General features: G+C 67.5%; 54 protein-coding genes and 3 pseudogenes (2 of these 57 cut by a window edge). 27 read left to right on the plus strand and 30 right to left on the minus strand.

Annotated elements, in window-relative coordinates:
- The 4 genes from CDO87_RS00300 to CDO87_RS00315 all read left to right on the plus strand — a co-directional run.
- A protein-coding gene (locus CDO87_RS00300; RefSeq protein ID WP_100926898.1) for a TRAP transporter substrate-binding protein crosses the window boundary here: on the plus strand, positions 1-708 show its 3' portion. 318 nt of this gene lie to the left of the window's left edge; 708 of the gene's 1,026 nt are visible here — the last part of the coding sequence; its start codon lies off the left edge, out of view; the stop codon is at positions 706-708.
- Positions 709-773: 65 nt separating this feature from the next.
- Positions 774-1,328, plus strand: coding sequence for a TRAP transporter small permease subunit (locus tag CDO87_RS00305; RefSeq protein ID WP_100926899.1), 555 nt, complete (start codon positions 774-776; stop codon positions 1,326-1,328).
- A gap of 3 nt (positions 1,329-1,331) precedes the next feature.
- Positions 1,332-2,633, plus strand: a complete 1,302-nt coding sequence (locus tag CDO87_RS00310; RefSeq protein ID WP_100926900.1) for a TRAP transporter large permease — start codon at positions 1,332-1,334, stop codon at positions 2,631-2,633.
- Complete coding sequence (locus CDO87_RS00315) at positions 2,630-3,955, plus strand: amidase (protein ID WP_100926901.1); 1,326 nt, start codon at positions 2,630-2,632, stop codon at positions 3,953-3,955. The genes CDO87_RS00310 and CDO87_RS00315 overlap by 4 nt, the downstream gene beginning before the upstream one ends.
- Before the next feature lie 25 nt (positions 3,956-3,980).
- On the opposite strand, the gene CDO87_RS00320 is transcribed toward CDO87_RS00315, so the two are convergent.
- The 8 genes from CDO87_RS00320 to CDO87_RS00355 form a co-directional block, all read right to left on the minus strand.
- Entirely contained in the window at positions 3,981-4,445 is a 465-nt protein-coding gene (locus CDO87_RS00320; protein ID WP_100926902.1) for a RidA family protein, read from the minus strand.
- A complete protein-coding gene (locus CDO87_RS00325; protein ID WP_100926903.1) occupies positions 4,442-5,614 on the minus strand; it encodes an amidase in 1,173 nt (390 codons plus the stop codon). The genes CDO87_RS00320 and CDO87_RS00325 overlap by 4 nt, the downstream gene beginning before the upstream one ends.
- Before the next feature lie 19 nt (positions 5,615-5,633).
- Positions 5,634-6,611, minus strand: coding sequence for an ABC transporter ATP-binding protein (locus CDO87_RS00330; RefSeq protein ID WP_100926904.1), 978 nt, complete (start codon positions 6,609-6,611; stop codon positions 5,634-5,636).
- Entirely contained in the window at positions 6,608-7,657 is a 1,050-nt protein-coding gene (locus CDO87_RS00335) for an ABC transporter ATP-binding protein (protein ID WP_100926905.1), read from the minus strand. Before CDO87_RS00335 ends, CDO87_RS00330 begins: the two co-directional genes overlap by 4 nt.
- Positions 7,644-8,543, minus strand: coding sequence for an ABC transporter permease (locus tag CDO87_RS00340; RefSeq protein WP_100930780.1), 900 nt, complete (start codon positions 8,541-8,543; stop codon positions 7,644-7,646). Before CDO87_RS00340 ends, CDO87_RS00335 begins: the two co-directional genes overlap by 14 nt.
- 24 nt (positions 8,544-8,567) lie before the next feature.
- Entirely contained in the window at positions 8,568-9,521 is a 954-nt protein-coding gene (locus tag CDO87_RS00345; RefSeq protein WP_100926906.1) for an ABC transporter permease, read from the minus strand.
- A gap of 57 nt (positions 9,522-9,578) precedes the next feature.
- Positions 9,579-11,180: an ABC transporter substrate-binding protein gene (locus tag CDO87_RS00350; RefSeq protein WP_100926907.1), complete on the minus strand. Its 1,602-nt coding sequence runs from the start codon at positions 11,178-11,180 to the stop codon at positions 9,579-9,581.
- A gap of 230 nt (positions 11,181-11,410) precedes the next feature.
- Positions 11,411-12,049 carry an aspartate/glutamate racemase family protein gene (locus CDO87_RS00355; protein WP_254698255.1) on the minus strand — a complete coding sequence of 213 codons (639 nt, stop codon included), beginning with the start codon at positions 12,047-12,049 and terminating at the stop codon, positions 11,411-11,413.
- Positions 12,050-12,182: 133 nt separating this feature from the next.
- On the opposite strand from CDO87_RS00355, the gene map reads away from it, so the two are divergent.
- On the plus strand, positions 12,183-12,929 hold the full coding sequence (gene map / locus CDO87_RS00360; RefSeq protein ID WP_100926908.1) for a type I methionyl aminopeptidase: 747 nt from the start codon (positions 12,183-12,185) through the stop codon (positions 12,927-12,929).
- A 151-nt stretch (positions 12,930-13,080) separates the two neighbouring features.
- Here the strand turns inward: map and CDO87_RS00365 are convergent, their stop codons facing one another.
- From CDO87_RS00365 to CDO87_RS00380, 4 genes are all read right to left on the minus strand, one after another.
- Entirely contained in the window at positions 13,081-13,665 is a 585-nt protein-coding gene (locus CDO87_RS00365) for an HNH endonuclease (protein ID WP_100926909.1), read from the minus strand.
- Between the two features lie 355 nt (positions 13,666-14,020).
- Positions 14,021-14,686 (minus strand): alpha/beta hydrolase, encoded by a 666-nt coding sequence (locus tag CDO87_RS00370; RefSeq protein ID WP_100926910.1) that lies wholly within the window; start codon positions 14,684-14,686, stop codon positions 14,021-14,023.
- Positions 14,687-14,709: 23 nt separating this feature from the next.
- Positions 14,710-15,108, minus strand: a complete 399-nt coding sequence (locus tag CDO87_RS00375; protein ID WP_100926911.1) for a hypothetical protein — start codon at positions 15,106-15,108, stop codon at positions 14,710-14,712.
- The gene (locus CDO87_RS00380; protein ID WP_100926912.1) at positions 15,105-15,743 is read right to left on the minus strand and encodes a DNA-3-methyladenine glycosylase; all 639 of its coding nucleotides are present in this window, start codon (positions 15,741-15,743) and stop codon (positions 15,105-15,107) included. The genes CDO87_RS00375 and CDO87_RS00380 overlap by 4 nt, the downstream gene beginning before the upstream one ends.
- 184 nt (positions 15,744-15,927) lie before the next feature.
- Here CDO87_RS00380 and CDO87_RS00385 point away from each other — a divergent pair, with 184 nt between their 5' ends.
- Positions 15,928-17,157 (plus strand): MFS transporter, encoded by a 1,230-nt coding sequence (locus CDO87_RS00385; protein WP_100926913.1) that lies wholly within the window; start codon positions 15,928-15,930, stop codon positions 17,155-17,157.
- A gap of 1 nt (position 17,158) precedes the next feature.
- Entirely contained in the window at positions 17,159-17,830 is a 672-nt protein-coding gene (locus tag CDO87_RS00390) for a hypothetical protein (RefSeq protein WP_100926914.1), read from the plus strand.
- Between the two features lie 73 nt (positions 17,831-17,903).
- On the opposite strand, the gene CDO87_RS00395 is transcribed toward CDO87_RS00390, so the two are convergent.
- The 6 genes from CDO87_RS00395 to CDO87_RS00420 form a co-directional block, all read right to left on the minus strand.
- Positions 17,904-18,683, minus strand: coding sequence for a squalene/phytoene synthase family protein (locus CDO87_RS00395; protein ID WP_100926915.1), 780 nt, complete (start codon positions 18,681-18,683; stop codon positions 17,904-17,906).
- On the minus strand, positions 18,680-19,390 hold the full coding sequence (locus CDO87_RS00400) for a trans-aconitate 2-methyltransferase (RefSeq protein ID WP_100926916.1): 711 nt from the start codon (positions 19,388-19,390) through the stop codon (positions 18,680-18,682). The genes CDO87_RS00395 and CDO87_RS00400 overlap by 4 nt, the downstream gene beginning before the upstream one ends.
- The gene (cimA, locus tag CDO87_RS00405; RefSeq protein ID WP_100926917.1) at positions 19,390-21,006 is read right to left on the minus strand and encodes a citramalate synthase; all 1,617 of its coding nucleotides are present in this window, start codon (positions 21,004-21,006) and stop codon (positions 19,390-19,392) included. The genes CDO87_RS00400 and cimA overlap by 1 nt, the downstream gene beginning before the upstream one ends.
- Positions 21,007-21,115: 109 nt before the next feature.
- The gene (gene cysS / locus CDO87_RS00410; RefSeq protein ID WP_100926918.1) at positions 21,116-22,525 is read right to left on the minus strand and encodes a cysteine--tRNA ligase; all 1,410 of its coding nucleotides are present in this window, start codon (positions 22,523-22,525) and stop codon (positions 21,116-21,118) included.
- A 183-nt stretch (positions 22,526-22,708) separates the two neighbouring features.
- A complete protein-coding gene (locus CDO87_RS00415) occupies positions 22,709-23,341 on the minus strand; it encodes a BPSL0067 family protein (protein WP_198521791.1) in 633 nt (210 codons plus the stop codon).
- A 126-nt stretch (positions 23,342-23,467) separates the two neighbouring features.
- Positions 23,468-23,845, minus strand: a complete 378-nt coding sequence (locus tag CDO87_RS00420; protein ID WP_100926919.1) for a VOC family protein — start codon at positions 23,843-23,845, stop codon at positions 23,468-23,470.
- Between the two features lie 93 nt (positions 23,846-23,938).
- On the opposite strand from CDO87_RS00420, the gene soxR reads away from it, so the two are divergent.
- From soxR to CDO87_RS00435, 3 genes are read left to right on the plus strand one after another with little or no spacing between them, the layout of a single operon-like run.
- Entirely contained in the window at positions 23,939-24,391 is a 453-nt protein-coding gene (soxR, locus tag CDO87_RS00425) for a redox-sensitive transcriptional activator SoxR (RefSeq protein WP_100926920.1), read from the plus strand.
- Between the two features lie 24 nt (positions 24,392-24,415).
- Complete coding sequence (locus tag CDO87_RS00430; protein ID WP_100926921.1) at positions 24,416-24,760, plus strand: MmcQ/YjbR family DNA-binding protein; 345 nt, start codon at positions 24,416-24,418, stop codon at positions 24,758-24,760.
- A gap of 58 nt (positions 24,761-24,818) precedes the next feature.
- Positions 24,819-25,160 (plus strand): cupin domain-containing protein, encoded by a 342-nt coding sequence (locus tag CDO87_RS00435; RefSeq protein ID WP_100926922.1) that lies wholly within the window; start codon positions 24,819-24,821, stop codon positions 25,158-25,160.
- An 88-nt stretch (positions 25,161-25,248) separates the two neighbouring features.
- On the opposite strand, the gene mltG is transcribed toward CDO87_RS00435, so the two are convergent.
- Together mltG and fabF are read right to left on the minus strand one after the other, a co-directional pair.
- Positions 25,249-26,406 (minus strand): endolytic transglycosylase MltG, encoded by a 1,158-nt coding sequence (mltG, locus tag CDO87_RS00440; protein ID WP_100926923.1) that lies wholly within the window; start codon positions 26,404-26,406, stop codon positions 25,249-25,251.
- A 111-nt stretch (positions 26,407-26,517) separates the two neighbouring features.
- Positions 26,518-27,780, minus strand: coding sequence for a beta-ketoacyl-ACP synthase II (fabF, locus tag CDO87_RS00445; protein WP_100926924.1), 1,263 nt, complete (start codon positions 27,778-27,780; stop codon positions 26,518-26,520).
- Positions 27,781-28,039: 259 nt separating this feature from the next.
- Between fabF and CDO87_RS00455 the strand changes: the two genes are divergently transcribed.
- Positions 28,040-28,276, plus strand: a complete 237-nt coding sequence (locus CDO87_RS00455) for a hypothetical protein (protein ID WP_100926926.1) — start codon at positions 28,040-28,042, stop codon at positions 28,274-28,276.
- A 248-nt stretch (positions 28,277-28,524) separates the two neighbouring features.
- Here the strand turns inward: CDO87_RS00455 and CDO87_RS00460 are convergent, their stop codons facing one another.
- From CDO87_RS00460 to CDO87_RS00485, 6 genes are all read right to left on the minus strand, one after another.
- The gene (locus CDO87_RS00460) at positions 28,525-29,325 is read right to left on the minus strand and encodes a glycosyl transferase (protein WP_100926927.1); all 801 of its coding nucleotides are present in this window, start codon (positions 29,323-29,325) and stop codon (positions 28,525-28,527) included.
- Between the two features lie 62 nt (positions 29,326-29,387).
- Entirely contained in the window at positions 29,388-30,086 is a 699-nt protein-coding gene (locus CDO87_RS00465; RefSeq protein ID WP_100926928.1) for an SDR family oxidoreductase, read from the minus strand.
- Entirely contained in the window at positions 30,086-31,255 is a 1,170-nt protein-coding gene (locus CDO87_RS00470; protein WP_100926929.1) for a M20 aminoacylase family protein, read from the minus strand. Before CDO87_RS00470 ends, CDO87_RS00465 begins: the two co-directional genes overlap by 1 nt.
- A 145-nt stretch (positions 31,256-31,400) precedes the next feature.
- A complete protein-coding gene (locus CDO87_RS00475) occupies positions 31,401-32,744 on the minus strand; it encodes an FAD-binding oxidoreductase (RefSeq protein ID WP_100926930.1) in 1,344 nt (447 codons plus the stop codon).
- Entirely contained in the window at positions 32,741-33,901 is a 1,161-nt protein-coding gene (gene argE, locus CDO87_RS00480; RefSeq protein WP_198521793.1) for an acetylornithine deacetylase, read from the minus strand. The genes CDO87_RS00475 and argE overlap by 4 nt, the downstream gene beginning before the upstream one ends.
- 98 nt (positions 33,902-33,999) lie before the next feature.
- Positions 34,000-35,862: an ABC transporter ATP-binding protein gene (locus tag CDO87_RS00485; RefSeq protein WP_254698256.1), complete on the minus strand. Its 1,863-nt coding sequence runs from the start codon at positions 35,860-35,862 to the stop codon at positions 34,000-34,002.
- Between the two features lie 671 nt (positions 35,863-36,533).
- Between CDO87_RS00485 and CDO87_RS00490 the strand changes: the two genes are divergently transcribed.
- From CDO87_RS00490 to CDO87_RS00555, 15 genes and pseudogenes are all read left to right on the plus strand, one after another.
- Positions 36,534-38,234, plus strand: coding sequence for a peptide ABC transporter substrate-binding protein (locus CDO87_RS00490; RefSeq protein WP_100926932.1), 1,701 nt, complete (start codon positions 36,534-36,536; stop codon positions 38,232-38,234).
- A gap of 424 nt (positions 38,235-38,658) precedes the next feature.
- A pseudogene (locus CDO87_RS27535) lies at positions 38,659-38,920 on the plus strand (ABC transporter permease); the annotation flags it as partial.
- A 119-nt stretch (positions 38,921-39,039) separates the two neighbouring features.
- Positions 39,040-39,768: pseudogene (locus CDO87_RS00500) on the plus strand (ABC transporter permease); the annotation flags it as partial.
- Positions 39,761-40,759, plus strand: a complete 999-nt coding sequence (locus tag CDO87_RS00505) for an ABC transporter permease (RefSeq protein ID WP_100926935.1) — start codon at positions 39,761-39,763, stop codon at positions 40,757-40,759. The pseudogene CDO87_RS00500 and the gene CDO87_RS00505, both read left to right, overlap by 8 nt.
- A gap of 60 nt (positions 40,760-40,819) precedes the next feature.
- Complete coding sequence (locus CDO87_RS00510) at positions 40,820-41,335, plus strand: DUF1697 domain-containing protein (RefSeq protein ID WP_100926936.1); 516 nt, start codon at positions 40,820-40,822, stop codon at positions 41,333-41,335.
- 25 nt (positions 41,336-41,360) lie between these two features.
- Positions 41,361-41,807 (plus strand): hypothetical protein, encoded by a 447-nt coding sequence (locus tag CDO87_RS00515; RefSeq protein WP_100926937.1) that lies wholly within the window; start codon positions 41,361-41,363, stop codon positions 41,805-41,807.
- A 97-nt stretch (positions 41,808-41,904) separates the two neighbouring features.
- Complete coding sequence (locus CDO87_RS00520) at positions 41,905-43,032, plus strand: carboxylate-amine ligase (RefSeq protein ID WP_100926938.1); 1,128 nt, start codon at positions 41,905-41,907, stop codon at positions 43,030-43,032.
- Between the two features lie 483 nt (positions 43,033-43,515).
- Entirely contained in the window at positions 43,516-44,652 is a 1,137-nt protein-coding gene (locus tag CDO87_RS00525) for a glycosyltransferase (protein WP_100930784.1), read from the plus strand.
- A 239-nt stretch (positions 44,653-44,891) separates the two neighbouring features.
- Positions 44,892-45,149, plus strand: a complete 258-nt coding sequence (locus tag CDO87_RS00530; protein ID WP_100926939.1) for a GlsB/YeaQ/YmgE family stress response membrane protein — start codon at positions 44,892-44,894, stop codon at positions 45,147-45,149.
- An 88-nt stretch (positions 45,150-45,237) separates the two neighbouring features.
- Complete coding sequence (locus tag CDO87_RS00535) at positions 45,238-46,275, plus strand: sodium:calcium antiporter (RefSeq protein ID WP_100926940.1); 1,038 nt, start codon at positions 45,238-45,240, stop codon at positions 46,273-46,275.
- 148 nt (positions 46,276-46,423) lie between these two features.
- On the plus strand, positions 46,424-47,563 hold the full coding sequence (locus CDO87_RS00540) for an acyl-CoA dehydrogenase family protein (protein ID WP_100926941.1): 1,140 nt from the start codon (positions 46,424-46,426) through the stop codon (positions 47,561-47,563).
- 94 nt (positions 47,564-47,657) lie between these two features.
- A pseudogene (locus CDO87_RS27465) lies at positions 47,658-48,620 on the plus strand (enoyl-CoA hydratase/isomerase family protein); the annotation flags it as partial.
- A gap of 78 nt (positions 48,621-48,698) precedes the next feature.
- Complete coding sequence (gene mmsB, locus CDO87_RS27470) at positions 48,699-49,571, plus strand: 3-hydroxyisobutyrate dehydrogenase (protein WP_308213931.1); 873 nt, start codon at positions 48,699-48,701, stop codon at positions 49,569-49,571.
- Between the two features lie 84 nt (positions 49,572-49,655).
- On the plus strand, positions 49,656-50,012 hold the full coding sequence (locus CDO87_RS00550; RefSeq protein ID WP_100926943.1) for an excinuclease ABC subunit A: 357 nt from the start codon (positions 49,656-49,658) through the stop codon (positions 50,010-50,012).
- A gap of 138 nt (positions 50,013-50,150) precedes the next feature.
- Positions 50,151-50,354: a DUF2892 domain-containing protein gene (locus CDO87_RS00555; RefSeq protein WP_100926944.1), complete on the plus strand. Its 204-nt coding sequence runs from the start codon at positions 50,151-50,153 to the stop codon at positions 50,352-50,354.
- A 41-nt stretch (positions 50,355-50,395) separates the two neighbouring features.
- Here CDO87_RS00555 and CDO87_RS00560 read toward each other — a convergent pair whose 3' ends face one another.
- Positions 50,396-51,430 carry a patatin-like phospholipase family protein gene (locus tag CDO87_RS00560; protein ID WP_100926945.1) on the minus strand — a complete coding sequence of 345 codons (1,035 nt, stop codon included), beginning with the start codon at positions 51,428-51,430 and terminating at the stop codon, positions 50,396-50,398.
- A gap of 92 nt (positions 51,431-51,522) precedes the next feature.
- Entirely contained in the window at positions 51,523-54,402 is a 2,880-nt protein-coding gene (gene uvrA, locus CDO87_RS00565; RefSeq protein WP_100926946.1) for an excinuclease ABC subunit UvrA, read from the minus strand.
- 155 nt (positions 54,403-54,557) lie between these two features.
- On the opposite strand from uvrA, the gene CDO87_RS00570 reads away from it, so the two are divergent.
- A complete protein-coding gene (locus CDO87_RS00570) occupies positions 54,558-54,917 on the plus strand; it encodes a rhodanese-like domain-containing protein (RefSeq protein ID WP_254698258.1) in 360 nt (119 codons plus the stop codon).
- A gap of 54 nt (positions 54,918-54,971) precedes the next feature.
- Here CDO87_RS00570 and CDO87_RS00575 read toward each other — a convergent pair whose 3' ends face one another.
- A complete protein-coding gene (locus tag CDO87_RS00575) occupies positions 54,972-56,060 on the minus strand; it encodes an ABC transporter ATP-binding protein (protein WP_100926947.1) in 1,089 nt (362 codons plus the stop codon).
- Positions 56,061-56,081: 21 nt separating this feature from the next.
- Positions 56,082-56,621, minus strand: the 3' end of a protein-coding gene (locus tag CDO87_RS00580; RefSeq protein WP_100926948.1) for an alpha-amylase family glycosyl hydrolase. The gene runs 1,095 nt beyond the window's last position; only the last 540 of its 1,635 coding nucleotides appear in the window; its start codon lies off the right edge, out of view; the stop codon is at positions 56,082-56,084.

Raw genomic sequence — 56,621 nt, forward strand, 5'->3', positions numbered from 1 at the left:
GGCCTGAACCCCGACTACGAAACCGGCAAGAAGACGGTCGAAGCCTTCGCCCCCGTTGTCGACGCCCGCCTGCAGGAGAAGTTCAACACCAAGCTGCTGGGCGTCTGGCCGTTCGGTCCGCAGGTCCTGTTCTGCGAACCGGAGATCGGCTCTCTGGCCGACCTCAAGGGCCTGAAGGTCCGCGTCTACGACCAGAACCTGGCCGAATTCATCAGCCTCGTCGGCGGCACGCCCGTCCCGCTCAGCTTCCCCGAGGTGCAGCAGTCGCTGGCCCGCGGCGTGGTCGACTGCGCCATCACCGGCCCGTCGTCCGCCAATTCCGCCGGCTGGCCGGAAGTGACCTCCTACACCCTGCCGATTGCCTTCCAGCTTGCGATGAACGGCTACGGCATCAACCTCGACACATGGAACAAGATGACGCCGGAGCAGCAGGACAAGCTGCAGGCGGGCTTCGACAAGCTGTCCGACAAGATCTGGGCCTACTCCGAGGAGCTGTTCGACGACGCGGTGAACTGCAACACCGGCGCCGAGCCCTGCGAGACCGGCACCTCCTACGACCTGAAGCTGGTGGAGCCGACCGCCGCCGACAAGGAACTGGTGGGCACCGCCGTGCCGAACGTCTCCTTCCCGGCGTGGAAAGAAGTCTGCGACGCCACCAACCCGGGCTGCTCGGACGCGTGGACCGCCGCCACCGGCCAGAGCATGTAATTCCCCCGATGCCCCCGGGCCGGCGACGGCCCGGGGGCGCCCTTACCCTCGCCCGGAGACACCGAATGGACCGCCTTGCCACATGGATCAGCCGCCTGTTCGGATGGGCGCTCCTGTTCCTGTCTGCCTTCGTCGCGCTGGAAACGGTGCTGCGCAAGGTCTTCAACACCTCCCTTCAGGGCGCCGACGAGCTGGGCGGATACGTCCTCGCCCTCGGGGCCGCACTGTCCTTCATCGTTGCCATGGCCGACCGCGCACACATCCGCATCGACGTGCTGCACGCGCGCTTCCCGTTGAAGGTGCAGGCCGCGCTCGACTGGCTGTCGGTGCTGTCGCTCGGCATCCTTGGGCTGTTCTTCCTCTATGTCGGCTGGTTCGTCATCGCCGACACGCTCGACTACGGCTCCACCGCCGCGACGCCCTGGCGCACGCCGCTCATCTGGCCGCAGTCCGCATGGTACGCGGGCCTCGCGGTCTTTGCGCTCTGCTCCTTCGTCCTCGCAGGCCGCGCGACCCGGCTGTTCCTCACAGGCCGCCATGCCCAGCTTGCCGCCGAATTCAACCCGACCTCCGCCGAAGAGGAGCTTTCCGAAGAGCTCCGGCAGCTTCAGGACCGCTGACACATGGGTATTCTCGACATCCTCGTGGGCTTCATCGTGATGATGGGCCTGCTTCTGGCCGGGCTGCCGGTCGCCACCGTGATGGTTGCAATAGGCGTCGCAGGCGGCATGATCCTTTACGGACCCGTCCTGCTGAAAAGCATGGGGCCGGTGCTCTGGGGCACCTCGAACGAGCCGGTTCTGACCGCCATTCCGCTGTTCATCCTGCTGGGGGAACTGCTGCTGCGCTCGGGCCTTGCCGACCGCATGTATGGCACGCTGGCGCTCTGGCTCGGGCGGCTGCCCGGCGGCCTTTTGCACACCAACATCGGCTGCTGCTCGCTGTTCGCGGCGACATCCGGCTCTTCCGTCGCCACCGCCGCAACCGTCGGCACCGTCGCCCTGCCCGCGCTCACCGAACGCCGCTACCGCCCCTCCCGCGCGCTGGGGTCGCTGGCGGCGGGCGGCACGCTGGGCATCCTCATCCCGCCGTCGGTCAACCTCCTGGTCTACGGCTCGCTGGCCAGCGTCTCCGTCGGGCAGCTCTTCATCGCGGGCATCGTGCCCGGCATCCTGCTGACGCTCCTGTTCATGGTCTTCATCGCCGCGCAGGACATCCTGTCGCCCGGCGGCGCCTTCGAGGACGCGCATGTGCCCTGGGCGGTGAAGATCCGCGCGCTGAAGAACCTCGTGCCCGCTGCCACCGTCTTTGCCATCGTCATGGGCTCCATCTACCTCGGCATCGCCACGCCGACCGAAAGCGCAGCGCTGGCCGTGCTGACCGCACTCGGTTTCGTCGCGGCGGAGGGCAAGCTGACCCGCGACTTCCTCGACGTCTGTTTCCGCAAGACAGCACGCACGACCGGCATGATCCTCATGATCATCGTCGCCGCCTTCACCCTGAACGTGACGCTCGCGCTTGGCGGCGTGACCCGGGTGATGACGGTCTGGGTCGACAGCCTCGGCCTCACGCCGGTAGAGTTGCTTTTCGCGCTGATGCTGTTCTACGTGATCCTCGGCATGTTCATGGACGTGCTGTCCATGCAGGTTCTGACGATCCCGATCGTCGTTCCGATCGTCACCGCCGCGGGCATCGACCCGGTCTGGTTCGGCATCTTCGTGGTCCTTATGTGCGAACTGGGCATGATCACCCCGCCGGTGGGCATGAACCTCTACGTCGTGCAGGGCGTCCGGAACGACAAGGGTCCCTTCACCGACGTCGTCACCGGCGCCGTGCCCTATGCCGCGCTCATGCTGCTCTTCACCTCGGCCCTGATCCTTTGGCCCTCCATCGCAACCTGGCTTCCGGAGGCGGTCGGACGATGAGCCTCGACACCATGAAGACCCTGCCCGACGCCACCGCCCTCATCGACGCCTTCGGCACTGGGACCAGCGACCCCGTCGAAGTGATGGAACGCCACCTCGGCACCATCGACCAACGCGAACCCGGGCTGAACGCCTTCTCGGCCCGCGCCGCCGATGTGCGCGACCTCGCCCGCGCCGCCCGCGACCGCTGGCAGGCGGGCACACCCCTTGGTCCGCTCGACGGCGTGCCGGTGATCGTGAAGGACAACCTCGTGTCCGCCGGTCTTCCGGCGGCATGGGGCAATCCGGAGCTCGGGCGCCGCGTGCCGGATCATGACGAGAAGCCGGTCGCCGCCCTGCGCGCCGCCGGGGCCATCGTCCTCGGCAAGGGCAACACGCCGGAGTTCGCAGTCGAAGGCTACACCGCCAATGCAGCCTTCGGCGTGACCCGCAATCCGTTCGACCCGGCGCTGACGCCCGGGGGATCTTCCGGCGGGGTGGTCGCGGCCGTGGCGTCCGGCATGGCGGTGGCCGGGATCGGCACGGACGGCGGCGGCTCCATCCGGCGACCTGCGGGCTACACCGGGCTTTGGGGGCTGAAACCCGGGATCGGCAGCGTGCCGCGCGGCAATGGGCTGCCGCAGGTCCTGCTCGATTTCGAGACGGTCGGCCCGATCACGCGTTCCGCCCGCGACCTCGCGCTGTTCCACGGTGTCCTTGCCGGGCGCCCGGTCCGGCCCGTGACCCGCCCCGCCCGCATCCTCGCGGTCGGGCGCATCGCCGACGCCCCCTGCGACGCATCCATCCGCGCAGCCTTTGCCGAGACGATGGACCGGTTGCGCGCACTGGGCCACGACGTCACCGAAAGCCCGCTGCCCCTCGACCTCGATCCGCTGAACGAGGTCTGGTCGGGACTGGCGGAGATCGGTCTCGCCCATCTGGGCTGGCGCGACCCGGCGGTGATGGAAGCCGCCGCAGACAAGTACAAGGCGATGGCGGCGCGCGGCGCGCAGGTCTCTGCCGTCCAGCTTTACGAGGCGCTGACCCGGGTCTTCGCCCTGCGCGAGGAGGTCCGCGACCTCTGGGGGCATGACGCGGTGCTGATGCCGACCGCCGCCGCGCCACCATGGCCCGCGACGGAGGTCTACCCGGACACCATTGACGGCCAGCCCGCCGGACCGCGCGGCCACGCCGTCTATACCGGCTGGGTCAATGCGTCCGGCCTGCCCGCCATGGCCTTCCCGGCGGGGCGTGCGAACGGCCTGCCCATCGGGATGCAACTTGTGGGCCGACACGGCGGCGAGGACCTGCTGCTCAGCATTGCCGCCACGCTCGACGCCTGAGCGCGCCGGGCGCGCCAGCCGAAAATCAGGTCAGCTCGATCACCGCATCGACCTCCACCAGCGCCTTTGCCGGGAGAGAGGACACGTTGACCGCGGTGCGCGCATGGCGGCCCGCATCGCCGTAGAGGTCGATGAAAAGCTGCGAGGCGCCGTTCACGATCATCGGCCCCTCGCCGAAATCCGGCGGCGCCGCGACGAAGCCGCCCAGCCGGACGACCTCCTTCACCCGGCTGAGCGACCCGGCGACCTTCTTGATGCAGAACAGCAGGTTCAGCGCGCACATCCGTGCCGCCGCCTGCCCTTCGGCCATGTCAAACCCCTCGCCCACCGGCCCGAAGTACTTCGGCTGTCCTTCCCACTCGCAGATCTGGCCGGACAGGAACAACAGGTTGGCGGTGATCTTGCCCGGCAGGAACAGGGCGCGCGACGGGGCGGAGGGTGGCAGTTCCAGCCCCATCTCCGCCAGCTTCGCCTCGATAGGGCAGCTCATGCCGGCACCGCGGTCAGCGCCATGGCCGCCCGGATCAGCGACAGGTCCGAGCCGCGCGGCCCGATCAGCGAGACGCCGTAGGGCGCGCCGTCGACCTTGCCCGCGGGCATCACCACCTGTGGCAAGCCGGCCAGCCCCGCCACGCACAGAAGCCGCATCGCGTCGTGCCGGTAGCCGTCGAAGACCTCGACCGGCGCATCCAGCCGGAACGGCGCGTCATGCACGACCGGCGCCAGCAGGACCCCTTCGGCACCCAGCAGCCGGTCCATCGACGCGGTGAAGGCCGCGCGGGCGGTGCGGGCGACCTCGGCCTCCGCCTCTGTCAGGGCTTCGGCTGCATCCGCGCGCCCGTCGATGCCGCGCACCAGCGGCATGCCGGAGGAACGGATGAACGGCACCACGTCGACCTTCGCGTCCGCCGACATGGTGGCGAGGAAGGTCTTGTAGGTCGCCTCCACCCCTTCCGGGAAGACCGTGACCTCCGCCGCCTCCAGCCCGCCGAAGGCCGCCTCGTAGACCGCCCGCTGCTCCGGTCCCAGTTGCGCCAGCATGTCCACGGGCCGCATCAGACGCGGCGCTTCCGGCAGGGGTGCCGTGTCCTCCATCAGGACCGACATGGCGCGCAGGAGCGTTTGGCCGTCGCGCGCGAAGAGCCCGCAGGTGTCGTAGCTCGACGCCAGTTTCTGCACCGCCTCGAGCGAGATCACGCCATGTGTCGGCCGGATGCCCCAGATCCCGCAGAAGCTGGCGGGGGCGCGCACCGATCCGCCGGTGTCCGATCCCACGGCGATGTCGCACAGCCCCGCGGCCACCGCCACGGCAGACCCCGAAGACGACCCGCCCGGGATGCGGTCGGGCGCCGCCGGGTTCACCGGCGTGCCGAAATGCGCGTTCATGCCGTACATCGACCACGCCAGTTCGTCGGTATGGGTCTTGCCGACAAAGGCAGCGCCGGCCTCCAGCAGGGCCTCCACCGCCGGGGCGTTCGCCTGCTTGATATCGCTCATGGCGAGCGCTGTCGGGCAGCCCGACCCGGTGCGGTAGCCCGCCACGTCGTAGATGTCCTTCACGCCCAGCGTGAGCCCCGCCAACGGTCCGCCCCCGGCAGAGGCCACGCGCACCGGCGGGTAAGGCATGAAGCAGCGGAAGGGGTCTTTGTCGATCAGCATGTGGTTTCCGGTCTTTCAGTCATTCGGCGACGACGGGCTCTTCGGCGCGAAGGCAGGCGACGCGGCGGCGCGGGGCCGGCTCGATCATCGGCGGCAGCGCGGCGCGGCACTCCGGCAGGACCCGTGGGCATCGGGGCGCAAAAGAGCACGAGTCGGGCCGTTCTTCCAGAGCGGGCGGCGCACCGGGGATGGCGTTCAGCCGCTCTCCGCGCGCCACGTCGTGCAGGTTGGCTGCCAGAAGACCCTGCGTATAGGGATGGCGCCCGTCGCGGATGATCTCGCGCGTGGTGCCCTCCTCGGCGATCTGGCCGGCGTACATCACCGCGACCCGCTCGGAGATCTCAACCGCCACGCCGATGTCGTGGGTGACGAAGATCACGCCCATGCCGAATTCCTTCTGCAACTCGCGCAGCAGCAGCAGGATCTGGATCTGCACCGTGGCGTCGAGCGCCGTGGTCGGCTCGTCCGCCAGCAGAAGGCGCGGACGACATGCCAGCGCCAAAGCGATCATCACCCGCTGCCGCATGCCCCCCGACAGTTCGTGCGGGTAGTTGTGCAGGCGTCGGTTGGCCGAAGGGATGCGCACCCGGTCCAGCATGTCGAGCGCGGTGGACATGGCGTCCTCCCGGCTGACGCCCTTGTGGCGCATCACCGATTCCGCGATCTGGTGGCCGACGGTGTAGACCGGATCCAGCGCCAGCGCCGGTTCCTGGAACACCATGGAGACCTCGCCGCCGCGGTACTTCTGCAGCGCCTTGCCCTTCAGCGACAGCACGTCCACGCCGTTCACATGGATCGAACCGTCGATCTTCGTGCGCTTCGGCGGCAGAAGGCCGAGGAGCGTCTTCAGCGTCACCGATTTGCCCGACCCGCTTTCACCGAGCAGGGCCAGCGTCTCTCCCTGCTCCATGCTGAGCGAGACGTCGTTGATCGCGTGCACCGTGCGCTTGCCCGCGAAGCGGACCGACAGGTTGCGGATATCCAGAAGCCTGGTCATGCGGGCACCCCCTGTCCTGCCTTCGGATGGCCCGACTGCGCGTCGTAGAGGTGGCAGGCGACCCTGTGCCCGGCGTTGGTGGAGAGCCCGCCCAGGACCGGCACCTTCGACTTGCAGACCTCGGAGGCGAACCGGCAGCGCGTGTGGAACCGGCAGCCGGAGGGCGGATTGATCGGGTTCGGCGGATCGCCCGCAAGGGGCGGCTCCTTCGTTCGGTTGTCGGGGTCCATCGACGGCATGGCCGAGAACAGCGACCGCGTGTAGGGATGCGCCTGGCGTTCCCAGATGCTGTCCACCGGCGCGATCTCGACCACCTCGCCGAGATACATCACGAGGATGCGGTCCGAGATGTAGCGCACCACGTTCAGGTCATGGCTGATGAAGATGTAGGTCAGCCCGAATTCCTTGCGCAGGTCCGACAGCAGGTTCAGCACCTGCGCCTCCACCGACTTGTCGAGCGCCGAGACCGCCTCGTCCAGCACCACCAGCCGCGGCGACATGGCGAGCGCGCGGGCGATGTTCACCCGCTGCCGCTGCCCGCCGGACAGTTCGTGCGGATAGCGGTGCGCGAAGCGGGCCGGATCCAGCCCGACGCGTTCCATCAGCTTGCGGGCGCGGACCTCGGGATTGTCGAGCCCCTGCACCTTGGCGCCGAAGGCCACGGAGGCCTCGATCGTCATGCGTGGGTTGAGCGTGGCATAGCTGTCCTGGAACACCATCTGCACGCCCTTGCGCAGCTCCTTCAGCGACAGGCGCGGACCCAGCGCCACGCCGTCGAAGACGATCTCGCCCGCGTCCTTCTCCGTCAGGCCGATCAGCAGCTTGGCGGTCGTCGACTTGCCGCAACCGGATTCGCCGACGATGCCCAGCGTCTCGCCCTTGGCGACCTCGAAGGAGACGCCGTCCACCGCCTGCACCTGCGCCTGCGCGCGGCCGAGGATGCCGCCGCGCACCGGGAAATACTTCTTCAGACCGCGGACGGAGATCAGCGGCTGCGCCGGGCCGCCCTTGTCCTCGATAGGCGCATAAAGGTCAGTCGCGGACATTCATCGCACTCCTCAGCCCGTCGCTCAGCAGGTTCAGGCACAGCGAGGTGACGAAGATCATCACCCCCGGCAGCGCCGACAGCCACGGGTTCACGTAGATGGCAGAGCGCAGGGTGTTCAGCATCAGCCCCCACTCCGGTTCAGGCGGGCGCACCCCGATGCCGAGGAATGACAGGCCCGCCGCGAGGATCATGCAGACCGAGGTCAGCGAGGTGGCATAGACGAAGATCGGCGACAGCACGTTGCCGATGACATGCACCCGGATCACGGTCCACGCGTTTGCCCCCGTCGCCCGCGCCGCGTCGATGTAGTCGAGCGCGCGCACCCCGGAGGTCACCGCTTCGGCCACGCGGGTGATCGGCGGGATGAAGACGATGGTCAGCGATACGAGGCTGTTGAAGATCCCCGCCCCCAGCGCGCCGGAAATGGCGATGGCCAGCAGCACCGACGGGAAGGCAAAGAAGACGTCCACGGTGCGCATGATGATGGTGTTGGTCATGCCGCCGACGTAGCCCGCGACGATCCCGAGCGCCGAGCCGATGAAGAAGGCGAAGACCACCGGCATCAGCCCGATGAACAGCGTCAGCCGCCCGCCGTAGATCAGCCGGGCCAGCATGTCGCGGCCCTGTTCGTCGGTGCCCAGCGGGTAGCCTTCTGTGCCCGGTGCCTTCAGGCGGGCGATCATCGAGCCCTTGTAAGGATCCGCCAGCCCCAGCCATGGCGCGAAGATCGCCGAGAGGATCAGCAGCATCAGCACGCCGAAGCAGATCATGGTCAGGGGATCGCGCACCAGCCGCGCGCCCACGCCCTGCCAGTAGCCCTGCGGCTTGGCGACCGGGGCGGGCTCTGCCGCGGCTGGATCATGTGATGTTATGGTATCCGTCATTTTCGTGTCCGTCAGGGCCAAGGGTCAGGTCCTCTGGATGCGCGGGTCGATGGCGGCCTGTGCCACGTCGACGATCAGGTTCATCGCCACGAAGAACAGCGCCAGCACAAGGATCGTGCCCTGCAGAAGCGGCAGGTCGCGCTGGAAGATCGCGTTCGACAGCAGGAAGCCTGAGCCGGGCCAGTTGAAGACCGTCTCGATCAGGATCGAACCGCCCAGCAGGTAACCAAGCTGCAGGCCCATGACCGACAGCGCGGTGGCGGCGGCGTTGCGGGCGACGTGGCGCAGCACGTCGGCCCGGCTCATGCCCTTCGCATACAATGCCTGCACGAAGTCCATGGTCAGGATGTCGCCCGCCAGCGCCCGCACCGTGCGCGCGACGATACCGATGGGCACCACCGCCAGCGTCACGGCGGGCAGGATCAGGTGGCGCATGTGCGCCCAGTCCCATTCCCACGCCTGGCTTCCGCCCGGGCCCGCGCCCATGGATGGCAGCCAGCCGAGGTTGACCGAGAAGATGATGACCAGGACGATGCCCAACCAGTAGTTCGGCACCGAAACCCCGGTGATCGACAGCGCGGTCACGCCCCTGTCGATCCAGGTGTCACGGAAATACCCCGCGAGGAAGCCGAGGAAGATGCCGATGGGAAAGGCGATGACGGCGGCGGAAGCGGCCAGCAGAAGCGAGTTCTGGACAGCGCCGAACACTTCTCCGGCAACGGGGCGGCCGGTGGCGATGGACTTTCCCATGTCGCCCTGCACGAGGTTGCCGATCCAGATGGCGTATTGCACCGGCAGGGGCTTGTCCAAACCGTAGGCGGCACGCATCGCGGCCTGTTCCTCGGCGGTGGCGTCGACCGGCATGATGGCGGTCAGCGGATCGCCCGGCGCGATCTGCACCAGCAGAAAGCAGATGACCGAGACGCCGAAGGCGACCGGAAGAACCAGCAGGATGCGGCGAAGTAGATAGCTGAGCACGTGTGAGCCCCTTCCGAGAGGCCCCGCCACCCAGCAAAGGGCGGCGGGGCGGGCCTTTTACTCTTCAATCGTGATGGAGGAGAAGTTCTGATACCAGTTCTGCGCCTGCACGAAGCCTTTCACGGAGGGCTTCATCGCGCGGGGTGCCACGTCATGCGTGACAAACAGGAACAGCGCGTCGTTCACGAACTTCTCGTGGGTCTTCTGCAGCACCGCGTTCTGCTCTTCGGGATCGAAGGTGGTCTTGATGCCTTCGAACAGCGCCTGCATCTCCTCGTCGCAGTAATGGCCCCAGTTGGTGCCGTTCGGCGCGATCAGGTTGCAGTCGAGGTGACGGATCAGACCGGTGAACGGGTCCTGGATGAAGTAGGTGAAGTTGATCGACTGCGACCCGTCGACCGACGCATCCGCCGCGCCCGCGCGCCACAGGTTGATCATCTGGTTCCACTCGACGACCATGAATTCCACGTCGATCCAGATCTCCGCAAGGCTCTGCTGGACGTATTCGTTCATCGGCAGCGGCAGCATCTGGCCCGAACCCGACGGCGAGATCAGCGCCTTGACCGCCAGGCGATTGTCGGGGCCGTAGCCGGATTCCTGCATCAGCGCCTTTGCGGCCTCGAGGTCGTAGGTCACGTCGAACTCGGGGTTGCCGAACCACTGCGAGGACGGCGGCAGGAAGCCCTTCGCCGGGACCATCAGGCCACCCAGCAGCGGCATCATGCCTTCGCGGTCGATGGCGAGGTTGGCTGCCTTGCGGACGTTGATGTCGTTCCAGGGCGAACCCTCCAGCCGCGACAGGTGCCACGTCCAGTTGTGCGGATAGGCGTTCGACGAGATGACGAAGCCGTTGCCTTCCATCGCCGGAATGGTGTCGGGCGCGGGCGCCTCGATCCAGTCCACCTGCCCCGACATCAGCGCCGCGGCGCGGGCGTTCGGTTCGGGCAGCGGCAGCAGCACCATCTTGTCCAGCTTGGGGATGCGGTCCTCGTCCCAGTACTCGGTGTTGGGGACCATTTCGGCGCGTTCACGCGGCACGAAGGTCTCCAGCTTCCACGGGCCGGTGCCCGACGGCGACATGGCGACCTTTTCCCAGTCCTTGTCCATCGCCTCCCAGTTCGCCTTCGACGACATCAGGATCCACGCAAGCTGATAGGGCAGCGTCGCGTCGGGTTCCTTGGTGGTGATGGTCAGCGTCAGGTCGTCCACCGCCTCGTAGGAGGCGACCGCCGGAATGCGCGACTTGCCCTGCGCGGACTGGCGCGGGTCATACTGTTCCGACTGGTCGTTCAGGAGCTTCTCGAAGTTCCAGACCGCCACTTCCGCGGTGAAGGGCGAACCGTCGTGGAAGGTCACGCCTTCGCGCAGCTTGAACGTCCAGGTCAGCTGGTCGTCGCCCACCGACCATTCGGTCGCAAGGCCGGGGATCAGGACGGAGGGCTTGTCGGCGCTCGTCAGGTCCCATTCGATCAGCGAGTCGTAGACCGTGTAGCCCATGAACCGCATGCCTTCGCCGCCCTGGTCGGTCTGGCCGGTGGTGAGCGGGATGTCTGCCGCCGTCATGCCCACGCGCAGGGTGCCCTGCGCCTGGACCATGCCGCCGCACAACAGCGTGACGGCCGTGGCAAGGGCCGCAACGCCCTTTCCGAAAGTCTTCATAGATACCTCTCCGTGTTCTGGTCCGGGCACAGCGGCCCGGCCGGTCTCCCGACGCCGTCGTTGCGGCATCCACGGCACAAATTCTGGCCAAGTGCACAATCTGCTTGCCAGCCACGAAACGTGTCAGCCGGGGATGGCGGACGGACCTCCGGGGCCGCCGCTCAGAAAACAGGCTGAGAGGGCTCGGCTGCTGCAAAAAGGTGCACAAGGTACACCCTTTTGATGCCAAATTAGCGGCAGGGCCCGTCCAGACGCGCACGCAGCGCCCGCGCCGCCGCCCGGATCGGCGCGATCAGGGGAATCGGCGACCGATCCGCCAGCCGCTCTGCCGCCTCTCCCAGCGGTCCGCCGCCGATGATCGCCACCGCCGCGCCCTGCCCCGCGGCCCGCCCGATCCCCTCCATGAGCGCGCGGTCGAGCGTGTCGGCGTCCTCCATCAGGCGCAGCGGATCGCCCTCCGTCAGGAAACACCCCAGGTAGCGGCCCTCCCCGGCATGGGCACGCATCAGCCTGTCCACCGACCGTTCGAGGCCCGGCGTCGTCGTCACCACGGCAAAGCTGCGCCCGCCCGCGCCCGCCTCTGCCGCAGCAGAAGCGCCGATGCCCACCACCGGACAGTCGAGCCGCGCGGCCAGCGCCGCCATCCCCGGATCGCCGAAGGCAGAGACGATCACCCCCGCCGCATCGCCGAGGTCGGCCGAGGCCACCTCCTCCGCTGCGGCGGCCAGCGCCTCTTCGGTGACGATCATCCCCGGCCCCCTCGGTGCGGTCCAGCCTTCGACCCCGGGCAGAATCTGCCGGGCGATGGCGACCATGGCCTGCGTGGTCGCGGCGTTCGAATTGGGGTTCATCAGGATCAGTCGGGACACCGGCGCGCCACCTCGCTTGGACAGGTCCCGCCAAACCTGCCGCCGCGACGCGGCGCGCACAAGCGCCATGACCCCGGGACAAACTGCGACGCTTGCGCTATCTGTCGCGACAGACACCCAACGGAGCGCGGCCATGACCATCGACAGACAGGAAGACCTCGACGGGCTGAAAGAGATCGGCCGCATCGTCGCCAACACCCTGCGCGCGATGGCACAGGCGATGGAGCCGGGCATGACCACCCGCGAACTCGACGCCATCGGGCGCGCGTATCTCGACCGGCACGGCGCGGTCTCGGCCCCCGAACAGGTCTACGACTTCCCCGGCGCCACCTGCATCAGCGTGAACGAGGACATCGCCCACGGCATCCCGGGCGACCGGGTGATCGCCGCAGGCGACCTCGTGAACATCGACGTTTCCGCCTCGAAGAACGGCTACTTCGCCGACACCGGCGCGACCCACCGCGTGCCGCCGGTGAAACCCTCGCTCGACCGGCTCTGCCGGGACGGCAGGCGGGCGATGCAGATCGGCATCGCGCAGGTCCGCGCGGGCCGCAGGCTGGACGGGATCGGGCAGGCCATCGGGCGCTTCGCCTCCGACCGGGGCTACACGCTGGTGCGCAACCTCGCCAGCCACGGCGTCGGTCGGTCGCTGCACGAATATCCCGGAGAGATCGCCACATGGCCCAACAAGGACAAGCGGCGCATCCACAACGGCCTTGTCCTGACGGTAGAGCCGTTCCTGTCCACCGGCGCGCTCTGGGCCGCCGACGGCGGTGACGGCTGGACCCTGCGCGCCGACCCGCAGGCGCCGGTCGTCCAGTACGAACACACCGTGGTCGCAACCGGCGGCAAGGCCATCGTCGTCACCCTGCCCGGCTGATCCGTCCCTTCAGAGGGGCGCTGCTGCGATCAGGGCACCAATGCCAGGACCAGTGCACCGGCGTCCGCAGACCTCAGGCGGACAACTCGCACAACGGGCAAGCGCATACTATTCGCCCTGACAACTGCACGGCCCCCCGGGACGCGCCCGCTCAGGCCTCCAGTTCCGCGTCCCAGTAGAGGAAGTCGATCCAGCTGTCGTGCAGGTGGTTCGGCGGAAAGCGCCGCCCCATGTTCAGAAGCTCGCCCGCCGTGGGCTGCCGCGGCACCTTGCGCAGGCTCAGGCCCGACTGGCGCAGGCTCCGCGATCCCTTGCGCAGGTTGCAGGGCGCGCAGGCCGCCACGACGTTTTCCCAGCTCGTGATGCCGCCGCGCGCCCGCGGGATCACGTGATCGAAGGTCAGCTCCGCCTTGGTCCCGCAGTACTGGCAGCGGAATTCGTCCCTCAGAAAAAGATTGAAGCGCGTGAAGGCCACGCGCTTCTGGGGTTTCACGAAATCCTTCAGGACGACCACGCTGGGTATCCTGATGCTCATACTCGGGCTTCGGACGACCTCGTCGTATTCCGCCACGATGTCGACCCGGTCGAGAAACTTGGCCTTCACCGCTTCCTGCCACGTCCATAGGCTCAGCGGGTAGTAAGACAACGGCCTGTAATCCGCGTTCAGCACAAGCGCCGGATGGTGCCTCAGGGCGCCCGGCTCCCGTACGAATGTGGTTCTGAAATCTCCGTCCATTGCGGGACTCGTCCTCCGCTCCGTCTGCTCGCTTTCAAGCACCGGAGCGGGACGACCCGCCCCAGCTACATGCCACTATATCTCGCGGCAACCTTCTGGCAAGCCTTACAAGATGCTGTGGTCCAGCAGAGGAGTAGCCCCCGAATGTAATGCCTGTGTGACAGGCAGGTAGGGCACGGGGCAACCGGGTCCAGCCGGCGGCGGCGTGGCGGGCAGGTCAGCGTCCGCCGCATCTGCGACGATCGTTGACCGGACGCGGGCGTGCGCCCCCAAGGGCGGCAATGCGCCCGGCGCTCCCCGACAGGTCAGAACGGGAAACGGGCCGCCCTGTCCGCAGACCGGCCCGCAGCCGGCCTCAGAACCCGCACTTGTCGCGGATGAAGGCCAGCGCGACCGACAGCCCGTCGGGCGCGATGCCGTGGGCGGTGCCCTTCATGATGTGGGCATAGACCTCCTGGAAGCCCGCGCCCTGAAGCGCCTCCGCCGCGGCGGGAAGCGAATCCACCGGCACCACGTCGTCCATGTCGCCATGCACCAGCAGGATCGGCGGCTTGGACTGGACCTCGTCCGCCAGAAGCTCCGGCTGTAGCAGCCGGCCCGAGAAGCCGACGATCCCCGCCACCGCATCCTCGCGGCGCGGACCCACGTGCAGGCTCATCATCGTGCCCTGGCTGAAGCCGAAGAGGCAGACCTGCTCCGGCATGAGGTCCTCGTCCACCATCAGCGCGTCGAGAAAGGCGTTCAGGTCGTCGACCGCCCGCATCATCCCGGCGGCCGCTTCCTCTTCGGAGGAGCCGTCGATCCACGGGATCGGGAACCACTGGAAGCCGAAGGGCGCGCCCGCGCAGGCCTCCGGTGCGTCGGGGGCGACGAACAGCGTGTCGGGCAGGTGTTCGCCCATCGGATCGGCCAGCCCCAGCAGGTCCGCCCCGTTCGCCCCGTAACCGTGCAGGAAGACCACGCAGGACCGTGTCTCCCCGGATACCGGCGCGCGGCGCCCTGCCTTCAGAACCCGTGTCATCGCTATACTCCCTGATCCCTCTGTCATTCCGGCGCGCAGGTCATCCTGGCACCGCCCTCGAACCCGTCGGCCCATCGTTCGGCATAGGCATATTCACCGCCGTCGAGCGCGACCAGCACGAAGTCGTAGAAATCCGTCACCTCGCCCGCCGCATCGCGTATCTCGTGGCGGCAGCCCGGGTCGAGGTAATCCGTGCATCGCCCCGTGTCGTCGGTCACCGCACCGTCGGCGAGATTGGTCGACGTGATGCGGTATCCCTCGGCGCCAAGCGTCAGCCGCAGGTCATACGTCTCGGTCGAGCCGTCCGCGTTGGCGAAGTCCATCCGCCCGGTGCAGACCGTGGGCACGTCGAAGGCCGCCGCGCAGGCCCCGGCCCAGATGATCGCGGCAACCGCCCCGAGACCCGTCCAGATACCGCTCACGCAATGCCCTCTCGCTGTTTGCACACATGGTAGTAGGCCCAGAGCGCGCGCGCCGCAACCGATCTCCAGGGTGACCAGGCCTCGGCCATCTGGCGCAGCGCGCGTTCCTTCGGCCGTTCGCCAAGGTCGAACAGCAGTCGCGCGCCCTCCTGCAGGGCAAGGTCTCCGGGCGCAAAGACATCCGCGCGGCCAAGGCTGAACATCGCGTAGATCTCTGCCGTCCAGACACCGATCCCCTTCACCGACACGAGGGTCTTCACCACCTCGTCGGTGGGCATCCCGCGCAGGCCGTCGAAGTCGATGCCGGCAGAGGCCAGCGCCTGCGCATATGCCACCTTCTGCCGCGACAGCCCCAGCGCCTTCAGCTCATCGTCCGTGGCCCCGGCCACCGCCGCGGCGGAGGTCATGCCCGCCCCCTCCAGCCGCGCCCAGATCGCGCGCGCCGAGGCGACGCTGACCTGCTGGCTGACGATGGCGCTCAGAAGCTGCGCGAACCCGTCAGGCCGGCGCCGCAAGGGCAGCGGCCCGGTGGCCTCCAGCGCGGCGGCAAAGCGCGGCTCGCGCAGAGCCAGCCAGTCCGCCCCTTCCGCCACGCAGGCGTCGCCCACGATGATCCGCCCGACACTCTCGCTCATGGCACTCTCCCTTCGACGGCACCCTGCCGTCCGCAGCGCCCGGGCGCAATGCCCGCGCCGTCCGCTGTGCGGCGACCCGCTTCCTGCGCATTCCGGACCGGGCCGCGCGGCGCCCCGAAGAGGTCGTTCACGAGGACACATTCACCCCTTGCGATACCTCGCGGCTGGGCCTACGACTTCGCCCATGACCACCCAGACCACGACCCAGCCCTCCGACACCCGCGCCCGGCGCAACGTCACCGTCCTCGTGCTCGCGCAGGCGCTTCTCGGGTCACAGATGCCGATGATCTTCACCATCGGCGGCCTGGCCGGTCAAAGCCTCGCGCCCAACCCCTGCTACGCCACGCTGCCGATCTCGCTGATCGTTCTGGGGTCCATGCTGGCCGCCACGCCGGTCTCGGCGATCATGCAGAAATACGGGCGCCGCGCGGGCTTCTTCCTCGGCGCGGGCGCTGGTGCGGTGGGCGGTGCGATCGGCGCTTACGGGCTCCTGACCGCCTCCTTCACGATCTTCCTGCTGGGCAGCCTCGTGACCGGCATCTACATGTCTGCGCAGGGCTTCTACCGCTTCGCCGCCGCCGACACCGCCTCCGACGACTTCCGCCCCAAGGCGATCTCCTACGTCATGGCAGGCGGCCTCGCCTCCGCCGTCATCGGGCCGCAACTGGTGAAGTTCACCGCCGACAGCTACGTGATCCCCTTCCTTGGCACCTACGCCGGGGTGATCGCGATCAACCTGATCGGCGCCTGCCTGTTCTTGTTCCTCGACATCCCCAAACCCCCGGTCCCGGCCGAGGATGCACCGAAGGGCCGCACCCGGTGGGAGCTTCTGACCACCCCCCGCATCGGCGTGGCGGTGATCTGCGCCGCGGTCTCCTACGCGCTGATGAACCTTGTGATGACATCGACACCGCTGGCGGTCGTCGGCTGCGGGTACGAGACCGGCGATGCCGCCAATGTCGTCACCGCGCACGTGCTCGCGATGTTCGCGCCCAGCTTCTTCACCGGCCACCTGATCGCGCGCTTCGGCGTCGAGCGGATCATGGCGACGGGCCTCGTCATCCTCGCGGGCGCGGGCGCCGTTGGCCTCTCGGGCGTGAACCTCGAACAGTTCTTCGTGGCGCTGGTCCTGCTCGGCATCGGCTGGAACTTTGGCTTTATCGGCGCAACCACCATGCTTTCCGGTGCCCATGAGGCGCACGAACGCGGTCGCATGCAGGGCTTGAACGACCTGATCGTCTTCGGCGCCGTCACCTTCGCCTCGCTGTCGTCGGGCGGGCTGATGAACTGCTCGGGCGGCTCGCCGGTGCAGGGCTGGATGTCCGTGAACCTCGCCATGGCGCCCTTCCTCGTGCTGGCCGGCGGCGCGCTGATCTGGCTCTGGCTGCGCCCCAAGGACGTGGTCGAGGCCTGAGATGTGGCCCTTCCGTTCCCGCCCCAAGCAGATCATCGACAACGACCTCTGGGCCTGGATCCAGGAGCATTACGACTGGGTGATGACCAACCGTCCCGACTGGTGGGACAAGGCCCGGCTGATCACCCCGTCGCGCCACCACTTCCGCGCCACGAGGGGCACCGACCAGTTCATGGCCGAGGCCGTGCTGGCCGACATCTGCACCCTCACCGGCCAGCCGAACATCTTCCTGCTGGCCCCTCTGGCAGAGCTGCCCGACGAACTGGCGCATGAATACGGCAAGATGTCCGAGGTCGCCGGCACCTACCTGTATGACGACGCGCAGCCGGTGATCCAGTACAGCCCGCGCGGGCTCCGCCGCCCGGTGAGCTTCATCAACACGATGGTGCACGAGGTCATGCATGCCCGCCTCGCGCCCTACGCCGACGCCCTGCCCGGCGGCTACGAGATGCACGAACTGGCCACCGACCTGCACTGCATCATCGCGGGCTTCGGCGCGATCCAGATGACGGCCGCCGAGGAAAGCGGCTGGGCCGGCTACATGACCCAGCCCGCCCGCGCCGTGGCCCTGGCCGAGTTCCTGCACCACAAGGGCCTCGCCCCTGACAGCGCCAATCCTTGGCTGCCGCTGCGGTCGCAGACATGGCTGAAGAAGGCGCAACGCGACCTCTGAACGCCCCAGCTTCCTCTCTAGGAGAGTGTCACCCGTGCGGGTCCGGCCAAACCGATGCCGCCCGCCCGGCCGCTCAGACCCTGCCGAACAGCCCCGCCTTCAGGCGCGCCAACCGAACCGTGGCCTCGGAGGGCATCACCGCCCCTGCCTTCACCCGCGTCGGATCGGCCACGACCCGCTTCAGCACCGCTTCGGCCAGCACACCGGGCATCAGCGCCGCCCGCGCCGCACGCGGCATCGCGGACTGCGCCGCCCGCGCCTCGCCCACCAGCTCCAGACCGCGCGCCGCCAGCGCCCCCACCGCCTCGGAGCGCCCGTCGGCCAGCGGCAGCTTGCCGCGCGCCTCCAGCTCCGGCACCGCCCGCAGGTAGGCCGCCAGCCCCGATGCCGTCCCCAGCGCCCGCGCCGCACGCCCGTCGCGGTCGCCAAGGCACCTCGCCGCTACGGCCATCAGCCCGCCGCCCGTCGCCTCAAGGTAGGTCCACAACCCGTCCGCCTCGCCGAACGGCGCCTTCTCGATATCCGCCCGACGCGCTTCCACCAGCGCGTCCAGCACCGCGGCGCCCTCGGCGTCCAGCACCTCCGCCAGCGGCGTGACCACCTCGTGCCGCCGTACCGCGCCGCCGCTGCCGATCTCGTCCAGCGCGTCGCGCCACCACTGCAGGCGCATCTCGGCGATCATCGGCTCTGCCGTTACCCAAGGGGCGCGCGCCACCTCGACGTTGAAGGCATACAAGGGGAACAGCGCCCGCCGCGCCTCGACCGGCGCCGCCATGGCCCCCGCGAAACGCTCCGGATCGCCGCGTTCGACGATTTCCGCGCAGGCATGCAGATCCGACCCGGGCGCGATCATGACAGCCGCGCCACGCACAGGAGGTATCCGGTCTCGTCCCTGACCTGCCGCCAGGCCACGGCCTCCGCCGCGCAGAGGTCCAGCATCGCCGCCAGACGCGCATCGGCGTCCGGGCGCAATGCCGCGATCCGCGCTTCCATGGGCCGGTAATAGGCCTCCCAGCCCGCGTCCGGCACCTTCCGCGTGCCCACAACGTCGAAGCCGGCTGCCGTGACCGCCGCGGCGATCCCCTCCGCCGACTGCGCCGGGTACCCCTCCCAGAAGGCCCGCGCCTCTGCGCCCGGCGCGTCCGTGAAGAAACAGGGCTCCGAGAACGCCAGCACGCCGCCGGGCTTCAACGCCCGTGCCATGGCCGCCAGCCCGTCCCGAAGCCCGAGGAAATAGAGCGCACCCGCGCACCAGATCATGTCGTACGCCCCCGGCAACGCGCCAAGATCGCCCTCCACGACCGACACCCGCGCCTCGCCCGCGAACCGCGCCGCTGCCTCCGCGACGAAACCCGCCGATTTGTCCACCGACACGACCCGCGCCCCCGGCACGGCGTCCAGCAAGGCGGCGATGTCGCCGCCCGGGCCGCAGCCCGCGTCGCAGATCACCGCGCCCTCCGGCAGCCCCGCCAGACCGCAGGCCCAGGCCACGTCCTCCGCCGTCCCCGGTCCTTCGCGCGGCAGGCCGCGATGCACGGTAAAGAACGCCTCCCAATCCATCAGGCCGCACCCGCCCGCACCAGCTTCCAGCGCACCGCGTCCAGCAGCGCCTCGAAGGAGGCATCGACGATGTTCGCCGACACGCCCACCGTCGCCCACCGCCGGCCCGAGGAATCCTCGCTGTCGATGATGACCCGCGTCACCGCCTCCGTGCCGCCCTGCGTGATCCGCACCTTGAAGTCCACCAGCCGCATGTCGTCGATGAACTCCTGGTAGGACCCGAGGTCCTTCGCCAGCGCCTTCGACAGGGCGTTCACCGGGCCGCGGTCGTTGCCTTCCTCGTCCATGGATTCAGAGACCGACAGCTTCTTCTCGCCGTCGACCTTCACCACCACCACCGCCTCCGACAGGGACACCATGCGGTTGTACTTGTTTTTTCGCCGCTCAACCGTCACGCGGTAGCGCTTCACCTCGAAGAACTCCGGCAGGAGCCCCAGCTCTTCCCGCGCCAGCAACTCGAAGGACGCCTGCGCGGTGTCGTAGGAATAGCCCTCCGCCTCCCGCGTCTTCACCAGTTCGAGGATGCGCGCCAGCGCCGGATCGCCCGGCGCGACCTCCAGCCCGGCCTCCGCCAGCCTGCGCCGCAGGTTCGACTGCCCCGCCTGGTTCGACATCGGCACCACGCGCCGGTTGCCCACAAGGCCCGGGTCGATGTGCTCGTAGGTGGTGGGGTCCTTCAGGATCGCGCTCGCATGCAGCCCCGCCTTGTGCGCAAAGGCCGAGGCGCCGACATAGGCCACCTGCTTCAGAGGCACCCGGTTCAGCACGTCGTCGAGCATCCGGCTCACCCGCGTCAGACCCTCCAGGGCCTCCCGGCTCACCCCGGTCTCGTAACGGCTGGCATAGGGCTCCTTCAGCAGAAGCGTCGGGATCAGCGCCGTGAGGTTGGCGTTGCCGCATCGCTCGCCCAGCCCGTTCAGCGTACCCTGGATCTGCCGCGCGCCCGCCTCCACCGCCGCAAGCGACCCGGCCACCGCCGTCTCGGTGTCGTTGTGCGTGTGGATGCCCACCTGCGCCCCCGGCACGCCCGCCGCGATCACCTCTCCGACGATCCGGCCGATCTCGGCGGGCAGCGTGCCGCCGTTGGTGTCGCACAGCACGATCCAGCGCGCGCCCGCGTCCAGCGCCGCCTTCAGGCAGGACAGCGCATACGCCGGGTTCGCCTTGTAGCCGTCAAAGAAATGCTCCGCGTCGAACAGCGCCTCCCGCCCCGAGGCCACCAGATGCGCGACCGAGGCGCCGATGTTCTCAAGGTTCTCCTCCAGCGTGATCCCCAGCGCCGTGGTGACGTGGAAATCATGCGTCTTGCCCACGAGGCAGACCGCCGCCGTGCCCGCGTTCATCACCGCCGCCAGCACATCGTCGTTCTCGGCCGAACGCCCGGCCCGCTTGGTCATGCCGAAGGCCGTCAGCGTCGCCCGCGTCCGGCCCACCTCCTCGAAGAAGGCCGAATCCGTCGGGTTCGCCCCCGGCCAGCCGCCCTCGATATGATCGACGCCAAGCGCATCCAGCGCGGCGGCGATCTTCAGCTTCTCGGCGGTGGAGAACTGCACCCCCTGCGTCTGCTGGCCGTCGCGCAGCGTGGTGTCGTAAAGATAAAGCCGCTCGCGTGCCATCACCGTGCCCCCCGTTCCCGACAGGGCCGTCCCTGTGCTTCTCCGCTTTCCAAATACCTCCGGGGTCTGGGGCAGAGCCCCAGTCCGCACTCTCCGGTCGCGCCACGCATCAGACCTGCTCCAGCTTTGCCGGATCGAAATCCGGACCCGGCACCAGCTCGACGCCCGCCTTGGACATGCGCACCTCGACCCCGGCCCCGATCAGCGCCTGCTTCATTGCATCGACACCGGAGAAATCCTTGGTCTCCAACGCCGTCGCCCGCAATGCCGCCAGCCGCTCGGCCAGCCCGGACAGGTCCGCCTCCACCACGTCCCAGCCGCCCAGCTCCGGCATCAGCAATCCGAGAAGGGACGCCCCTGCCGCCAAGCCCTCCGCATCGCCCGCCGCCGACAGGCGGTGCAGGTCGGCAATCGCTCCGGCGGTGTTCAGATCGTCGGCCAAAGCGGTCAGCACGCCGGAGGGCACCTCTCCCGGCGCGACACCATCGACCTGAGCCCGCCAGCGCCGCAGATGCGCCTCGGCCTCCCGCGCCTTCTCCGCCGTCCAGTCCATCGGCTTGCGGTAGTGCGAGGAGAGCATGACGAAACGGATCACCTCTCCCGGCACACCCTGGTCCAGCAGATCCCGCACGGTAAAGAAGTTGCCCAGCGACTTGGACATCTTCTTCCCCTCGACCTGCAGCATCTCGTTGTGCATCCAGACCTTCGCGAAATCGCCCTCGGGATGCGCGCAGCACGACTGGGCGATCTCGTTCTCGTGGTGCGGGAACATCAGGTCGTTGCCGCCGCCGTGGATGTCGAAACTCGGCCCGAACAGCTCGTAGGACATGGCGGAGCATTCGATGTGCCAGCCCGGGCGCCCGCGGCCCCAGGGGCTGTCCCAGCCCGGCAGCTCGTCAGAGGACGGCTTCCACAGGACGAAGTCCATCGGGTCTTCCTTGTAGGGCGCGACCTCGACCCGGGCGCCCGCCATCATGTCGTCCACCGACCGGCCCGACAGCTTGCCGTAGGCCGCGTAGGACCGGACGCGGAACAGCACGTGGCCTTCCGCGGCATAGGCATGGCCGCTCTCGATCAGCCCCTCGATCATCGCCACCATGGGCGCGATGTATTCCGTCGCGCGCGGCATCCGGTCGGGCTCCAGCGCGCCGAGTTCACCCATGTCCTTCAGATACCAGGAGATCGTCTCTTCGGTGCGTTCGCGGATCAGCTCTTCCAGCGTGCCGTCCGCCCCCGCCTCCTTGCGCGCCAGCGCCGTCGCGTTGATCTTGTCGTCCACGTCGGTGAAGTTGCGCACGTAGGTCACGTGCTCTGCGCCGTAGACATGGCGCAGCAGCCGGTAGAGCACGTCGAACACCAGAACGGGCCGCGCGTTGCCCAGATGCGCCCGGTCGTAGACCGTCGGGCCGCAGACGTACATCCGCACGTTTTCCGGGTCGATCGGGACAAGCGCCTCCTTCGACCGGGTGCGGGTGTTCGTCAGCCTGATCTCCAGCGGGGCGGGATTCGGGTCGGCCATTGTGCGTGGTCCTCGGCGATTGCTCGCGGCGGGATTAGCAACTTCAACTCTGAGAGGGAATAGAAGACCGGCCCGCCGACGATGTCAGCGGATAATGCAAGCGATGGTAATGGCGTTGCGGTTGGTCATGCGCACCACCTATCAGCCTGCGTCCCGTCTGCCAAGCGTTTCCCGCTGCCCTCTTCACACCTTGCGGATCACCGAGAACGCATCGCCGTTGTTGCTGGGGTCTTTCCACATCATCCCGTCCAACCCCTGGAAGGTCACATGGCGCCGCTGGATCGCGTCCAGCCCGGACCATTGCTCCACGACATAGATGCCCGTCGCATCCTGGCCGTCGTAAAAGGCACCATGGTTGCCATGCGCCTTGTTCGGATACTTGCCGTATTCGAAGGTGGCGATGGCCGTGCCCCGCTCGATGAGCGCATCGTTCCCGCGCACCCGCAGCCCCTGCCGCCAGCCGGACGTCAGGCCGACGTGGGTGTAATACTGCAACAGCGTCACGCACTGATGGGTCGAGACGAGCGGTTGCCCGACAAGGTCGCGCACCTTGTTTTTCACGTAAGGTCCCTTCAGGGACAGCGCGTCCGCGAGGTAGTTCATGATCTTGTTGCGTGACGTGACCGACAGCGACTTCGACCAGGACACCAGGTGACACAGCGTGGCGTACTCGGCATCCGTCACCTGCGCGTCCAGTTTCGTGACACCGATGATCCCGTCGGCTTCGTGATTGCTGATCCTGCGGTCGTTCTGGATCGCCAGAAGGATCACGCGCTTCAGTGCGCCGTCCTGTGCAGGAGGGGGAGGAGGTGGCATGGCAATGACCTCTTGCTGAAAAATGAATGCATGTAATGCCTCGATGATCCACCAAAGGTTGTAACCTGTCAATCTCGGACCTCGGCCGGCCTGCCGCCTTCCCCCGCCCCCGCTGCGCCCCGGCCCTCAGGCGTAGGAGACCATCTCGTACTCCACCCCGTCCGGCCCGTCGAAGTAGAACCGGCGCCCAGGTTCGTAGTCGGCATGGCTGTGCGGGGTGAAGCCCATCTCGCGCACCTTCGCCTCCGTCGCGTCGAGGTCGTCCACCACCAGCCCGATGTGGTTCATCGACCCGGCGCGGCTGTAGTTGTCGTCATGAGGCACGTCGATGCGCTTCGGGCTGTAGAGCGCAAGGTAGGTCGCGTCGTCGCCCACGTGGATCGAGGTCCCGCCGTGGATCGCCGGTCCCTGCCAGCGCACCCGCCAGCCCAGAAGATCCCCCAGCAGCGCCGCCGTCGCCTCTGCATCGCTGACCGTCACGTTCACATGCTCAAGCCGTGCCATTCGGTATTCCTTTCATTCGGTTTCAACGGCTTGCATCCTAGTCGTTCAAGTCCACTTGAATTCAAGAACAAAATAACGCACGATTTCCGCACGATGAAGAGAGACGGCCTTACAATCCGCGAGATCGCCGAGCGCACCGGCCTCGCCCCCTCCGCCATTCGCCACTACGAATCGGAGGGGCTGGTCTTTCCCGCGCGCACCGCCTCCGGCCAGCGCCGGTTCCAGCGCGCCGACATCCGGCGGCTGAGCTTCGTGATGATCGCGCAGCAGCTGGGCTTCTCCCTGACCGATATCCGCGCCGACCTCGACCGCCTGCCCCGGGACCGTGCGCCCACCCGCGCCGACTGGACCCGCATCTCGCGCCGCTTTTCCCGTGTGCTGGACGCACGCATCGCCCGGTTGATCGCGCTCCGGAACAACCTCGACGGCTGCATCGGCTGCGGCTGCCTGTCCCTGCAACGCTGCGCGCTCTACAACCCCGAGGACCGCGCCGCCCGCCGCGGCCCCGGCCCGCGCCACGTCATCGACGCCGCGCTGGACGACTGACACGGCGCCTGCCATGCTCCGGCCATGAACCGCGAAACCGTCAATGCCATATGTGCCGCCCTGCCCGGCGCCGAGGTCTCCGACCCCTGGGGCGGTGGCCACGATGCGTGGAAGGTCGGCGACAAGATGTTCGCCAGCATCGGCGCCATGGGTCTGGGCGTCTCGGTCAAGACACCCTCCATCGAGGACGCGCAACTGTTGATCGAGATGGGCCGCGCACAGAAGGCCCCCTATTTCCACCGCTCCTGGGTGCTGATCGACTGGAACGCGGTGCCGGAGGACGAACTGCGCGACCGGATCCGGACCTCCTACGATTTGATCTTCTCGAAACTGCCGAAGAAGACCCGCGCCGCGATCTCGTCCGCCTGACACAAGCGTCGCAGCCCGCCACCGCCCACAGACCCCCAGCCACCAACAGGCCGCCCACATGACCCAGACCTTCCTGCGCATCACCACGGACATAGAGGGCGAGCACGACGCCCCGCCCGCCGAGAAGGTGATCTCCGGCACACCGGAATTCACCACTTGGAACGTGGAGGACCGCGACGGCCTTTATTGCGGCACCTGGCGCGCGACGCCCGGCAAGTGGCAGGTCAGCTACGACGAATGGGAATACTGCCGCATCCTCGACGGCCATTCGATCCTCACCGAGGACGGCGGCGACAGCTTCGAAGTGCGGGCGGGCGACAGCTTCATCCTGCGCCCGGGCTTCCGGGGAACCTGGGAAGTGGTGGAGACGACGACCAAGGAATACGTCATCCGCCTCTGACGCGCACAGCCCCCGCAGGAACGTCATGCCGCCGGGCGGGTTGGCGGGCGTGCTGCACGTCAGCAACAGTCCCGCCCCGCCAACAGCCTCAGTTGTCCCGCTGCGCCTCCAGCGCGCGATAGGCCGCCACGTTGCGGTTGTGCTCGTCCAGCGTCTCCGCAAACACGTGGCCGTCCGCCGGGTCCAGCGTCTTCGCGACGAAGTAGACGTAGTCGGAAGACGACGGGTTCAGCGCCGCCTCGATGGAGGCGCGGCCCGGGTTGGCGATGGGGGTCGGCGGCAGACCGTCGATCACATAGGTGTTCCACGGCGTGCTTTCTCGCAGTTCCGACTGCCGCAGCCCGCGCCCGAGGATACCCTTGCCCTCGGTCACGCCGTAGATGACGGTCGGGTCGGTCTGCAGGCGGATGCCCTTCTCCAGACGATTCACGAAGACCGAGGCCACCAGCCCGCGTTCCTCCGCGTTGCCGGTCTCCTTCTCGATGATCGAGGCGAGGATCAGCGCCTCCTCCGGGCTGTTCAGCGGCAGGCCTTCCTCGCGGTTCGACCATTCCTCAGCAAGGATCAGCTCCTGCGCCTGGCGCATCCGTTCGATCACGCTCGCGCGGGTGTCTCCGACGCCGATCTCGTAGCTGTCGGGGGCAAGGCTGCCCTCTTCCGGCACCTCAACCTCGCCTTCCAGCACGTCGATCTCGCCCAGTTCCTGCACCACCTGCCAGCTCGTCACGCCCTCGGCCAACGCCACGCGATACCGCGTGTCGTTCGCCTGCCGCACCTGGGTGTATTCCTCCGGCACCTCTTCCTCGGCCGGGTCAAAGCTCGCCTGCGTCTCGTAGCGGCCGGTGTTCGGGTCGATGGCCCGCACCTGCACCGTCGCCCGGTTGATGCCGATGCGATAGACCACTTCCGTCCCGCAGGTCGAAGCACCGCCGCGGGTGATGATCTCGGTGATCTCGGACATCGAGGCGCGCTCGGGCACCAGGTAGCTCCCGGCCTTCAGCTCCTGCGTCTTGTCACCGTATTCGGCACCAAGGCGGAACATCATCGCGCTCTTCACCGCGCCCTGCTCGGCCAGGTTGTCCGAAACACGGGACATGTTGGTGCCGCGCGGCACCTCGAGGCAGATCGGCGCGCTCAGCGGCCCCTCTGCCGAATACTCCGCCTGCGCCCAAAGCAGCAGGCCCCCAAAGAGAAATGTCGCGACAACCAGAAGGGTCAGCGCGTTCGAGGCGATACTGCGCCACATGATATTGCCCCTATCTTGCCCTTTGTTCCGCCCCTCGTCCGGGGGCTTGTGCTCACCTCGTTCAGGCGCGCCCGATCCTTCGCGCGCGCCCTGATCCCCGGCCCGGCTGGCTCAATCCAGCTTGCCGAAGATCACACTGGCATTGGTGCCGCCGAAACCAAAGCTGTTCGACAGCGCATAGGCGATCCGCCGCTCGCGCTTGGCGTTGGGCACCAGGTCCACGGGCGTCTCGACCGCCGGATTGTCGAGGTTGATGGTCGGCGGCGCCACCTGGTCGCGGATCGCGAGGATCGAGAAGATCGCCTCGATCGCGCCCGCCGCGCCAAGCAGGTGGCCGGTCATCGACTTGGTCGAGGACATCGTCACCTTGGACGCATGGTCGCCAAGCAGACGCTCCACCGCGCCCAGCTCGATGGTGTCCGCCATGGTCGAGGTGCCATGCGCGTTGATGTAGTCGAGATCCGCAGGCGTCAGGCCCGCGTCCTTCAGCGCCGCGCGCATCGACCGCTCGCCGCCCTCGCCGGTCTCGGAGGGGGCGGTGATGTGGTAGGCGTCGCCGGTCAGGCCGTAGCCGCAGACCTCGGCGTAGATCTTCGCGCCGCGCGCCTTGGCGTGCTCGTATTCCTCAAGCACAACGACACCCGCGCCCTCGCCCATCACGAACCCGTCGCGGTCGGCGTCATAGGGGCGGCTCGCGGCCTTCGGATCGTCGGCGCGCTTGGTCGACAGCGCCTTGCAAGCGTTGAAGCCCGCGATGCCGATCTCGCAGATCGCGCCCTCGGCGCCGCCCGCCAGCATCACGTCCGCATCGCCGTACTTGATCAGCCGGGCCGCGTCGCCGATGGCATGGGCGCCGGTGGAACAGGCGGTCACCACGGCGTGGTTCGGCCCCTTGAAGCCATAGCGGATCGACACGTTGCCCGAAATCAGGTTGATCAGCGCGCCGGGAATGAAGAACGGCGACACGCGCCGCGGCCCCTTGTCCCGGATCAGAAGCGCGGTGTCGGCGATGGAGGACAGGCCCCCGATGCCGGACCCGATCATCACGCCGGTCCGCTCGCGGCTTTCCTCGTCCTCGGGCATCCAGCCCGAGTCACGCACCGCCTGGTCGGCGGCGGCGATGCCGAACTTGATGAACTCGTCGACCTTGCGCTGTTCCTTCTTGTCCATGTAGGCGTCGCAGTTGAACGTCCCGTCGGACCCGTCCCCCAGCGGAACCTCGCAGGCATAGGTGGTGCCCAGGTGGCTCGCGTCGAAACGCGTGATCGGACCGGCGCCCGACTGCCCTTCCAGAAGGCGGCTCCAGCTCGCTTCCACCCCATCGGCCAGAGGGGTGACCAGTCCAAGCCCGGTGACGACGACACGACGTGCCATGGCGGCTCTCTCCATTCTCTTTCTCCGACCCGCTCTTAGCGCGCCTTGGCCCCCATCGGCAAGGCCGCGCGCTCATGGCGCACCGGGGCCACGCGGCATGACCCGGGGCGCGGATCGCGCAGCCGCATCGGCATCTTCCCGCCGACGGGATCGCCGGACCCGCTGCGCCGAAACCGGAAACCCGCGGCCTTCGTGTCTTCTCCATGCGCCGCGCCGGAGGAGGGCCGGCGCGGCAACAACAGAGAGAGGAAATCCATCCATGCGTTATTTCATTGTCCTGATCGCCGTCCTCGGCATGTCCGCCCCCGCCATCGCCGGCCACGTGGGCACACCGCCGGGACAGGCCGCCAAGGCAGGCGCCGACCGCAACGCCGACGGCCGTACCAACGGCAAGGACTACGCCGCAGGCCAGTCCGCCGCCGAAGAGACCGCCGAGGACCTCAACGACGACGGCCGGATCAACGGCGCCGATTATTCCTACGGCCAGAACAAGTAAGCCCGCGGACACCGCGGGACCACGGGGCCGCCCCATCCGGTTCCCGAAGGCCCCATACCCGCGGACCCGCACCGCAGAAGGCCCGCCCGCACCGGCGGGCCTTCCCCGTCCGGCACGACCGGCAATGCCCCGGCCACAGCCAGCCATGCCGACCGCCGTGCCCTTCATCTTGGCCGAAATACCTCGGGGAGCGCGAGGGGCCGGCCCCTCGCATCCGCCGCCTCAACCGGCGCGAACGCCCGGCAGACTCACGCCCAGTCGCCGCCCAGGTCGTCCCGCGACCGGTCGATCCAGTGCTCCTGCAGCCAGACGCAGGGCTTGGAATAACGGATGAACGACCCCGACCACCCGGTCAGCGCGTCGGTCATCTTCGGACGGCCGTGAAAGCAGACCACCCGCGCATCCTCCGGCAGCGTTGGCGGACGCAGGTAGTTCATCGGGAAAGGGTTGCAGTCATACTTGAAGGACACCACCCAAGGGTCCGGAATATATGTGAAAATACCGCGATCCAGCGCCTTGGTCGAGGTATAGCGCTGCTCCGACCCGCGGGCCTTCTCGACCTCCGCGTAGGGGTCGGCGGCGATGTCCTCGTAGAGGAACCCGTGCACCGCCGGATCGAACCGGAAGACGGAGCCGTGCCCCGTCACGCGGCCCTTGCGCTTCTCGATCCAGTCGATCCGCATGGCCACCGTTTCCGGCGCGAGGTCATAGATCCCGTCCAGCCCGCCGGTCACCACCACGTCGAGGTCGAAGCCCAGCACAGGCCCCTCGAGGTCGGGCACAAGCCCCGGCCGGAACAGCGAGACCTTGCGCATCGCCCCCTGACGGTTCGCCACCTTCAGCGCCTCCGCCATGGGTTCCGCGAAGGGCTCCACCGGCAGGGGCAGCACCTCGATGTCCGGATGCAGCCCCTCGGCGTGCTCCGTCATGCAGAAGAAGCGCACGGGGCGCGTCATGTTCCGGCGCACGCCGGAATAGAGCCGGTTGACGTATTCGGGGCCGAAAAGCGTGCCCCACTTGATGCACATGATGTTGGCGGTCTGGGTCATGGCCGTGTCCTAGCCGCCGACCGCGCCGCGCGCCAGATGAAATCCGCCCGGGCGCCGCCCGATCATTCGGCGTAGATCATCTTGCGCGTCATGCCGCCGTCGACGGTGACCACCTGCCCGGTGACGAACCCCGCCCCCGCCAGCCAGACGACCGTCCCGGCGATGTCGTCCACGCGGCCTGCCCGCCCGGCGGGATGCTGGGCGTGGTCCACCGCGCTCAGGTCGTCCCAACCTTCGGTCACGATCCAGCCCGGCGCGATGGCGTTGACCCGCACCTCCGGCCCCAGCGAGACCGCCAGCGCCTGCGTCAGCCCCTCGACCCCGCCCTTGGAGGCGCAGTAGGCCTCCGTGTCCGGCTCCGCCATGCGTGCCCGTGTCGACGAGAGGTTGACCACCGACCCGCGCGCCTGCCGCAGGAACGGCACCGCCGCGCGCACCATCAGGAAGGTGCCGGTCAGGTTGACGCCGATCCAGCGGTTCCAGTCCTCAAGCGACAGGTCCTCCACCGGGCCGCTTTCCGGCCCGGCGACGCCCGCGTTGTTTACCAGGAGGTCCAGCCCGTCGGCCAGCATGTCCGCTAGGCTGTCGAAGGCCGACGCGACAGACGTCTCGTCCGACACGTCGCAAACCACCGCCCGGCCCGCCACATCGCCCTCGAACGACAGGTCGAGCGCGGCCACCTCCCAGCCTTCGGCCACTAGCCGCCCGGCGATGCCGCGCCCGATCCCGCGCGCGGCCCCCGTGACGATGGCCGTGGGCATCAGTTTGTCACCGGCATCCGCCGCTCGACGATCTCCGCCCACCACGAACAGCCCGCCGGGATGGCCTCGTCGTTGAAGTTGTAGCCGGGGTTGTGCACGTCGGCGGAATCGCCGTTGCCCACGAGGATATAGGCGCCGGGGCGTTCCTCCAGCATGTAGGCGAAATCCTCGCCGCCCATGGTGATCGGCGCGTTGCGCTCGCAGCCGCCCGAGATCGCCTCGGCCACATCCGCCGCGAATTCCGTCTGTTCCTCGGAGTTCACCATCGACGGGTAGCCCGCGATCCAGCGCACCTCTGCCGTGCCGCCGAAGGCCTCGGCGGTCAGCGGGGCCAGCGCCTTGATCCGCTCTTCACCCAGCGCGCGGTTCTCCTTCGACATGGTGCGCATCGTGCCTTTCAGCGTCACCCGCGCCGGGATCACGTTGAACGCCTTCGACGAGCTTTCGATCGAGGTGACCGACACCACGATCGGATCGTCCGGATCGGCGTTGCGGCTGGAAATGCTCTGCATCGCCTGCACGAGCTGCGCCGCGATCACCACCGGGTCCACCGTCTGGTGCGGCTTTGCGGCGTGGCCGCCCTTGCCGTGAATGGTGATCTCGTACTGGTCGGTCGCGGCAAAGAACGCCCCCGACCGGATCGAGAAGCTGCCCACCGGCTGCCCGGGCCAGTTGTGCATGCCATAGACCTCCTGGATGCCGAAGCGCTCCATCATGCCGTCCTGGCACATTTCCTTGCCGCCGCCGCCGCCTTCTTCGGCGGGCTGGAAGATCACCACCACCGTGCCGTCGAAGTTGCGCGTCTCGGCCAGGTACTGCGCCGCCCCCAGCAGCATCGCAGTATGTCCGTCGTGGCCGCAGGCATGCATCGCGCCCGGCGTCTTTGAGGCGTATTCCACCCCGGTCTGCTCCTCGATGGGCAGCGCGTCCATGTCGGCGCGCAGGCCGATCACCTTGCCCGACCCGGTGCCGCGCCCCTTGATGACGCCCACCACGCCGGTGCGCCCGATGCCGGTCACCACCTCGTCGCAGCCGAAGGCCTGCAGCTTCTCGGCCACAAGCGCACTGGTCCGGTGGGTCTCGAACAGGATCTCGGGGTGCTGGTGAAGGTCGCGTCGCCACGCGGTGATGTCGCCATGAAGCTCTGCGAAACGGTTCTTGACGGGCATGGAAGTCTCCTTGTGTGCGAGCGGCCCCGCAGGCACCGGGGCCAGTCAGTCATGTCGGCGGCGAGCCTAGTGAGATACATGCCGAACGCAAGCGCTCGGGCGACAATCCTGACCGTATGGTCGGAAATCGCTCAAGGGAGAGGCGTCAGATGTTCGGCCCCGGCACCAGCTTGGACCCGTCCGTAAAGCGTGACAGCCGGAAACGGTCGAGCGCGGTCCCCGGATCGCGCCCCATGGCGAGGTCGGCGGCGATCCGGCCAAAGGCGGGACCCGCGCCGAAGCCGTGCCCGCACATCCCCGTGCAGACCGTCAGGCCGGGCAGCGCCGCCACCCGGTCCACCACCGGCACCACGTCGGGCATGACGTCGATCATCCCGCCCCAGGCGGTCTTCAGGTGCACTTCCCCGAGCGCCGGGTAGATCTCCGCGAAGCGGCGCAGCAGCTCCAGCACCCGCTTCCGGTTCGGGCCGGGGTCGAGGATGCGCACCCGTTCGAAGGGGCTGACCTCGTCGCCGTTCCAGAACCGCGCCACGCCGGGCGCATCGGGCCAGCCGCGCGGCTGCGGCCCGCGCAGGTGCACGTCGAACGATCCCTGCATGGCCAGCTTCAGGTAGACCGGCAGATGGCGCAGCATGTCGGCGCCGGTGTAAAGCTCGGCAAATCCCGAGGGAGCAAGGGTATATCCCCCGTCCGCCCGCCGCCGGAAGGCGATCTCCCCGTCGACCGAGGCGGGCACATTCAGGTCGGGCAAAGGCCGCGTCGCCAGCGCGGTCGAGCGCACCGAAAGCTGCGGCACGCGGACCCCGTGGCGCGCCAGCAGAAGCGACGACCACGCGCCGCCCGCCAACACCACGCTTTCGGCGCGGACGGTGCCCTCTTCGGTCACCACGCCCGTCACCTGACCCGCGCTGATGTCGAGCCTGCGCACCGCCACCCGCTCGCGAATCATCGCGCCGTCCGCTTCCGCCAGCTTCGCCAGCCGGGGCACGGCGACCCAAGGCTCGCCCTTCATGTCCGACGGCGTCAGCAGCATGCCGCACCAGCCCGCGTGCGGATAGCCCATGGTGCGCGCCGTCTCGGCCCGGCCCACCAGCCGCGAGGTGACGCCCTGCCCCTTCGCCTCCGTCAGCCAGCCTTCGAAGGCGGCCATCTCGGCCTCCGACCCGGCCAGGTAGGACACGCCGACCGTCTCCACACCCAGCGCACCGCGGCATTCCGCGTCGAACTCCTGCCAGAGGCGCTGCGCCTCCTGTGCCACCGGGATCTCCGCCATGTCGCGGCCCTGCACCCGGATCCAGCCCCAGTTGCGCGAGGATTGCTCGGCGGCGATGCGGCCTTTCTCCAGCAGCAGCACCCGCTTGCCCGCGCGCGCCGCGAACAGCGCCGCAGACACACCGATCACGCCGCCGCCGATCACCGCGACGTCGACCGCCTCCGGCAGCGGACCGCGAAAGTCCCGCTCGCCCTCGTCCCTGAACGGAAAGATCACGCCAGCGCCTCCATCAACCTCCGCATGAAGGCCTCGCCCTCCTGCAACTGGCTGATCGCAATCGATTCGTTGGGCTGATGCGCGACCGAGATGGAGCCCGGCCCGCAGACCACAGCCTTGTATCCGGCGGTCTGGAAGTGGCTCGCCTCCGTGGCGTAGCTCACGTAGTTCTCCGAATTGTCGCCAGTCAGGCGCCGCACCAGCGCCTCGGCGGTGTTGTCCTCTTCCGGCGCGAAGGGCGGCAGGGAGAACATCTCGCGCGCCTCGATCCACGCCTCCGGGCGCACCGCCTTCATCTCGGCGGTCAGCTCCTCGACCTTGGCGGCGAACAGCGCGCGGTAGGTCTCCAGCTCCTCGCCCGGCACCACGCGGAAACCCACCCCGAACTCGCAGTCCTTGGCGGTGATGTTGTGCGCCGTCCCGCCCGAGATCTGGCCGACGTGCACGTTGGTGTAGGGCGGATCGAACAGCGCGGCCAAGCCCAGGGGCTCCGACGCCTCCGCCGCCGCGTTCACGCCGTTGCACCAGTCGATCAGCTTCGCGCCCCACATGATCGCCGAGACGCCGGTGTGCAGCATCGAGGAGTGCACCTCGAAGCCGTGCACATGAACCCACCAGCTCACCCCGCCCTTGTGGCCGGAGACCGCCTTCATCATCGTGGGTTCGCCCACGATCACGTCCGTCGCGCGCGGCAGGACCTGCATCGCCTCGACCAGCGCCGGGGCGCCGGTGCAGCCGACCTCCTCGTCGTAGCTGAGCGCGATCTGCAAGGGCCGCGTGACGCCCGCATGTTTCGCCTCGACCATCGCCCAGATCGCCAGCGCGTCGAAGCCCTTCATGTCGCAGGACCCGCGCCCGTAAAGCCGCCCGTCCTTCTCGGTCAGAACCCAGGGGTCGGTGTCCCAGGCCTGCCCGTCCACCGGCACGACGTCGGTGTGGCCCGACAACACGACACCGCCCTCGACCTCCGGTCCGACGTGGGCGTAAAGCGCCTTCCACCCCGGCGCGCCCTCCTTGTCGTGAAGGCCCACCTCGATCCCGTGGGACCGCAGGTACTCTGCCACCCAGTCGATCAGCGGGCCGTTCGGCTCCCGGCTGACGCTGGGAAACGCCACGAGCCGCTCCAGCAGCGCACGCGGCGCAAGTCGTTCCGTCATCATGCCTCCAGACAGGCCGGGGCGCGGCGCACCGCCCCCTGCTTCTTCGCTTTCAGATTTGCCTTGCGCGATCCTTCACGGAAAAACCGCCCCTGCCCTCAATAGCCGCTGTCCGAGGTCAGCACGAGGTGCCCCGGGCTGACTTCCTCGTAGACCGAGGGCCCCGGCTCATAGCCGACCGGGTGGATCGGCGACGGGATCGGCTTGAAGTTCAGGTCCTTCTCCGCCTTCCGGCGGCGCGGATCGGCGATCGGCACCGCCTTCATCAGGGCCTTGGTATAAGGGTGCTGCGGGTCCTCGAACACCGCGCGGCGCGGTCCCAGTTCCACGATCCGGCCAAGGTACATGACCCCCACCGTGTGCGAGACCCGCTCCACCACCGCCATGTCGTGGCTGATGAAGACATATCCCAGACCCAGTTCCGCCTGCAGTTCCATCATCAGGTTCACCACTTGCGCCTGCACCGACACGTCAAGCGCCGAGACCGCCTCGTCCGCCACGATCAGCTTCGGGTTCAGCGCCAGCGCCCGTGCGATGGCGATCCGCTGCCGCTGGCCGCCGGACAGCTCGTGCGGATAGCGCCGCATGAAGGACCGCGGCAGTTCCACCCGGTCGAACAGGTTGGCCACCTTGTCCTGGATCTCCGACCCGGACCCGATGCCGTAGTTCACCAGGGGCTCCGCCACCTGGTCGGCCAGCTGCAACTGCGGGTTCAGAGAGGCGAAGGGGTCCTGAAATATCATCTGCATCTCGCGCCGCGCGTCGCGCAGGCCCGATTGCGACAGCGCCATGATGTCGGTGCCGTCGAGCTCGATCTTGCCCGACAAAGGCTCTACCAGCCGCAGGAGCGACCGCCCCGCCGTGGACTTGCCGCAGCCCGACTCGCCCACGAGGCTCAGCGTCTGGCCCTTGTTGAGCGTAAAAGACACATCCTCCGTCGCGTGGACATAGGCCACCGTCCGGCGGAAGAAGCCGCCCTTCACGGGGAATCGCGTCACGAGGTTCTGCACCTTCAGCAGCACCTCGTCCGAGCCCTTGATCGGGTCGAGGTTCTGGTCGGTCCGCCCCACCAGCCGCATCGGTTCCGGCAGGTCCTTGCCGGTCATCTCGCCCAGCTTCGGCACGGCGGCCAACAGCGCCTTGGTATAGGGGTGCTGCGGGTTTTCGAAGATCTCCTCGACCCGGCCTTCCTCCACCTTGTTGCCGCGGAACATCACGACGACGCGGTCGGCCATCTGCGCCACCACCGCCATGTCGTGGGTGATGAACATCACCGCCGTCCCGGTCTCGCGCTTGAGGCGGTCCATCAGGGCTAGGATCTCGGCCTGGATCGTCACGTCGAGCGCGGTTGTCGGCTCGTCCGCGATCAGGAGGCGCGGCTTGCAGGCCAGGGCCATGGCAATCACCACGCGCTGGCGCATCCCGCCCGACAGTTCGTGCGGATACTGCTTCAGCCGTCGCTCCGGTTCCGGGATGCGGACCTCGCGCAGCAGTTCCAGCGCCCGAGCCTCCGCCTGCTTCTTCGACATGCCGCGGTGGACGCGCAGCCCTTCGGTCAGCTGGCGGCCCACGGTGAACACCGGGTTCAGCGCGGTCATCGGCTCCTGGAAGATCATGCCGATCTCGTTGCCGCGGATGTGGCGCATCAGGCTCTGGTCGGCGGTGGCCAGGTCCATCACCCCGCCCTCGCGCCGGTCGAACAGCATCTTGCCGCCCGCGATGTCGCCGCCGCCGTATTCGATCAGCCGCATCAGCGACAGCGAGGACACCGACTTGCCCGATCCCGATTCGCCGACGACGCAGACCGTCTCGCCCGGGTTGATCTCGAACGAGATGTCCTCGACGCCCACCACCGGGCCGTCCTTTGTCTGGAATTCGACCCGGAGCTTCTCGATCCGGGCGATGGGCACCTGGGCCTCTGCGGCCCCGGTCGCGGCGGTATCCGTGGTGTCGTCCAGCATCTTCGAAACTCCCTTGTCGCGGCGAAGGCTAAAAGCCCGGCTCCGGGGCGTAAAGGTCCCATCGCGCATTCCCGGAGGTCAGAGCCCTCCGGACCCGACCGGATGCCCTTTCCGGCGGCCCGTGCGAGACTGTGGAACAAGGGCCGCAACGCCTTCGCGCAGCATGCCGGAAAAATGTGCAAAGACGAACGGTTTCAGGTGGCGCCGGACAGCCCGCCCGACGCCCCGCCGCAAGGTTCCCAAACCGCACGAAATGCCATCGCACCCGCCCGGCGCGGCAATCCGCCGCTGAAAGACCCATGCCGCCAATGGCTTAACCCGGGGCACGCACATGCCCCGACAGGCCGCCCAACCCTTTTTCCATTGCCCCAAAGGCCGCTCCGGACCCAAGCGAAACAGCCCGCCACCGCACAACCCGCAGCGAAATCAATCGCCTGCACGGGCAACCCGCGCCACGTCCTGCCCCCCGGCCCTTCCCGAATGCGTCCGGGATGCCCTTAGGCAATGCTTGCATTTTGAGCATCCGCGGGTTTCGATGGACCGGCACAGGGGGCGAATTCGGGGCACGGGTCTTTTTCGGGTTGAAACGGACCTGACCGGATGAACAGCCTTCCCGGCATCAACGAAGCGGACCGGACATGATGCCGGTCCCGACCAACATGGAGTGAAACATGACCCTGAAATCCCTGATGATGGGTGCCGCGGCCGTGACAGCTCTCGCTGCCCCCGCGCTCGCAGAGCGCGGCGCGGACGGCGAGGTGAAGATCATCTACTGGCAGGCCCCGTCGATCCTGAACCCGTTCCTCTCGGGCGGCACCAAGGACGTCGAGGCCTCGTCGATGATCATCGAGCCGCTGGCGCGCTACGACGAAACCGGCACCCTCGTGCCCTGGCTCGCAACCGAGATCCCGACGGTCGAGAACGGCGGCGTCTCCGAGGACCTGACCCAGATCACCTGGAAGATCAAACCGGACATCGTGTGGTCGGACGGCACGCCCTTCACCTCCGCAGACGTGAAGTTCACCTACGAATACTGCACCCATCCCGAAGGCGGCTGCGCGCAGCTGACGAAGTTCGAAGGCGTGACCTCGGTCGAGACGCCCGACGACCTGACCGTGGTGGTGACCTTCGGCGAAGCGAAGCCCGTTCCCTACGGCCCGTTCGTCGGCGGTGAATCCCCGATCCTGCAGAAGGCCCAGTTCGAGAACTGCGTGGGCGCCGCGGCCTCCACCTGCACCGAGCAGAACTTCAACCCGATCGGCACCGGGCCCTTCGTGGTCGAAGAATTCAAGCCGAACGATGTGATCACCCTCTCGGCCAACGGCAACTACCGCGATCCGGCCAAGCCGGCCTTCGCCACCATGACCTTCAAGGGCGGCGGCGACGCGGCGGCTGCAGGCACGGCGGTCATGGAGACCGGCGAATTCGACTACGCCTGGAACCTCCAGCTCGCGCCCGACGTCATCGCCGAGATGGAAGCCGGCGGTCAGGGTGTTGCCGTGGCAGGCTTCGGCCCGCTGATGGAACGCATCATGATCAACAACACCAACCCCGACCCGGCGCTTGGCCCGGACGAGCGGTCGGTGATCCGTCCGCACCCGTTCCTCGGCGACCCGGCGGTCTACAAGGCGATGTCCATGGCCATCGACCGTCCGCTGCTGGTCGAAGTGGGCTACGGACAGGCCGGCAAGGTGACCTGCTCCTGGGTGCCCGCGCCCGAACCCTTCGCCTACCAGAACGAGGACTGCGGCACGCAGGACATCGAAGGCGCCAAGGCGCTTCTGGATGAGGCCGGCATCGTCGACTCCGACGGCGACGGCATCCGCGAGAAGGACGGCGTTCCGCTCTCGATCCTCTACCAGACCTCGACCAACGCCGTCCGCCAGGACTTCCAGGCGCTGATCAAGGAGTGGTGGGAGCAGATCGGCATGGAAGTCGAACTGCGCAACGTCGACAGCTCCGTGTTCTTCGGCGGCGACCCGGGCTCCCCGGACACCTTCCAGAAGTTCTACGCCGACGTCGAAATGTACGCCAACACCTTCAACGGCACCGACCCGCAGGCCTACCTGGGCAACGGTCTGTGCGACAAGGCTCCGCGTCCGGAAACCCAGTGGCAGGGCGAGAACATCTCGCGCTTCTGCGACGAGGAATACGACGCGCTCTGGAACGAGCTGTCGCAGACCGCCGACATGCAGAAGCGCCAGGAAATCGGCCGCCAGCTCAGCCAGATGGCCTACGAGAAAGGCGCGATGATCCCGCTGGTGCACCGCGGCCGCCTCTCGGCACACTCCAACAGCCTTGGCGGTGTGAAGCTGAACGTCTGGGACTCCGAGCTGTGGAACGTCGCAGACTGGTACCGCATCGAACAATAAGTTCCTGATCGCGCGCCCGTCCCGTTTCGCACGGGGCGGGCGCATTCCTGAAGACACGGAAGGGATCGCCGCGCCGATGGATGACAACCGGAGCCTCGACCGCAGCCTCTGGACCGACGGCATCGACGCCTTCGCGCCCCGCCTCGCCGGCGATGCGACGACGCTCTTCCCGCAGATGGGGTCCCCGATGCCGCGCGACGCCATCCTCTCATCGCCGATGACGAAGACCGCCCTCCACTGGACAGACGTTGACATGCAAGATTGCCACCGGCACAGGCCGGGCGATGCCAGCCTCCGCACACGCGGCACCACGGGACACCGTCCCGGCGCCGCCCCGTCTTACACCCTGTGCCCCTTTGTCCGGTCCCGTGCCGGCGCTGCGGGATGCACCCACCTTCACCAAAGCCCGACAGGGGGATAAGCGTTGCTCACCTACGCCACGCGACGGTTGATCCTCTCGATCCCGACGCTCATCTTTATCAGCTTCATCATCTTCATGCTGTTGCAACTGGCCCCGGGCGATCCGATGGCCCAGGTGCCGCTGACGGTGCCGGACGAGGTCAAGCAGAAGATGCGCGAGGCGCTCGGCCTCGGCGAACCGCCTCTCGTCCAGTACTGGAAATGGCTGGTCCAGATCTTCTGGATCGAACCCAAGGTCTTCATCGACTGGATGTTCGGCACGCAACTGGCCTGGCACTGGGAAACCCCCACCTTCGCGCCGACCGAAACGCTCCTCGCCTCCATGCAGGAAGCGGGCCGCGTGCGCGAGGTGAACGGCGAGATGCAGTTCTGGGTGCCCGAACAGCGCAACATCTCGTGGCAGACCCGTTCGCCGGTGATGGACATCATCATCCAGCGCATCCCGCAGACACTGTGGGTTGTGGGCGTGGCCTACGTGGTGGCGATCCTGATCGCGCTGCCGGTGGGCATCTACTCCGCCTACCGCCAGTATTCGGTCTTCGACCAGGCCGGGACCTTCGTGACGATGATCGGCTTCTCGATCCCGCCGTTCTTCACCGGCCCGCTGCTGATCGTGCTGTTCTCGGTGCAGCTCGGCTGGTTCCCCTCGATCTACGACACGACCCACGTCGTGAACGACTGGGCCAGCTTCAAGATCCAGCTTCAGCAGATGATCATGCCGGTCATGGTGCTGGCGCTGCAGATCACCGCGCAGCTCTCGCGATACATGCGTGCCTCCATGCTCGACAACCTCGGGCAGGACTACGTGCGCACCGCCCGCGCCAAGGGCCTGTCGGAGGCGATCGTCGTCAACGTGCACGTGGTGCGCAACTCGATGATCCCGGTGGTCACCGTGATCGCGCTCGGCATCCCGTCGATCTTCGGCGGCGCCATCATCACCGAGAACGTGTTCAAGGTGAACGGCATCGGCCAGCTCCTGATCACGGCGCTGTTCGCCAACGACCTGCCGATGGTCATGACGCTGACCTTCATCTTCGCGGTGCTCATCGTGCTCTTCAACCTGATCGCCGACATCCTCTACGGCGTGCTCGACCCGCGGATCCGTTATGACTGAAAGCCCACAGGACGATGTAATCCTCGCCGAAGGCCCTGCCGCCATCGAGGCCCTGAAGGACACCGGCCCGACAAAGCCGCCGCGTTCGCGCGGCAAGGACGTCTGGGACCAGTTCCGCAAGCACAAGGGCGCGATGTTCGGGCTGGGGTTCCTGGTCTTCATCACGCTCGCCGTGCTGATCGGCCCCTACATCTACACGGTCGACCCGCAGAAGCTGGACATCCGCAACAAGGACATGCGCCCGATCTACACCGCGATCTGGGACGCCGACGCCAAGGTCTCGTGGGAGAAGCCGCTCGGCTCCGACCAGCTCGGCCGCGACAACCTCGCCCAGATGCTCTCCGGCGGGCGCGCGTCCATGGCCGTGGGCTGGGCCGCGATGATCCTCAGCCTCGTGATCGGCACCGCCATCGGGGTGATCGCCGGCTACTTCAAGAGGCTGGACGGCCCGCTCATGCGCCTGACCGACCTCTTCCTGTCGCTGCCGATCCTGCCGCTGCTGCTGGTCGCCGTGACGCTCTTCCGGCAACCGCTCAGGGCCAACTTCGGGCCCGAGGGGGGCATGTTCATCCTCATCGTGACGGTCATCGCCGTCACCTCGTGGATGCCCACGGCCCGGATCGTGCGCGGCGACATCCTCGCCATCAAGGAACGCGAGTTCGTGCTGGCCGCCCGCTCCATCGGCACCTCGCCGTTCAAGCTGATCCGCCGCCACCTGCTGCCCAACGTGCTCTCGCCGATCATGGTGTCCGCCGCCCTCGGCCTCGCCACGGCGATCATCACGGAATCGGCGCTCTCCTTCCTCGGCGTGGGCTTCCCCTCCGACTTCCCCACCTGGGGCAAGATGCTGGCCGACGCGGTCCAGCGGATGGAGCGGTTCCCCGAACGCGTGATGCTGCCGGGTGTCGCCATCTCGCTGACGGTGCTCAGCGTGAACTACCTGGGCGACGGCCTGCGCGACGCGCTCGACCCGCGCATCCGCGGCCGCTGACACGACACCGGGCCGCCCTCCGGGGCGGTCCGCCAGGACAACGCTCAGGGAACCGACCACATGCCCGCCTATGCCGCCTTCCTCCGCGCCGTGAACGTGGGCGGCACCGGCAAGCTCGCGATGGCCGACCTCAGGGCGCTGACCGAAGGCATCGGGGCCCGGAACGTCCAGACCTACATCGCCTCCGGCAACGTGGCCTTCAGCCATGACGCAGCCCCCGCCGACGTGCAGTCCGCGCTGGAAAAGGCGCTGCACGACCATGCCGGCAAACCCGTGGGCGTCCTCCTGCGCACCCTCGCCCAGCTCGACGCGCTGACCGCCGGCACCCCCTTTCCCGACGCGCCCGGCGACAAGGTGATCTGCCTCCTGACCGACGCCCCGATCCCCGCCGCCCCCGCCGCGGACGCCACGCACCACACCGCAGAGGACATTCGCCCCGGTCCCGGCGCGCTCTACATCCATTACCCAGATGGACAGGGCCGCTCGCGGCTCAGGCTGCCCGCGATGGCAGAGGGCACCGCCCGCAACCTGAACACCATCCGCAAGATGCGCAGCCTTCTGGCCGAAAGGAGCTGACACGGAACACCGCCGGGACATCGACATGACGTTCGAATTCAGTCTGCACGACGACCGCAACCTCGCCTTTTTCAGGATGCCGGCGCAGATCAGCGTCTCCGGCTGCGCCGACCTGCTGCGGCGCTACGTCGAGGACCCGCGCTTCGACCCGCGCCGCAACATGCTCACCGACGCGACCGGGGTGACAGAGATCGACGCCAGTTTCCTCAGCATCATCGTCGCGGTCGAACGGCTGGCACCGCTCCTGCGCCGGTTCCCGGAAAAGGCCGACAGCGTGCTGCTGGTGGCCTCCGGTCACAGCTTCGGCATGGCCCGCATGATGCAGCAGGTGGTCGAGCCGGTCAGCACCCTGCGCTTCCACATCACCCATGACGTGGCCGAGGCGCTGCACCTCGCGGGCCAGCCCGACACCGACCTCGACGCGCTGAACGCCGCCCACGCCGCTTCCGCCTGCCCCACGCCCAACCCTTGAGCGGGCGCAGACCCGGCACTACCATCCCACCGCACAAGCGGAGACCGGCCCGATCGCACAAGCGGAGGCAGCCCCACCGCACCAGCGGAGACAGCCCATGGCGCAACCGGCCTTCACCATCGGCATCGAGGAGGAATACCTCCTTGTCGACCGCGACACCTGCGCGCTGGTCGAAGCGCCCGAAGCGCTGATGACCGCCCTCTCCGGGGATCTCGAAGACCAGGTCTCGCCCGAGTTCCTGCAATGCCAGGTAGAGATCGGCACCCGGCCCTGCGCCTCCGTCGACGCGGCCCGCGACGACCTCCGGCGGCTGCGCGCCACTGTGTCGGAACATGCCGCGCGCCACGGCCTCTCGCCCATCGCGGCCTCCTGTCACCCGCTGGCCGACTGGAAAACGCAGTCCCACACCGACAAGCAACGCTACAACGAGCTCGACCGCGACCTCGGCGGCGTGGTGCGGCGCATGCTGATCTGCGGCATGCACGTGCACGTCGGCCTCGACGACGACACGCTGCGCGCCGACCTGATGCGGCAGGCGAGCTACTTCCTGCCCCACCTGCTGGCGCTCTCCACCTCCTCGCCGTTCTGGCAGGGTGAGGACACCGGCCTCGCCTCCTACCGCATCTCGGTCTTCGACAACCTGCCCCGCACCGGCCTGCCGCCGCAGTTCCAGTCCTGGCAGGAATACGAACGCTCGGTGCAGGTGCTGATCGACCTCGGCGTGATCGAGGACGGTTCGCGCATCTGGTGGGACCTGCGCCCCTCCGCCGCGTTCCCGACGCTGGAAACCCGGATCATGGACGTGCAGCCCCGTCTGGAACACGCGCTGACGCTGGCAGCCATCTCGCAATGCCTGATGCGGATGCTCTGGCGGCTCCGGGTGAAGAACCAGCGCTGGCGGATCTACGACCGCTTCCTGATCGAGGAGAACCGCTGGCGCGCGCAGCGCTACGGCACGACCGAGGGGCTGATCGACTTCGGCCGGGCCAAGATCGTGCCCTTCCCCGAACTGGTCGAGGAGCTGATCGACCTGCTGGAGGAAGACGCGGGTGTCCTGCAATGCACCGGCGCGCTGCACCGCGCCCGCGACATCGTGTCGGGCGGCACCTCCGCCAGCCGCCAACGCACGGCCCTCGCCGATGCCAGGGCCCGGGGCGCCGACCACGACGGCCAGATGCGCGCCGTGGTCTCCCACCTGATCGAGGAATTCCACGCCGACCTCTGACCCGCCCCCCCCGATCCACCACGACCCGATCCACGACACGGCCCCCCTTCATCTTGGTCCAAATACCTCGGGGAGCGCGAGGGGCAGGCCCCTCGCACCCGCCGCCGACACGGGCGCACCGCCGGGCAAGCCGACCGTCCACAGAAACCAGTCACGCAACGTCATGCAAAAGATGAACGCCGCGGGCCTCGCGCAACACCCCCGCGTCTGCCGCCAGACCCGAAAGGTTACCAACCGGCCGGGAATCGGGGGCCAATCGGCCGGTTCGCCCCTTAACGCCCGCCCGTGAAAGATGAATCCGCGTTAACGCGTGGTGGTCCCGTGGAGGCAGCGCCACAACACCTTGAAGCGTACGGTGCGATAACCCCACCGCGCGCTCCGGAAACCCTTTCCGGCGCCGAAACCTCGCTGAACGGCGTGCGCTGCCCTTGCCCGCGCGCCCGCCAGAGGCTACGCCCGACACGCAACCATCGGGGATTGATCATGAAAGTCGCCATCGCCACCTCCGACTACTTCGTCCCCGGCGAGACCTTCATCAACCGCCACATCGAACACATGTTCGGCGGCAACACCTGCGTGATCTGCGGACGGCACAACGGGCAGGACCCCTACGGCAAGCCGCTCTTCGTGCGCCGCGCGAAACTCTCGCTGGCCGACACACTGACGGCGCCGTTCCATGCCGCCTCCGGCGCGCTGCTGCACGGCACTTCCCGCCTGCCCTTCGGCGCCGGGCGCAAGTCCCTGGCGCAGTTCCTGAAGGATGAGCAAGTCGATGTGATCCTTGCAGAATTCGGCACGCAGGCGCTGGTCGTCGCCAGCCTCGGCAACGACCTCGGCATCCCGGTCTTCACCTACTGGCGCGGCACCGACGCCTCCAAGATGCTGACCTCTTCGCAGCGCGTGCGCTCCTACCGGCTGATGATGCCGCGGCTCGCGGGCATGTTCTCCGTCAGCCGGTTCCTGCTCGACAACCTGGCGAAACACGGCGTCTCGCACCCCAATGCCCACGTCGTTCCCTCCGGCGTCGACATCCGCCGCTTCACCCCCGGCCCGAAGACCCCCGGCAGCTTCCTTGCGGTGGGCCGCATGGTCGAGAAGAAGGCCCCGCAGGTCACGCTCCGCGCCTTTGCCGAAGGCGCGCGCGGACGCGACGCGCATCTGACCTTCATCGGCGACGGCCCCTTGCTGGACGACTGCAGGACCCTCGCGCAAACCCTTGGGATCGCGGAACAAACCACCTTCACCGGCGCGCTGCCGCACGATGCCGTGCGCGAACGGCTGCACACGACGGAGGTCTTCCTCCAGCACTCCGTCACAGCGAAGGACGGAAACACCGAAGGTCTGCCCACCGCCATCCAGGAGGCGCTCGCCTCCGGCTGCATCACCCTCTCCACCCGCCACGCGGGCATCCCGGAGGCGGTGGAACACGGTGTGAACGGCCTCCTGACCGACGAGTGGGACGAGGCGGATTTCGCCCGGCGCATCGCCCAGATCCTCGACATGCCCGACCGCAGCGACATGGCCCGCGCCGCCCGCGCCACGGCCGAGGCGAAGTTCGACAATGCCAAGGGCCTCGCCCGCGTCGAGGACGTGATCACCCGCACCGTCGCGCAGGGCTGACCCGCCCAAGGCAAGGGGCGCATCTTGCGGACGACACGCGGCACCGGAAAGCCCTGCTTCGCCCGACACAGGCCGCCCCGCGCCGCCCGCCTGACGCACTCTCCGACACACATCGCCAGCCCCACCCGGCAGGAAAACCGAACGGACACGGGAACAACAGGCCGGGTCCGTGTGTTTGTGTGTCAGAGGCCGGGATATCCCCGAGCCATATCCCGCACCGTCCATCAAGGAGGACCCCCATGACCGGACTCGGTTGGTTCGCAGCCATCATCGTCGGCGGTATCGCTGGCTGGCTGGCAGAGAAGTTCATGAAATCCAACATGGGTATCATCATGAACATCGTTCTCGGCATCGTCGGCGCGATCGTGCTGAATGCCATTCTCGTCGCCGTTGTCGGCGGCACGCTCGGTGGCTGGATCGGCCAGCTGATCATCGGTTTCATCGGCGCCTGCCTGCTGATCTGGATCGCACGCGCCGTGCGCGGGCGACACGCCTGACATTCCCCTGACCAAAGACACCCGGGCCGCCCCCCAAAGGCGGCCCGAACTTTATGGCCCCGCCGGCCAAAGCCTATAGAAAGACCCGATGCTCGAAGACGTTTCCCTGCCGCTGCTCCTACTGATCTTCGCCATCGCTGCCGCGGCAGTCATCGGGGCTTCGATCCGGGCCACCCACCTTGCCGATATCATCGCAGACCGCACCCGCATGGGCGAAGCCCTGGCCGGGGGTCTGATCCTCGGCGGCGCCACCTCGCTGGCCGGGGTGGTCGTCTCGATCTCTGCCGCGTCTTCCGGGGATGCCAGTTTCGCCGTCTCCAACGCCGTGGGCGGCATCGCGGCGCAGACGCTCTTCCTCGCCATCGCCGACCTCCTGCACAAGCGGGCCAACCTCGAACATGCCGCAGCCGAACCGGCGAACCTGTTCCAGGCGGTGCTGCTTCTGATCCTGCTGTCCCTGCCGGTCGCCGCCATGGCCGGGCCGGACGTGTCGTTCTTTGCCGTGCACCCGGTTTCTGCCATCCTGTTCCTGACCTACCTCGCCGGTGTGCACCTTTCGGCCAAGGTCAGCGAGGAACCGATGTGGAGGCCGGTGGAGACCCGCGACACCCGCCACGACGAACCCGAACCGGACAGCGATCCCGACAAGTCGGTCCTGAAGCCCGCGCTGACCTTTGCCGCGCTTGTCGCCGTCATGGGCGTTGCCGGCTGGGTCATCTCGCAGGTGGGCGCCACCTTCATCACGCGGTTCGGGCTGGCCTCCTCGCTGGTCGGGGCGCTGCTGACCGCGGTCGTCACCTCCCTGCCGGAGTTCGTCACCACGCTTGTCGCCGTCCGCAAGGGCTCGCTGCAACTCGCGGTGGGCGGGATCATCGGCGGCAACACCTTCGACACGTTGTTCCTTGTCGCGGCCGACGTGGCCTATCGCGACGGGTCCATCTATCATGCCGTGGGGATGAACGATCTTTATTGGCTGGCAACCGGGATGCTGATGACCGCCGTCCTGCTGGCCGGGCTCATCCTGCGCCAGCGCGAAGGACCGGCCCGCATCGGCATCGAAAGCGTGCTGATGATGGCGATCTACGCCAGCGCCGTGACGGTCGAGGTCTTCTCCGGCTCCGCCTGACACGGGCATTAATGCAGGATATTAGCGCCCGACGCGCCGCCGTGACGGCAAATGCGCAAAACGGATTTGCGTCTCCGCCACTTGCAATCCTGTGCCGCCTCGGGCTCAATCTGAACAAGCGTTCATTTCAGCCGGGAGGAGGCCGACAATGGATTTCGCGCTGACGGAAGAGCAAACCGCGATCTTCGACATGGCGTATGCCTTCGGGCAGGAACACATCGCGCCTCACGCCCGCACATGGGAAAAGGACGGCACGATCCCGAAATCGCTCTGGCCGCAACTGGCCGAGCTGGGCTTCGGCGGCCTTTACGTGAGCGAGGAGTCGGGCGGCTCCGGCCTGTCGCGGCTCGACGCCACGCTCGTGTTCGAGGCGCTGTCGATGGCCTGCCCCTCTGTCGCGGCGTTCCTGTCGATCCACAACATGTGCGCCCGGATGATCGACAGCTACGCCTCCGACGACTTCAAGGCGCGCGTGCTGCCCAAGGCGCTGTCGATGGAAACGGTGCTGTCCTACTGCCTGACCGAGCCCGGCTCCGGTTCCGACGCGGCGGCACTGAAGACCCGCGCGCAAAAGACCAACGAAGGCTACGTGCTGAACGGGACCAAGGCGTTCATTTCCGGCGGCGGCTACTCCGATGCCTATGTCACCATGGTCCGCACCGGCGAGGACGGACCGAAGGGCATCTCCACCGTCTATGTCGAGGACGGCACCCCCGGCCTCAGCTTCGGCGCGGCAGAGGACAAGATGGGCTGGCGCTCGCAACCCACCGCGCAGGTGCAATTCGACGACTGCGCCATCCCGCACGACAACCTCATCGGCGAGGAAGGCAAGGGTTTCCGCTATGCCATGGCGGGCCTCGACGGCGGGCGGCTGAACATCTCCGCCTGCTCGCTCGGTGCGGCGCAGACCGCGCTGGACCTGACGCTGCAATACATGTCCGAGCGCAAGGCCTTCGGTCAGAGCATCGACCAGTTCCAGGCCCTCCAGTTCCGCCTCGCCGACATGGAGATCGAGCTTCAGGCCGCGCGAACCTTCCTGCGGCAGGCGGCGTGGAAACTGGACACCGGCGCGCCGGACGCCACGAAGTTCTGTGCCATGGCCAAGAAATTCGTGACGGAGGCCGGGTCCCGCACCGTGGACCAGTGCCTGCAACTGCATGGCGGCTACGGCTATCTCGCTGATTACGGGATCGAGAAGCTGGTCCGCGACCTTCGCGTGCATCAGATCCTTGAAGGCACGAACGAGATCATGCGCCTGATCACCGCCCGCCATATGCTGGCCGGCTGACGAGGGCGCGCCCCTCTTCGGGGGGCATCGCACATAACGGGCGGACAGGGCCTTGCGCCCTGTCCCGCCCTCCATGCAAGGACCGCCATACGTCATGTCTGACACCCACATCCGCACCGAAGGCCATGCCGGCCGCATCACGCTGACCCGGCCCAAGGCGCTGAACGCCCTCTCCTACGCCATGTGCCTCGACATCGAACGCGCGCTGGACCGCTGGCGCGACGACGAGAGCGTGCACTTCGTGCTGCTGGACGCGGAGGGAGAAAAGGCCTTCTGCGCGGGTGGCGACATCGCCGAGATGTATCGCACGGGGACCGACGGCGATTACGACTACGGCCGGACCTTCTGGCGCGACGAATACCGGCTGAACGCCAAGCTGGCGGAATATCCGAAACCCATCGTCTCCTTCATGAACGGTTTTGCCATGGGCGGTGGCGTGGGTCTTGGCGGGCATGTCTCGCACCGGATCGTGGGCGACAGCACCCGGATTTCCATGCCGGAGACGGCGATCGGATTCGTGCCGGACGTCGGCGGCACCTTTCGGCTGGCGCAAGCCCCCGGCCGTCTGGGCGAATACCTCGGGCTGACCGCCTACCGCATGAATGGCGCCGACGCGATCCACGCCGGTTTCGCCGACACCTACATCCCCGAGGACGCATGGCCCGTCCTCAAGGAGAACCTCGTGCACACCGGCCTCGTGGCGCAGGTTGAGGCAGCAGCCCAGCCGGTGCCCGACAGCCCACTGGCCGCACGACAGGCGCAGATCGACGACCTGTTCGGCGGAGAGACCCTGCGCGACGTGCTGAACGCGCTCAGGAACGATCCGTCCGACTTCGCCGCCGACACGCTGAAGACGCTGGAGCGCGCCTCTCCCATGTCGATGGCGATGACGCTCGAGATGATCCACCGCCTGCGCGGCCCGTCCCTCACGATCCGCAAGGCGCTGGAACTGGAATACCGCGTCAGCCATCGGATCATGGAACACGGGGACTTCCTCGAAGGCATCCGCGCTGCGATCATCGACAAGGACAAGGCACCGAAGTGGCGCCACGCCCCGGACGGCGTCACCGCTTCGGACGTTTCGAAGATGCTGCGCCCGCTGGGGCCTGACACACTCGACTTCAAGGAGAAAGCCATGCAGATCGCCTTCATCGGACTGGGCAACATGGGGGCGCCCATGGCGGCGAACCTGGCCAAGGCGGGCCACGCCGTCACCGGCTTCGACGTGGCGGGCACCACCGCCGAGGGCGTGACCAGCGCCGCCTCCGCCCCCGAGGCGGTCAAGGGCGCCCAGGTGGTCATAACCATGCTACCCAACGGCGACATCCTGCGCGGCGTCGCGGCCGAGATCATCCCCCACATGGAGAAGGGCGCGGTGCTGCTCGATTGTTCCACCGTCGACGTGGACTCCGCCCGCGCGGTGGCCGAACAGGCGACGGAGGCAGGGTTGATGGCGCTGGACGCGCCGGTGTCGGGCGGGATCGGTGGCGCGTCGGGCGGCACGCTGACCTTCATGGTCGGCGGACCGGACGAGGCGTTTACCATTACGAAACCGCTGTTCGACATCATGGGTCAGAAGGCGGTGCATTGCGGTGCCTCCGGCAACGGTCAGGCCGCCAAGATCTGCAACAACATGATCCTCGGCGTCACCATGATCGCCACCTGCGAGGCCTTCTCGCTGGCCGACAAGCTCGGCCTCTCGCGGGAGGCTATGTTCGACGTGGTCTCCACCTCTTCCGGCTACTCGTGGTCCATGAACGCCTATTGCCCCGCACCGGGCGTCGGCCCGACCTCACCCGCCGACAACGGCTACAAGCCCGGTTTCGCCGCCGACCTGATGCTGAAGGACCTGCGCCTCAGCCAGCAGGCGGCTGAGGCCGCGGATGCCGACACGCCGATGGGACAGGCCGCGACGGAACTTTACCGCACGTTTGTCGAGGACGAGGACGGCAAGGGACGCGACTTCTCTGCAATGCTGCCACGCTTCGAGAAACGGCACCGCGGCTGATTTTTGCCGATCCGAAAAAGCCATGCAACGAAACGTCGAGGAAGCTGCGTTACGTCCCTGTTCCCACAGTACAGGAGAGCAGGAATGAAACGAATCCTCACCGCAACGGCCCTTGGCCTCATCACCCTGACCGCCCCGCTTGCGGCAAGCGCCGAAAAGGCCTGCCCCCCGGGTCTTGCCAAGAAGGACCCGGCCTGCGTCCCGCCGGGCCTTGCCAAGAAGATGCCGCAGGGCGGGAAGGCTGACAACGACAAGGTGTATTACGAAGTCCGCCGCGGTGAGCCGATCCCCGACCGTTACATCCTGCTGGAGAACCCCTCGCAGTACGGGCTCGATCCGAACCGAACGTATTACCACCTAGGCAATCAGGTTGTGCGCGTCGATCCGGACACCCGCGCCGTCCTGTCGATCATCGGTGCGATTGCCGAACTTTCGAACTGATATCCCGCGGGGCCGCCTTCAAAGGCGGCCCCCTCTCTCATTTCATTTGCAGATTCTCGAAGTTGATCCACATCATTTCCCCGCGGAGCCCCGCAATCTAAGGCTTATTGCAGATCAATCTTTTGGGGGAAGTCTTCGATGTTCGCGAAAAACATGGGTCAAACCGACCGTATCGTCCGCGCCGTTCTGGGCGTCGTCCTGCTCATCCTCGCCTTCGCCACGCTTGCCGGGGTTTGGGCTTGGATCGCCGGGATCGTCGGCGTCCTGATGCTGGCCACCTCGGCCATGGGGTCCTGCCCGCCCTACAGCCTTCTGGGCATCAACACCTGCAAGACCAAGTAAGGATCAAAGCGGCATTGGGGCGCCGCGCGCGCCCTGCCGCCTCAGGACAGCGACGTCCTGACCCTCTCGTAGACCGGCTCCGGCGTGTCGTTGCCGCTGCCGCCGCCCGGCTCTTCCTCCGGCGCGATGCTGGGCGGAAGGCTGGAGGTCTCGCTGCCGTCCTTCGCGGACTCCGGCTTGGTGAACGCCGGCGTGGCTTCCGGGGTCACACCGGCCACCTCCATGATCCGGTCGCGCGCCTCCTCGGCGATGCGCCGGCCTTCGTCTATGGCAACATCTGCGCGGTAGAGTTCCAGCAATCCCATGGCGTTCAGCAAATCGGCCTGCAGCAGCACGTCCGGCGGATCGGAAGCCTCGCGCGCCTTGCGCATGAACTCCATCATGATCTCGATAGAGATGGTCACCACCTCGGCGTAGCCGGGCACGGGCTCTTTCCGGGTCTGGGGCAGCAACCCGCCGATGGTTTCCGGCAGTTGCGCACCCAGCTTGTCCCACAAACCGGTCACCGGCTTCGGTTCCCACATCTTGCCGTGGCGCGCGTCGGGGTGGACCGCGATGGTGCAGGTCGCGCCAAGCGCACGGACGGCAGAGGCCGGAACCGGATTGATCAGCCCGCCGTCCAGCAACCAGCGGCCATCCACTTCGGTCGGAGAAAAGACACCCGGGATCGACGCAGAGGCCCTGACCGCTTGTGCCAGATTGCCCTTCCGCAGCCAGATCTCGCGCCCGGTGCTCATGTCCGTGGCAACGGCGAGGAAGGGGCGCGGCAGGTCTTCGATGTTCTCCGGAAGCTCCAGCTCCTCCATCAGGCGGGTGACGGCCTTGCCCTCGATCACGCCGCCCCGGTCCAGCCGGAAGTCGAGGAACTTCAGGAACTTGCCTTGCGTCAAACCGCGCGCCCAGTCTTCGAGCGCGTCTAGCTTGCCGCCAGCCCAGGCCGCGCCGACCACCGCCCCCATGGAGCATCCCGCCACCACCTGCGGCTCCACGCCCATGTCCTCAAGCGCGCGCAGCACCCCGATGTGACACCATCCGCGGGCACCGCCCGCCCCCAACGCCAGTCCGAGAACCGTCATCGTTGCCTCCGTCAGATCCGCGCCCTACGCGGCGCATGGGTTCACCATATCACCTAGGGCAAAAACCCGGGTCGGCACGGCGCGCAGACCTGCTATTCGGCAGCCACCTTACGGGCTTCGAGCATCGGCTTCAGGTAGCGCCCGGTGTGGCTGCGCTCCACCTCCGCGACCTCCTCGGGGGTGCCCACGGCCACGATCTCTCCGCCGCCGTCGCCGCCTTCGGGACCGATGTCGATCAGCCAGTCGGCAGTCTTGATGACGTCGAGGTTGTGCTCGATCACCACGACCGTGTTGCCCTGATCGACCAGTTCGTGGAGCACTTCGAGGAGCTTGCGCACGTCCTCGAAATGCAGGCCGGTCGTGGGTTCGTCGAGGATATACAGCGTGCGGCCCGTGGACCGCTTGGCCAGTTCCTTCGACAGCTTCACGCGCTGCGCCTCGCCGCCCGAAAGGGTCGTCGCCTGCTGGCCGACCTTGATGTAGCCGAGGCCCACGCGCATCAGCGCATCCATCTTGTCGCGGATCGACGGCACGGCCTTGAAGAAGACCTGCGCGTCTTCGACCGTCATATCAAGAACGTCGGCTATGCTCTTGCCCTTGAACAGGATTTCCAGCGTCTCGCGGTTGTAGCGCTTGCCCTTGCAGGTCTCGCAGGTGACGTAGACGTCGGGCAGGAAGTGCATCTCGATCTTGATCACACCGTCGCCTTGGCACGCCTCGCAGCGGCCGCCCTTCACGTTGAAGGAGAACCGTCCGGGCTTGTAACCGCGCGCCTTCGCCTCCGGGAGACCGGCAAACCAGTCGCGGATCGGGGTGAAGGCGCCGGTGTAGGTCGCGGGGTTGGACCGAGGGGTGCGCCCGATGGGCCGCTGGTCGATGTCGATCACCTTGTCGAGGTGCTCCAGCCCCTTGATCGTCTCGCAGGGCGCGGGCGTCTGGCGCGCGCCGTTCAGCGCCATGGAGGCCGATTTGAACAGCGTCTCGATGGTCAGCGTCGACTTGCCGCCGCCGGACACGCCGGTCACGCAGACGAACTTGCCCAGCGGGAACTCGGCCGTCACCTCCTTGAGGTTGTTGCCGGTCGCCTTGACCACCTTCAGCTTCTTCTTGTTGCCCTTGCGGCGCTCAGTCGGGACAGCGATCTCGCGCGCGCCGGAGAGGTACTGGCCCGTCAGGCTGGCGGGGTCGTTCTGCACCTCTTCGGGCGTGCCCTTGGACACCACCTGCCCGCCGTGCACACCGGCACCGGGGCCGATGTCAAAGACGTAGTCTGCCTCGCGGATCGCCTCCTCGTCGTGTTCCACCACCAGCACCGTGTTGCCCTGGTCGCGCAGGTTCTTCAGCGTGTCGAGCAGACGGGAGTTGTCGCGCTGGTGCAGGCCGATGGACGGCTCGTCCAGCACGTAGAGCACGCCGGTCAGGCCGCTGCCGATCTGGCTGGCCAGACGTATGCGCTGGCTTTCGCCGCCCGACAGGGTCCCGGCGTTGCGGCTGAGGGTCAGGTATTCGAGACCCACGTTGTTCAGGAAGCCGAGACGTTCGCGGATCTCCTTCAGGATGGCGCGGGCGATCTCGTTCTTCTGCTGCGTCAGGTTGGCGGGCACCGTCTCGCACCAGTCGAAGGCCTGGCGGATCGACATCTGAACGACCTGCCCGACGTGCAGCAGGTGCTCCTTGTCGCTGGACGGACCGATCTTCACCGCCAGCGCTTCTTCCCGCAGGCGGTAGCCGCTGCAGGCGCCGCAGGGACGGTTGTTCTGATACCGTTCGAACTCCTCGCGGACCCAGCTCGAATCCGTCTCGCGGTAGCGCCGTTCCATGTTGGGAATGACACCCTCGAAGGTGCGGGTAACGTTGTAGATGCGGCCGCCCTCATCGTAACGGAACGGGATCTCCTCTTCGCCGGAGCCGTACAGGAAAACCTGCTGCACATGCGCCGGAAGGTCCTTCCAGCGGGCGTTCTTGTCGAACTCGTAGTGCTTGGCGATGGCGTCGATGGTCTGGATGAAATACGGGCTCTTGCCCTTCCGCCAGGGCGCCAACGCGCCGTCCTTGATCTTCAGCGTCTGGTCCGGAACCACCAGCCGCTCGTCGAAGAACAGCTCCACACCCAGGCCGTCACACTCCGGACAGGCGCCGAATGGGGCGTTGAACGAAAACAGCCGCGGCTCGATTTCCGGGATGGTGAACCCGCTGACCGGGCAGGCAAAATTCTCCGAGAACGTCATGCGCTCCGGCTCGCCTTCCTTCGGTGCGGTTTCCAGGATGGCGATGCCGTTGGCGAGGTCCAGCGCCGTGCGGAAGCTGTCGGCAAGCCGGGTCTGCATCCCGTCGCGCACGACGACGCGATCCACAACCACGTCGATGTCATGGCGGAACTTCTTGTCGAGGGTCGGCGGCTCGTCCAGTTCGTAGAACGTGCCGTCCACCTTGACCCGCTGGAAGCCCTGCTTGCGCAGTTCGAGGAACTCCTTGCGGTACTCCCCCTTCCGGTCGCGCACGATGGGCGCCAGAAGATAGGCGCGCGTCCCCTCCTCCATGTCCATGACCCGGTCGACCATGTCCTGAACCTGCTGCGCCTCGATGGGCTTGCCGGTGGCGGGCGAATAGGGTGTGCCGACGCGCGCGAACAGCAGGCGGAGGTAGTCGTAGATCTCCGTTACCGTGCCGACGGTCGAGCGCGGGTTCTTCGAGGTCGTCTTCTGTTCGATGGAAATCGCCGGCGACAAACCGCTGATGTGGTCGACGTCGGGCTTCTCCATCATGTCGAGGAACTGCCGCGCGTAGGCCGAGAGCGACTCGACATAGCGCCGCTGTCCTTCGGCATAAATCGTGTCGAAGGCGAGCGATGACTTGCCCGATCCACTCAGGCCGGTGATGACAACCAGCTGATCCCGCGGAATATCCACGTCGATCGATTTCAGATTGTGCTCGCGCGCGCCACGCACCTCGATCTGCTTCAGCTCTGGCATGGGGACTCCCCGGGTCGATGAACGTTTTAGACATAGTTGAAACATGCGCCCGGGCCAATCGGAAAATGAGAACATTAACCGAACATCAATGCTGCGCCTTTACATTCTAAAATAGGAATGTATATATTGCCGCAAGAGCACAGGAGACGCCGAAAATGTTCGCATTCAATCAACGCACCATGACCCCGGCGGGCATGACCGCAGCGGATGCGGTGGCACGCACCGCCGCAGGTGACATCGTTCTGGTCGATATTCGCGATCCGTCGGAACTGGCGTCCGGCGGCAAGGCGAAGGGCGCGATCAATATTCCCAGCGCCACGCTGATGATGCGCGCCGATCCGCGGTCGCCGGAATGTGTGCCCGAACTGAAGGACGGCAAGCCCATCGCCGTCTACTGCGCGTCGGGCGCGCGGTCGGCCATGGCGAAACAGATGCTGGAACGGATGGGCCATGCCGAGGTGCACAACATCGGCGGGCTGGGGCACTGGCGCCGCGCCGGTGGCGAAGTCGAGTAACCGGGGCGTGTCCCCGAACTGGTGCGCGGCACTGACGCGCCGCGCCCCTTGAATTCAGCGGTAAAGCAGCGACACGCCGTCCGCGAACAGGTGCACCTTCTCCGGCACTGCTGTCAGCGGCACGGTCTGCCCGCGCATTCCGACATGGATGCCCGGCAGCTTCGCGATGACTGCGTCCGAATCCTTCTCCGCCACGAAGTACAGCAGCGTGACCTCGCCGAGCGCCTCGGTGATGGCCACCTCGCCCGAGAAGATCGCCTCGCCCGTAGTCCGGGTGAAGTCCTCGGGCCGGATGCCGACCTTCACCTTCAGCCCCATGTCGCTGTCCTTCGTCGGCACGTTCGACAGCGCGATTCCGCCGCCCTCGAGGCGCACGGTGGTCTGCTCGCCCGTGGCGATCACCTCGCCGGGCAGCAGGTTCATTGACGGGGAACCGATGAACTGCGCCACGAACTCGCTGTTGGGCCGTTCATACAGATCGAGAGGCGTGCCGACCTGCGCGATGCCCTTGTTGGCCAGCACCACGATGCGCGTGGCAAGCGTCATCGCCTCCACCTGATCGTGGGTCACGTAGATCATCGTTCGGTCCGGCATCGACTCTTTGAGCTGGGCAATCTCGATCCGAGTGGCGACCCGCAACGCGGCGTCCAGGTTCGACAGCGGTTCGTCGAACAGGAACACCTTCGGGTCCCGCACGATGGAGCGTCCGATGGCCACGCGCTGCCGCTGACCGCCGGACAGGGCCTTGGGCAGACGGTCCAGGTAGGGTTCCAGCTGAAGCATTTTCGCGGCGCGGTTCACCGCCTCCTCGATCTCGGCCGGGGTCTTCTTTGCCAGTTTCAGCGCGAAGGCCATGTTGTCGCGCACCGTCATGTGCGGGTAGAGCGCGTAGGACTGGAAGACCATGGCGATGCCACGCTGCGCGGGCGGCACGTCGTTGACCACCTGCCCGTCGATCTCCAGCGTCCCGCCGGTGATCTTCTCCAGCCCCGCGATCATCCTGAGCAGCGTCGACTTTCCGCAGCCCGACGGCCCGACGAACACGATCAGTTCGCCGGCCTCGACGTCGAGGTTGATGTCGTTCAGCACGTTGACCGTGCCGCCATACGTCTTTTCGACGTCCCTGAGTTTCAGTCCAGCCATGCCCCTCCCCCTTCTATCGCTTCAGTGCGTGTTGCGCAACGCAAGCGCAGGTTGCCACGGACCCAGATGCAGCTTGCCGTCCGGTCCCGGTGCGGCGCTGCCCAGTTCCTGCCCGATCTGGAACCAGCTGCCTTCCGGCATCTCGATGTTCGACGGCTCGCCCGACAGGTTGATCGCCACAAAGATCTCCTCGTCGCCGTGCTTGCGGAAAAAGTGCACGACGGTGCCGGTGTGGTCCATCCCGTAGTGTTCGCCCTTCTTCAGCGCCATGTGGCTGTGACGGAAGGCGATGGCCTTGCGGTAGTGGTGCAAGAGCGCGCCCGGGTCTTCCTCCTGCGCCGACACGGCGGCGCGGATGTGCTCGAAGCTGACCGGCAGCCAGGGGTGGGCGTCAGAGAACCCGCCGTTCACCGCCTGAGCGTCCCAGACCATCGGCGTGCGGCACCCGTCGCGGCCCTTGAACTCCGGCCACATGGCGATGCCGTAGGGGTCCTGAAGGTCCTCGTAGGCCACGTCGGCCTCGTGCAGGCCCAGTTCCTCGCCCTGGTAGATGCAGACCGA

The organism is Sagittula sp. P11 (assembly GCF_002814095.1).
Taxonomy (GTDB): Bacteria; Pseudomonadota; Alphaproteobacteria; order Rhodobacterales; family Rhodobacteraceae; genus Sagittula.

Coding starts and splice junctions, on each gene's coding strand:
- CDO87_RS00420 (WP_100926919.1), bottom strand. CDS start 23,845: ATGGCACGGCTTGAGCATGTGAACGTGACGGTCAGCGATGCAGAGGCG.
- mmsB (WP_308213931.1), top strand. CDS start 48,699: ATGCAGATCGCCTTCATCGGACTGGGCAACATGGGGGCGCCCATGGCG.
- CDO87_RS00385 (WP_100926913.1), top strand. CDS start 15,928: ATGACCACCCAGACCACGACCCAGCCCTCCGACACCCGCGCCCGGCGC.
- CDO87_RS00315 (WP_100926901.1), top strand. CDS start 2,630: ATGAGCCTCGACACCATGAAGACCCTGCCCGACGCCACCGCCCTCATC.
- CDO87_RS00470 (WP_100926929.1), bottom strand. CDS start 31,255: ATGCCCGTCAAGAACCGTTTCGCAGAGCTTCATGGCGACATCACCGCG.
- CDO87_RS00370 (WP_100926910.1), bottom strand. CDS start 14,686: ATGACACGGGTTCTGAAGGCAGGGCGCCGCGCGCCGGTATCCGGGGAG.
- cimA (WP_100926917.1), bottom strand. CDS start 21,006: ATGGCACGCGAGCGGCTTTATCTTTACGACACCACGCTGCGCGACGGC.
- CDO87_RS00520 (WP_100926938.1), top strand. CDS start 41,905: ATGGCGCAACCGGCCTTCACCATCGGCATCGAGGAGGAATACCTCCTT.
- CDO87_RS00380 (WP_100926912.1), bottom strand. CDS start 15,743: ATGAGCGAGAGTGTCGGGCGGATCATCGTGGGCGACGCCTGCGTGGCG.
- CDO87_RS00305 (WP_100926899.1), top strand. CDS start 774: ATGGACCGCCTTGCCACATGGATCAGCCGCCTGTTCGGATGGGCGCTC.
- CDO87_RS00530 (WP_100926939.1), top strand. CDS start 44,892: ATGACCGGACTCGGTTGGTTCGCAGCCATCATCGTCGGCGGTATCGCT.
- CDO87_RS00465 (WP_100926928.1), bottom strand. CDS start 30,086: ATGCCCACGGCCATCGTCACGGGGGCCGCGCGCGGGATCGGGCGCGGC.
- cysS (WP_100926918.1), bottom strand. CDS start 22,525: ATGGCCGACCCGAATCCCGCCCCGCTGGAGATCAGGCTGACGAACACC.
- CDO87_RS00490 (WP_100926932.1), top strand. CDS start 36,534: ATGACCCTGAAATCCCTGATGATGGGTGCCGCGGCCGTGACAGCTCTC.
- CDO87_RS00415 (WP_198521791.1), bottom strand. CDS start 23,341: ATGCCACCTCCTCCCCCTCCTGCACAGGACGGCGCACTGAAGCGCGTG.
- CDO87_RS00505 (WP_100926935.1), top strand. CDS start 39,761: ATGACTGAAAGCCCACAGGACGATGTAATCCTCGCCGAAGGCCCTGCC.
- map (WP_100926908.1), top strand. CDS start 12,183: ATGACCATCGACAGACAGGAAGACCTCGACGGGCTGAAAGAGATCGGC.
- CDO87_RS00510 (WP_100926936.1), top strand. CDS start 40,820: ATGCCCGCCTATGCCGCCTTCCTCCGCGCCGTGAACGTGGGCGGCACC.
- CDO87_RS00525 (WP_100930784.1), top strand. CDS start 43,516: ATGAAAGTCGCCATCGCCACCTCCGACTACTTCGTCCCCGGCGAGACC.
- CDO87_RS00335 (WP_100926905.1), bottom strand. CDS start 7,657: ATGTCCGCGACTGACCTTTATGCGCCTATCGAGGACAAGGGCGGCCCG.
- fabF (WP_100926924.1), bottom strand. CDS start 27,780: ATGGCACGTCGTGTCGTCGTCACCGGGCTTGGACTGGTCACCCCTCTG.
- CDO87_RS00560 (WP_100926945.1), bottom strand. CDS start 51,430: ATGACGGTTCTCGGACTGGCGTTGGGGGCGGGCGGTGCCCGCGGATGG.
- CDO87_RS00435 (WP_100926922.1), top strand. CDS start 24,819: ATGACCCAGACCTTCCTGCGCATCACCACGGACATAGAGGGCGAGCAC.
- CDO87_RS00575 (WP_100926947.1), bottom strand. CDS start 56,060: ATGGCTGGACTGAAACTCAGGGACGTCGAAAAGACGTATGGCGGCACG.
- CDO87_RS00390 (WP_100926914.1), top strand. CDS start 17,159: ATGTGGCCCTTCCGTTCCCGCCCCAAGCAGATCATCGACAACGACCTC.
- CDO87_RS00485 (WP_254698256.1), bottom strand. CDS start 35,862: ATGCTGGACGACACCACGGATACCGCCGCGACCGGGGCCGCAGAGGCC.
- CDO87_RS00430 (WP_100926921.1), top strand. CDS start 24,416: ATGAACCGCGAAACCGTCAATGCCATATGTGCCGCCCTGCCCGGCGCC.
- CDO87_RS00365 (WP_100926909.1), bottom strand. CDS start 13,665: ATGGACGGAGATTTCAGAACCACATTCGTACGGGAGCCGGGCGCCCTG.
- CDO87_RS00350 (WP_100926907.1), bottom strand. CDS start 11,180: ATGAAGACTTTCGGAAAGGGCGTTGCGGCCCTTGCCACGGCCGTCACG.
- CDO87_RS00320 (WP_100926902.1), bottom strand. CDS start 4,445: ATGAGCTGCCCTATCGAGGCGAAGCTGGCGGAGATGGGGCTGGAACTG.
- CDO87_RS00325 (WP_100926903.1), bottom strand. CDS start 5,614: ATGCTGATCGACAAAGACCCCTTCCGCTGCTTCATGCCTTACCCGCCG.
- CDO87_RS00515 (WP_100926937.1), top strand. CDS start 41,361: ATGACGTTCGAATTCAGTCTGCACGACGACCGCAACCTCGCCTTTTTC.
- argE (WP_198521793.1), bottom strand. CDS start 33,901: ATGACGGAACGACTTGCGCCGCGTGCGCTGCTGGAGCGGCTCGTGGCG.
- CDO87_RS00555 (WP_100926944.1), top strand. CDS start 50,151: ATGTTCGCGAAAAACATGGGTCAAACCGACCGTATCGTCCGCGCCGTT.
- mltG (WP_100926923.1), bottom strand. CDS start 26,406: ATGTGGCGCAGTATCGCCTCGAACGCGCTGACCCTTCTGGTTGTCGCG.
- CDO87_RS00340 (WP_100930780.1), bottom strand. CDS start 8,543: ATGACGGATACCATAACATCACATGATCCAGCCGCGGCAGAGCCCGCC.
- CDO87_RS00540 (WP_100926941.1), top strand. CDS start 46,424: ATGGATTTCGCGCTGACGGAAGAGCAAACCGCGATCTTCGACATGGCG.
- CDO87_RS00460 (WP_100926927.1), bottom strand. CDS start 29,325: ATGACCCAGACCGCCAACATCATGTGCATCAAGTGGGGCACGCTTTTC.
- CDO87_RS00310 (WP_100926900.1), top strand. CDS start 1,332: ATGGGTATTCTCGACATCCTCGTGGGCTTCATCGTGATGATGGGCCTG.
- CDO87_RS00395 (WP_100926915.1), bottom strand. CDS start 18,683: ATGATCGCGCCCGGGTCGGATCTGCATGCCTGCGCGGAAATCGTCGAA.
- CDO87_RS00330 (WP_100926904.1), bottom strand. CDS start 6,611: ATGACCAGGCTTCTGGATATCCGCAACCTGTCGGTCCGCTTCGCGGGC.
- soxR (WP_100926920.1), top strand. CDS start 23,939: ATGAAGAGAGACGGCCTTACAATCCGCGAGATCGCCGAGCGCACCGGC.
- uvrA (WP_100926946.1), bottom strand. CDS start 54,402: ATGCCAGAGCTGAAGCAGATCGAGGTGCGTGGCGCGCGCGAGCACAAT.
- CDO87_RS00400 (WP_100926916.1), bottom strand. CDS start 19,390: ATGGATTGGGAGGCGTTCTTTACCGTGCATCGCGGCCTGCCGCGCGAA.
- CDO87_RS00535 (WP_100926940.1), top strand. CDS start 45,238: ATGCTCGAAGACGTTTCCCTGCCGCTGCTCCTACTGATCTTCGCCATC.
- CDO87_RS00570 (WP_254698258.1), top strand. CDS start 54,558: ATGTTCGCATTCAATCAACGCACCATGACCCCGGCGGGCATGACCGCA.
- CDO87_RS00455 (WP_100926926.1), top strand. CDS start 28,040: ATGCGTTATTTCATTGTCCTGATCGCCGTCCTCGGCATGTCCGCCCCC.
- CDO87_RS00550 (WP_100926943.1), top strand. CDS start 49,656: ATGAAACGAATCCTCACCGCAACGGCCCTTGGCCTCATCACCCTGACC.